This is a genomic window from Meishania litoralis (assembly GCF_042611095.1).
In the GTDB taxonomy this organism is placed as follows: Bacteria; Bacteroidota; Bacteroidia; order Flavobacteriales; family Flavobacteriaceae; genus Meishania; species Meishania litoralis.
On sequence record NZ_JBHFPV010000005.1, the window covers coordinates 1 to 57,671 of the forward strand.

General features: G+C 42.4%; 56 protein-coding genes and 1 pseudogene (1 of these 57 running past the window's edge). 35 read left to right on the forward strand and 22 right to left on the reverse strand.

Annotated elements, in window-relative coordinates:
- The 7 genes from ACEZ3G_RS15170 to ACEZ3G_RS15200 all read left to right on the forward strand — a co-directional run.
- Positions 1-2,354, forward strand: a 2,354-nt coding sequence (locus ACEZ3G_RS15170) for a hypothetical protein (RefSeq protein ID WP_432426367.1), incomplete at its 5' end; no start/stop codon positions are given.
- A gap of 27 nt (positions 2,355-2,381) precedes the next feature.
- Positions 2,382-4,400: an Ig-like domain-containing protein gene (locus tag ACEZ3G_RS15175; protein WP_432426368.1), complete on the forward strand. Its 2,019-nt coding sequence runs from the start codon at positions 2,382-2,384 to the stop codon at positions 4,398-4,400.
- A gap of 2 nt (positions 4,401-4,402) precedes the next feature.
- Entirely contained in the window at positions 4,403-5,362 is a 960-nt protein-coding gene (locus ACEZ3G_RS15180; protein ID WP_432426369.1) for a PorP/SprF family type IX secretion system membrane protein, read from the forward strand.
- Positions 5,363-5,451: 89 nt separating this feature from the next.
- Entirely contained in the window at positions 5,452-5,970 is a 519-nt protein-coding gene (gene idi, locus ACEZ3G_RS15185; RefSeq protein WP_432426370.1) for an isopentenyl-diphosphate Delta-isomerase, read from the forward strand.
- A gap of 13 nt (positions 5,971-5,983) precedes the next feature.
- A complete protein-coding gene (locus tag ACEZ3G_RS15190) occupies positions 5,984-6,391 on the forward strand; it encodes a 6-pyruvoyl trahydropterin synthase family protein (RefSeq protein WP_432426474.1) in 408 nt (135 codons plus the stop codon).
- A gap of 66 nt (positions 6,392-6,457) precedes the next feature.
- Positions 6,458-7,420, forward strand: a complete 963-nt coding sequence (locus tag ACEZ3G_RS15195) for a type I phosphomannose isomerase catalytic subunit (protein WP_432426371.1) — start codon at positions 6,458-6,460, stop codon at positions 7,418-7,420.
- 64 nt (positions 7,421-7,484) lie between these two features.
- Positions 7,485-7,754: a hypothetical protein gene (locus tag ACEZ3G_RS15200; RefSeq protein WP_432426372.1), complete on the forward strand. Its 270-nt coding sequence runs from the start codon at positions 7,485-7,487 to the stop codon at positions 7,752-7,754.
- Positions 7,755-7,808: 54 nt separating this feature from the next.
- Here the strand turns inward: ACEZ3G_RS15200 and ACEZ3G_RS15205 are convergent, their stop codons facing one another.
- The 12 genes from ACEZ3G_RS15205 to ACEZ3G_RS15260 form a co-directional block, all read right to left on the reverse strand.
- Positions 7,809-8,507 carry a DUF4369 domain-containing protein gene (locus ACEZ3G_RS15205; RefSeq protein WP_432426373.1) on the reverse strand — a complete coding sequence of 233 codons (699 nt, stop codon included), beginning with the start codon at positions 8,505-8,507 and terminating at the stop codon, positions 7,809-7,811.
- Positions 8,508-8,625: 118 nt separating this feature from the next.
- Complete coding sequence (locus tag ACEZ3G_RS15210; protein ID WP_432426374.1) at positions 8,626-9,597, reverse strand: glycosyltransferase family 2 protein; 972 nt, start codon at positions 9,595-9,597, stop codon at positions 8,626-8,628.
- 11 nt (positions 9,598-9,608) lie between these two features.
- The gene (locus ACEZ3G_RS15215) at positions 9,609-12,008 is read right to left on the reverse strand and encodes a tetratricopeptide repeat protein (protein ID WP_432426375.1); all 2,400 of its coding nucleotides are present in this window, start codon (positions 12,006-12,008) and stop codon (positions 9,609-9,611) included.
- A complete protein-coding gene (locus ACEZ3G_RS15220) occupies positions 12,001-12,696 on the reverse strand; it encodes a class I SAM-dependent methyltransferase (protein ID WP_432426376.1) in 696 nt (231 codons plus the stop codon). The genes ACEZ3G_RS15215 and ACEZ3G_RS15220 overlap by 8 nt, the downstream gene beginning before the upstream one ends.
- A 132-nt stretch (positions 12,697-12,828) precedes the next feature.
- Positions 12,829-14,106, reverse strand: a complete 1,278-nt coding sequence (locus ACEZ3G_RS15225) for a DUF819 family protein (RefSeq protein WP_432426377.1) — start codon at positions 14,104-14,106, stop codon at positions 12,829-12,831.
- A gap of 75 nt (positions 14,107-14,181) precedes the next feature.
- On the reverse strand, positions 14,182-16,383 hold the full coding sequence (locus ACEZ3G_RS15230; RefSeq protein ID WP_432426475.1) for a DUF5916 domain-containing protein: 2,202 nt from the start codon (positions 16,381-16,383) through the stop codon (positions 14,182-14,184).
- Positions 16,384-16,444: 61 nt separating this feature from the next.
- The gene (locus ACEZ3G_RS15235) at positions 16,445-18,643 is read right to left on the reverse strand and encodes a DUF5916 domain-containing protein (RefSeq protein ID WP_432426378.1); all 2,199 of its coding nucleotides are present in this window, start codon (positions 18,641-18,643) and stop codon (positions 16,445-16,447) included.
- Between the two features lie 62 nt (positions 18,644-18,705).
- Positions 18,706-18,876, reverse strand: coding sequence for an Arc family DNA-binding protein (locus tag ACEZ3G_RS15240; protein ID WP_432426379.1), 171 nt, complete (start codon positions 18,874-18,876; stop codon positions 18,706-18,708).
- A gap of 61 nt (positions 18,877-18,937) precedes the next feature.
- On the reverse strand, positions 18,938-19,111 hold the full coding sequence (locus ACEZ3G_RS15245; protein WP_432426380.1) for a DUF4177 domain-containing protein: 174 nt from the start codon (positions 19,109-19,111) through the stop codon (positions 18,938-18,940).
- The gene (locus ACEZ3G_RS15250) at positions 19,108-19,614 is read right to left on the reverse strand and encodes a hypothetical protein (protein ID WP_432426381.1); all 507 of its coding nucleotides are present in this window, start codon (positions 19,612-19,614) and stop codon (positions 19,108-19,110) included. Before ACEZ3G_RS15250 ends, ACEZ3G_RS15245 begins: the two co-directional genes overlap by 4 nt.
- Positions 19,615-19,616: 2 nt before the next feature.
- Positions 19,617-20,474, reverse strand: coding sequence for an SPFH domain-containing protein (locus ACEZ3G_RS15255; protein WP_432426382.1), 858 nt, complete (start codon positions 20,472-20,474; stop codon positions 19,617-19,619).
- An 89-nt stretch (positions 20,475-20,563) separates the two neighbouring features.
- Entirely contained in the window at positions 20,564-22,813 is a 2,250-nt protein-coding gene (locus ACEZ3G_RS15260) for a transglycosylase domain-containing protein (protein ID WP_432426383.1), read from the reverse strand.
- 236 nt (positions 22,814-23,049) lie between these two features.
- Between ACEZ3G_RS15260 and ACEZ3G_RS15265 the strand changes: the two genes are divergently transcribed.
- Positions 23,050-23,820, forward strand: coding sequence for a S1/P1 nuclease (locus ACEZ3G_RS15265; protein WP_432426384.1), 771 nt, complete (start codon positions 23,050-23,052; stop codon positions 23,818-23,820).
- Positions 23,821-24,026: 206 nt separating this feature from the next.
- Here ACEZ3G_RS15265 and ACEZ3G_RS15270 read toward each other — a convergent pair whose 3' ends face one another.
- Positions 24,027-24,629 carry an alpha-ketoglutarate-dependent dioxygenase AlkB family protein gene (locus ACEZ3G_RS15270; RefSeq protein ID WP_432426385.1) on the reverse strand — a complete coding sequence of 201 codons (603 nt, stop codon included), beginning with the start codon at positions 24,627-24,629 and terminating at the stop codon, positions 24,027-24,029.
- Positions 24,626-25,497: pseudogene (locus ACEZ3G_RS15275) on the reverse strand (AraC family transcriptional regulator). Before ACEZ3G_RS15275 ends, ACEZ3G_RS15270 begins: the two are co-directional and overlap by 4 nt.
- A 234-nt stretch (positions 25,498-25,731) precedes the next feature.
- On the opposite strand from ACEZ3G_RS15275, the gene ACEZ3G_RS15280 reads away from it, so the two are divergent.
- Positions 25,732-26,313 carry a hypothetical protein gene (locus ACEZ3G_RS15280; RefSeq protein WP_432426386.1) on the forward strand — a complete coding sequence of 194 codons (582 nt, stop codon included), beginning with the start codon at positions 25,732-25,734 and terminating at the stop codon, positions 26,311-26,313.
- A gap of 63 nt (positions 26,314-26,376) precedes the next feature.
- Here the strand turns inward: ACEZ3G_RS15280 and ACEZ3G_RS15285 are convergent, their stop codons facing one another.
- From ACEZ3G_RS15285 to ACEZ3G_RS15295, 3 genes are read right to left on the reverse strand one after another with little or no spacing between them, the layout of a single operon-like run.
- A complete protein-coding gene (locus ACEZ3G_RS15285) occupies positions 26,377-26,679 on the reverse strand; it encodes a DoxX family protein (RefSeq protein WP_432426387.1) in 303 nt (100 codons plus the stop codon).
- 59 nt (positions 26,680-26,738) lie between these two features.
- A complete protein-coding gene (locus ACEZ3G_RS15290) occupies positions 26,739-27,413 on the reverse strand; it encodes an MOSC domain-containing protein (RefSeq protein WP_432426388.1) in 675 nt (224 codons plus the stop codon).
- A 30-nt stretch (positions 27,414-27,443) separates the two neighbouring features.
- On the reverse strand, positions 27,444-27,800 hold the full coding sequence (locus ACEZ3G_RS15295; protein ID WP_432426389.1) for a DUF6249 domain-containing protein: 357 nt from the start codon (positions 27,798-27,800) through the stop codon (positions 27,444-27,446).
- A gap of 63 nt (positions 27,801-27,863) precedes the next feature.
- Here ACEZ3G_RS15295 and ACEZ3G_RS15300 point away from each other — a divergent pair, with 63 nt between their 5' ends.
- From ACEZ3G_RS15300 to ACEZ3G_RS15315, 4 genes are read left to right on the forward strand one after another with little or no spacing between them, the layout of a single operon-like run.
- Positions 27,864-28,529 carry an RNA polymerase sigma factor gene (locus ACEZ3G_RS15300; protein WP_432426390.1) on the forward strand — a complete coding sequence of 222 codons (666 nt, stop codon included), beginning with the start codon at positions 27,864-27,866 and terminating at the stop codon, positions 28,527-28,529.
- Positions 28,510-28,923: a hypothetical protein gene (locus ACEZ3G_RS15305; protein ID WP_432426391.1), complete on the forward strand. Its 414-nt coding sequence runs from the start codon at positions 28,510-28,512 to the stop codon at positions 28,921-28,923. The genes ACEZ3G_RS15300 and ACEZ3G_RS15305 overlap by 20 nt, the downstream gene beginning before the upstream one ends.
- 57 nt (positions 28,924-28,980) lie before the next feature.
- Positions 28,981-30,579, forward strand: coding sequence for a solute:sodium symporter family transporter (locus ACEZ3G_RS15310; protein ID WP_432426392.1), 1,599 nt, complete (start codon positions 28,981-28,983; stop codon positions 30,577-30,579).
- Between the two features lie 33 nt (positions 30,580-30,612).
- Positions 30,613-31,425, forward strand: a complete 813-nt coding sequence (locus ACEZ3G_RS15315) for an inositol oxygenase family protein (protein WP_432426393.1) — start codon at positions 30,613-30,615, stop codon at positions 31,423-31,425.
- 46 nt (positions 31,426-31,471) lie between these two features.
- On the opposite strand, the gene ACEZ3G_RS15320 is transcribed toward ACEZ3G_RS15315, so the two are convergent.
- Both ACEZ3G_RS15320 and htpG read right to left on the reverse strand, forming a co-directional pair.
- Positions 31,472-31,876 carry a hypothetical protein gene (locus ACEZ3G_RS15320; protein ID WP_432426394.1) on the reverse strand — a complete coding sequence of 135 codons (405 nt, stop codon included), beginning with the start codon at positions 31,874-31,876 and terminating at the stop codon, positions 31,472-31,474.
- A 231-nt stretch (positions 31,877-32,107) separates the two neighbouring features.
- Positions 32,108-33,994: a molecular chaperone HtpG gene (htpG, locus tag ACEZ3G_RS15325; RefSeq protein ID WP_432426395.1), complete on the reverse strand. Its 1,887-nt coding sequence runs from the start codon at positions 33,992-33,994 to the stop codon at positions 32,108-32,110.
- Between the two features lie 172 nt (positions 33,995-34,166).
- Between htpG and ACEZ3G_RS15330 the strand changes: the two genes are divergently transcribed.
- Both ACEZ3G_RS15330 and ACEZ3G_RS15335 read left to right on the forward strand, forming a co-directional pair.
- Positions 34,167-35,177, forward strand: a complete 1,011-nt coding sequence (locus tag ACEZ3G_RS15330) for a 3-oxoacyl-ACP synthase III family protein (protein WP_432426396.1) — start codon at positions 34,167-34,169, stop codon at positions 35,175-35,177.
- A 202-nt stretch (positions 35,178-35,379) separates the two neighbouring features.
- Complete coding sequence (locus tag ACEZ3G_RS15335) at positions 35,380-35,739, forward strand: CoA-binding protein (protein ID WP_432426397.1); 360 nt, start codon at positions 35,380-35,382, stop codon at positions 35,737-35,739.
- Positions 35,740-35,822: 83 nt separating this feature from the next.
- Here ACEZ3G_RS15335 and ACEZ3G_RS15340 read toward each other — a convergent pair whose 3' ends face one another.
- The gene (locus tag ACEZ3G_RS15340; RefSeq protein ID WP_432426398.1) at positions 35,823-37,304 is read right to left on the reverse strand and encodes a sodium:solute symporter; all 1,482 of its coding nucleotides are present in this window, start codon (positions 37,302-37,304) and stop codon (positions 35,823-35,825) included.
- Positions 37,305-37,372: 68 nt separating this feature from the next.
- On the opposite strand from ACEZ3G_RS15340, the gene recR reads away from it, so the two are divergent.
- From recR to ACEZ3G_RS15440, 20 genes are all read left to right on the forward strand, one after another.
- Entirely contained in the window at positions 37,373-37,993 is a 621-nt protein-coding gene (gene recR, locus ACEZ3G_RS15345; RefSeq protein WP_432426399.1) for a recombination mediator RecR, read from the forward strand.
- A gap of 82 nt (positions 37,994-38,075) precedes the next feature.
- The gene (locus ACEZ3G_RS15350) at positions 38,076-39,431 is read left to right on the forward strand and encodes a dihydrolipoamide acetyltransferase family protein (RefSeq protein WP_432426400.1); all 1,356 of its coding nucleotides are present in this window, start codon (positions 38,076-38,078) and stop codon (positions 39,429-39,431) included.
- A 110-nt stretch (positions 39,432-39,541) separates the two neighbouring features.
- Positions 39,542-40,789: a DUF481 domain-containing protein gene (locus ACEZ3G_RS15355; RefSeq protein ID WP_432426401.1), complete on the forward strand. Its 1,248-nt coding sequence runs from the start codon at positions 39,542-39,544 to the stop codon at positions 40,787-40,789.
- Positions 40,790-40,799: 10 nt separating this feature from the next.
- The gene (locus ACEZ3G_RS15360) at positions 40,800-41,522 is read left to right on the forward strand and encodes a class I SAM-dependent methyltransferase (RefSeq protein WP_432426402.1); all 723 of its coding nucleotides are present in this window, start codon (positions 40,800-40,802) and stop codon (positions 41,520-41,522) included.
- A gap of 80 nt (positions 41,523-41,602) precedes the next feature.
- A complete protein-coding gene (locus tag ACEZ3G_RS15365) occupies positions 41,603-42,379 on the forward strand; it encodes a 3'-5' exonuclease (RefSeq protein ID WP_432426403.1) in 777 nt (258 codons plus the stop codon).
- Between the two features lie 62 nt (positions 42,380-42,441).
- The gene (locus tag ACEZ3G_RS15370; RefSeq protein ID WP_432426404.1) at positions 42,442-43,053 is read left to right on the forward strand and encodes a fumarylacetoacetate hydrolase family protein; all 612 of its coding nucleotides are present in this window, start codon (positions 42,442-42,444) and stop codon (positions 43,051-43,053) included.
- Positions 43,053-43,391, forward strand: a complete 339-nt coding sequence (locus ACEZ3G_RS15375; RefSeq protein WP_432426405.1) for an Hpt domain-containing protein — start codon at positions 43,053-43,055, stop codon at positions 43,389-43,391. Before ACEZ3G_RS15370 ends, ACEZ3G_RS15375 begins: the two co-directional genes overlap by 1 nt.
- On the forward strand, positions 43,391-44,641 hold the full coding sequence (locus ACEZ3G_RS15380) for a competence/damage-inducible protein A (RefSeq protein WP_432426406.1): 1,251 nt from the start codon (positions 43,391-43,393) through the stop codon (positions 44,639-44,641). The genes ACEZ3G_RS15375 and ACEZ3G_RS15380 overlap by 1 nt, the downstream gene beginning before the upstream one ends.
- Positions 44,642-44,704: 63 nt before the next feature.
- Positions 44,705-44,944 carry a 50S ribosomal protein L28 gene (gene rpmB / locus ACEZ3G_RS15385; protein ID WP_432426407.1) on the forward strand — a complete coding sequence of 80 codons (240 nt, stop codon included), beginning with the start codon at positions 44,705-44,707 and terminating at the stop codon, positions 44,942-44,944.
- A gap of 22 nt (positions 44,945-44,966) precedes the next feature.
- The gene (gene rpmG, locus ACEZ3G_RS15390; protein ID WP_072995257.1) at positions 44,967-45,149 is read left to right on the forward strand and encodes a 50S ribosomal protein L33; all 183 of its coding nucleotides are present in this window, start codon (positions 44,967-44,969) and stop codon (positions 45,147-45,149) included.
- A 44-nt stretch (positions 45,150-45,193) separates the two neighbouring features.
- Positions 45,194-45,346: a DUF4295 domain-containing protein gene (locus ACEZ3G_RS15395; protein ID WP_432426408.1), complete on the forward strand. Its 153-nt coding sequence runs from the start codon at positions 45,194-45,196 to the stop codon at positions 45,344-45,346.
- 182 nt (positions 45,347-45,528) lie between these two features.
- Positions 45,529-46,485 carry a signal recognition particle-docking protein FtsY gene (gene ftsY, locus ACEZ3G_RS15400; RefSeq protein WP_432426409.1) on the forward strand — a complete coding sequence of 319 codons (957 nt, stop codon included), beginning with the start codon at positions 45,529-45,531 and terminating at the stop codon, positions 46,483-46,485.
- Between the two features lie 202 nt (positions 46,486-46,687).
- Positions 46,688-47,512, forward strand: a complete 825-nt coding sequence (locus tag ACEZ3G_RS15405; RefSeq protein ID WP_432426410.1) for an SDR family oxidoreductase — start codon at positions 46,688-46,690, stop codon at positions 47,510-47,512.
- A 59-nt stretch (positions 47,513-47,571) separates the two neighbouring features.
- A complete protein-coding gene (locus tag ACEZ3G_RS15410) occupies positions 47,572-48,486 on the forward strand; it encodes a helix-turn-helix domain-containing protein (protein WP_432426411.1) in 915 nt (304 codons plus the stop codon).
- A gap of 14 nt (positions 48,487-48,500) precedes the next feature.
- Positions 48,501-48,917 (forward strand): hypothetical protein, encoded by a 417-nt coding sequence (locus ACEZ3G_RS15415; RefSeq protein WP_432426412.1) that lies wholly within the window; start codon positions 48,501-48,503, stop codon positions 48,915-48,917.
- The gene (locus ACEZ3G_RS15420) at positions 48,914-49,585 is read left to right on the forward strand and encodes an NAD(P)H-binding protein (protein WP_432426413.1); all 672 of its coding nucleotides are present in this window, start codon (positions 48,914-48,916) and stop codon (positions 49,583-49,585) included. The genes ACEZ3G_RS15415 and ACEZ3G_RS15420 overlap by 4 nt, the downstream gene beginning before the upstream one ends.
- Before the next feature lie 430 nt (positions 49,586-50,015).
- A complete protein-coding gene (locus ACEZ3G_RS15425) occupies positions 50,016-51,464 on the forward strand; it encodes an ATP-binding protein (RefSeq protein ID WP_432426414.1) in 1,449 nt (482 codons plus the stop codon).
- Between the two features lie 146 nt (positions 51,465-51,610).
- A complete protein-coding gene (locus ACEZ3G_RS15430; protein WP_432426415.1) occupies positions 51,611-53,272 on the forward strand; it encodes an amidase family protein in 1,662 nt (553 codons plus the stop codon).
- A gap of 113 nt (positions 53,273-53,385) precedes the next feature.
- Positions 53,386-54,693 carry a 30S ribosomal protein S12 methylthiotransferase RimO gene (gene rimO / locus ACEZ3G_RS15435; RefSeq protein WP_432426416.1) on the forward strand — a complete coding sequence of 436 codons (1,308 nt, stop codon included), beginning with the start codon at positions 53,386-53,388 and terminating at the stop codon, positions 54,691-54,693.
- A gap of 325 nt (positions 54,694-55,018) precedes the next feature.
- Positions 55,019-56,032, forward strand: a complete 1,014-nt coding sequence (locus tag ACEZ3G_RS15440; RefSeq protein ID WP_432426417.1) for an SMP-30/gluconolactonase/LRE family protein — start codon at positions 55,019-55,021, stop codon at positions 56,030-56,032.
- Between the two features lie 7 nt (positions 56,033-56,039).
- Here ACEZ3G_RS15440 and ACEZ3G_RS15445 read toward each other — a convergent pair whose 3' ends face one another.
- Both ACEZ3G_RS15445 and ACEZ3G_RS15450 read right to left on the reverse strand, forming a co-directional pair.
- Positions 56,040-57,488 carry a PKD domain-containing protein gene (locus ACEZ3G_RS15445; protein WP_432426418.1) on the reverse strand — a complete coding sequence of 483 codons (1,449 nt, stop codon included), beginning with the start codon at positions 57,486-57,488 and terminating at the stop codon, positions 56,040-56,042.
- 133 nt (positions 57,489-57,621) lie between these two features.
- Positions 57,622-57,671, reverse strand: the final stretch of a protein-coding gene (locus ACEZ3G_RS15450) for a penicillin acylase family protein (RefSeq protein WP_432426419.1). It continues 2,362 nt past the right edge of the window; 50 of the gene's 2,412 nt are visible here — the last part of the coding sequence; the start codon falls outside the window, past its right edge; it ends in the stop codon at positions 57,622-57,624.

The window sequence follows — 57,671 nt, forward strand, 5'->3', positions numbered from 1 at the left end:
GTCCACAAGGAGATACAGGAGCAACCGGCGCCACGGGAGCCACAGGAGCAACCGGTGCCACAGGTCCACAAGGAGATACAGGAGCAACCGGGGCCACGGGAGCCACAGGAGCAACGGGCGCAACAGGAGCCACAGGTCCACAAGGAGATACAGGAGCAACCGGCGCCACGGGAGCCACAGGAGCAACAGGAGCAACAGGAGCCACTGGCGCAACAGGAGCAACGGGCGCAACAGGAGCCACAGGAGCAACCGGCGCCACGGGAGCCACAGGAGCAACCGGTGCCACAGGTCCACAAGGAGATACAGGAGCAACCGGGGCCACAGGAGCCACAGGCGCAACAGGAGCAACCGGCGCCACGGGAGCCACAGGAGCAACCGGTGCCACAGGTCCACAAGGAGATACAGGAGCAACTGGGGCCACAGGAGCCACAGGCGCAACAGGCGCAACAGGAGCAACGGGAGCAACCGGTGCCACAGGTCCACAAGGAGATACAGGAGCCACGGGAGCCACAGGCGCAACCGGAGCTGACGGAGCCACAGGAGCAACCGGTGCCACAGGTCCACAAGGAGATACGGGAGCCACAGGTCCACAAGGAACCACGGGAGCAACCGGTGCAACCGGAGCAGACGGAGCCACAGGTCCACAAGGAGATACAGGAGCAACGGGAGCCACGGGAGCCACAGGTCCACAAGGAGATACAGGTGCCACAGGCGCAACGGGAGCCACGGGAGCAACCGGTGCCACAGGAGCAACAGGAGCCACAGGTCCACAAGGAGATACAGGCGCAACCGGGGCCACAGGAGCCACAGGCGCAACCGGAGCTGACGGAGCCACAGGAGCAACCGGTGCCACAGGTCCACAAGGAGATACGGGAGCCACAGGTGCAACAGGAGCAACCGGTGCAACCGGAGCCACAGGTCCACAAGGCGATACAGGAGCAACGGGGGCCACAGGTCCACAAGGAGATACAGGAGCAACGGGCGCAACCGGAGCAACAGGAGCCACAGGAGCCACAGGTCCACAAGGAGATACAGGAGCCACAGGAGCCACAGGGGCCACAGGGGCCACAGGTCCACAAGGAGATACAGGCGCCACGGGAGCAACAGGCGCCACAGGCGCAACCGGAGTTGACGGAGCCACAGGTCCACAAGGAGATACAGGAGCAACCGGTGCAACCGGAGCCACAGGTGCCACAGGTGCACAAGGAGATACAGGAGCCACGGGAGCAACCGGAGCAACAGGCGCCACAGGTCCACAAGGAGATACAGGTCCACAAGGAGCCACAGGCGCAACGGGAGCTGACGGAGCCACAGGTCCACAAGGAGATACAGGAGCAACCGGAGCCACGGGCGCAACGGGAGCAACAGGAGCCACAGGCCCACAAGGAGATACAGGAGCAACGGGAGCCACAGGAGCAACCGGAGCCACAGGGGCCACAGGGGCCACAGGTCCACAAGGAGATACAGGAGCAACCGGAGCCACGGGCGCAACGGGAGCAACAGGAGCCACAGGCCCACAAGGAGATACAGGAGCAACGGGAGCCACAGGAGCAACCGGAGCCACAGGAGCAACCGGAGCCACGGGAGCCACAGGAGCAACCGGTGCCACGGGTCCACAAGGAGATACGGGAGCAACAGGAGCAACCGGAGCCACAGGTCCACAAGGAGATACAGGTGCAACGGGAGCCACGGGAGCCACAGGTCCACAAGGCGATCCGGCAACAGATGATCAGACCCTCTCTACCGATAATTCTCCTGGCAATATTTCAATTTCGGGAGGTAACAGTATTACATTGAATGTAAACGATGCAGATTCGAATATTGGAAATGAATATAACACTGGTTTTAGTGTTGTTGGATCCAATTTAAGACTGTCCGATGGGGGAGGTAATTTCGATGTGCCACTTTCATCCTTAGGTTCAGATGATCAAACCGCTTCTGAGGTAGATTCCGATACACCCGTTGATGTGGATGGAGACGGAACGACCGAACCCACGGTGGAAGATGTAATACAGGATATAGCCCCGATAACATCAAAAGCGGCCCGAATTTTTTATCCGCCTTCGATAGCTATCGATGCATCAACGACCGGAACAAACAGAACTGTTGACTTGTATCAAGAATATTTAGATCAATTTGGTAGTCCTACGGCATCAAGTGCTGGTGCTCCAGCAGCTGTGCCAACGTATGGTCGTACGGAGTTGTACTATTATGTTACTTACGCCGACCCGGCCGTATTCGATACGACACCGGCAGAATTCACTATCGATGCCAATGGCGTTTTGACCTATGATATTATTGCGACACCCACAGATTACAATTCATTGATAAATGTAGTTTTTGTAGTCAAATAAGGTAAATGAATACGATACCAAGTCGATTTGAAACAACTATTCACATATAAACCACTAATCCTCGGCTTTGTTTTTACATTGCTGGGGATTACCGTATCTAACGCCCAATTTTTATTGCAAGCCCCTAATAGTGGCGATGAAAGTAATTATCGTTGGTACGAAGCTTCTGATACCAATACGGTTATCGGAACAGATTCTTTTATAGAAGTTACCGAGCGGGGCGTTTATTTTGCTTTATATGATGGTACGCTTTGTGGAAAAAATGCATCAAGCTACTTCATTCTTACAAATTGCAATTCTCCATATAATGAAGTTACATTGGATATTACCGATAATACGGCCAATGTTTCCCCTAGTGCCGCATTGACTTGGAACCCTGTGGTTTCCGGCGACCAGACCCGTCCTACTGTGGTGGCCACGGAAAGTCCGGTGAAATATACGGCCACCATTACCAAGATCGGTAATAGCTTTGATCTGCCGAGTTTTACGGTTGTATGTATCTATGAAGCCGCAACTTTGGTCGACGACCTTGTTGCCACTGATGAAGATCAGTCCGTTGTAATCGATGTTTTTGCAAATGATTCCGATCTACCTGATTCAGGCAATTTGACGACTACGAACCCGACCAATGGTACGGTCACGGTTGACAATAATGGAACTCCGAATGACCCAAAGGATGATATTGTTACCTATATTCCGAATCCTGATTACAATGGGCCCGATAGTTTTGACTATACGGTCTGTAATACATTTGGCGATTGTAGCACGGCCACGGTGACCATCGATGTGCTTCCTATCGTAGATGCGCTGGATGATTCGATTGCCACTACCGAGGATGCCCCCGTCGATATCGATATATTGGCCAATGATAATGATATTCCGACAGTGGGAACCTTGACGATAACCAATCCGTCCAGCGGAACGGCGGTCGTCGATGACAATGGTACCCCGAACGATCCATCGGACGATAATGTCACCTATACCCCCAATAGCTCTTTCACAGGTACCGATACCTTCACCTATACACTTTGCGATGATTCTGGCAACTGCAGTACGGCGAGCGTTACCGTTGTCGTAACCGATGCTCTTGATTTGGATAGTGATGATGATGGTATCGTTGATAGTTTTGAAGATCTTAATTTGGATGCCGACAATGATCCATCGACAAATCCGACGGATACCGATAATGATGGTATTCCAGATTATTTGGATATCGATAGCGATAATGATGGTATTCCCGATAACATTGAAGCGCAGACAACCTCAGGGTATATAGCACCTAGTGGAATCGATGCCAATGCCAACGGGCTTGATGATGCCTATGAAAGTAGTGGAAATCTAGGAATCATTCCTGAGGACACCGATGGCGATAGTCTTCCTGATTATGTTGATGACGACAGTGACAATGATAATATACCGGATAGTATCGAGGCCCATGACCACGACCATGATGGGGTTCCTGAAGTAACTTTGATTGGTTCCGACAAGGATAATGATGGTTTGGATGATGGCTATGAAGGGACAATCGCGATCGATCTTGATGTCAATGACGAAGTGGACGATCCATTTAACGACTTGCCAAATACAGACGGTGACAATGAATCCGATTACAGGGATACCGATGACGATGACGATGGCATAGCCTCAAGGGACGAGGATATGAACGGTGATGGTAATTATGCCAACGATGATAGCGATGGCAACGGTATTCCCGAATATCTTGAACCGAACCTTCCTGATACTGAAATAGAGGTTTTCAACGTTATAACACCTAATGGTGACGGTGTTCACGACGTTCTGGCCATTTCAGGACTGGAAGATTACCCGAACAATACCATCAAAATATATAACCGATGGGGGGTATTGGTGTATTCGACAAATGCATACAATACACAGGGCAATGTATTCGACGGTACATCGAAAGGAAGGGTTACCGTTGATGCCAATAATAAATTACCTGTAGGTACCTATTTCTATATTTTGGATTATGAAGATGCCACAGGAAATATGCAGACGCTTTCGGGCTATTTATACCTAAACAGATAAAGATGTTGAGCACTACAAAAACGCCACTGGCCAAGCACTACTATAAATTAGTGCTCTTGGTGTTTTCATTGTTGTTTTTTTTGGTAGAAAATGGCAATGCCCAGCAAGATGCGCAGTATACGCAGTATATGTACAATACGGTAAGTGTGAATCCGGGTTATGCGGGCTCCAGGGGTCACATAAGCATTGCTGCCCTTCATAGGTCGCAATGGGTAGGTCTTGAAGGCGCTCCGACCACGCAGACGTTTAACATTCATTCTCCGATAGGTTATAGGGGGGTGGGGCTAGGGCTGTCTATTGTGAACGATAAAATAGGACCCACATCGGAGACCAATTTCGATATCGATTTTTCATATACCCTCTATACTTCGGCCGAGGGTAGACTTAGTTTTGGACTTAAGGGAAGTGCCCATCTTTTGGATATACGTTTTTCAGAATTGAACCAGTACGGTCCCGATCAGACTCTTGAGCAGGATATCCATAATAGATTGTCGCCCAACTTTGGAGCCGGTGTTTACTATCATACGAACAATTTCTACGCCGGTTTGTCCGTTCCACGATTTTTGGAGACATCGCACTTTGACGAATCTTCTTTGTCCACGGCCAAAGAGCAGATGAATTTTTATTTCATAACAGGCTACGTCTGGAACTTGAATCCCCTGCTGAAGTTCAAACCCACCTTGTTGACCAAAGTGGTACGGGGGGCACCCCTTCAAGTCGACCTATCGGCGAATTTCATGTTGAACGACAAGTTCATTCTAGGTGCGGCCTATCGATGGGACGCGGCCTTGAGCGGCATGGCCGGTTTTCAGATATCGAACAAGTTTCTTATAGGTGTTGCCTATGACAAGGAGACCACCGAATTGGGAAGTGCCGCATTCAACGATGGCTCTTTTGAGGTAATCTTGCGATACGACTTTATCACAACAAAGGGCCAAGTAAAATCCCCACGATTCTTTTAAGAAGATTTTTTCGTTCATTTTAAGTTCCTTTGGCATTATTTTATCACAGGTTAAATGCAATAAAGGGCCAAACACCTTATTTTTACAGAATGAAGGAAGAAGAATCTGTCATTTTGGTTAATGAAAACGATGAGCAAGTCGGCACCATGCCTAAAATGGAGGCTCACGAAAAAGCCTTGCTCCATAGGGCGTTTTCGGTTTTCATAATGAACGATAAGGGCGAAACACTTCTTCAGCAAAGAGCTGCAAGCAAATATCATTCCCCATTATTGTGGACGAATACCTGCTGTAGCCACCAGCGAGAAGGTGAAAACAATATCGAGGCCGGTAAGCGAAGGTTGAGGGAAGAAATGGGCTTTGAGACCCAATTGAAGGAATTATTCTCGTTTATCTACAAAGCTCCTTTTGATAACGGCCTTACCGAGCATGAACTAGATCATGTGATGTTGGGAAACTATAACGAACCACCTATTATAAACAGAGAAGAGGTTGCCGATTGGAAATGGATGTTGCCCAAAGATGTTAAGAAAGATATTGCGGAAAATCCTGAAAGCTACACGGCTTGGTTTAAGATTATCTTCGATAGATTCTATGATCATATCACGTAAACGCAAGTAAATGATGAAAGTGAAAGTCAGTAGAAAAGCACACTTTAATGCGGCGCATCGTCTTTTTCGCCATGATTGGGCCGATGAACGCAACAAAGAGGTATTCGGAAAATGTAGTAATCCGAATTATCATGGCCATAATTACGAACTTATTGTAAGCGTTACGGGTGAAATCGACAAAGAGACCGGATTTGTCATGGATATGAAAGTATTGAAAGAATTGATCAAGGATAGAATAGAAAATGTATTGGATCATAAAAACCTAAATCTCGAAGTGCCGGAGTTCAAAGACTTAAACCCAACTGCAGAGAATATCGCCATAGTTATCTGGAACAAACTTCGTGGTCATATAGATGCTTCAAAAGAACTTGAAGTTGTACTATATGAGACTCCCCGAAATTTTGTAACCTATTCCGGATAGTAAAAGCCCTTTCCTATTTAGAATAACGAATGATGAATTGAGAATATCAGATCAACCACCAATCCTATGTACCCATTAAAATTTAGACCGATACTCAAGGAACGTCTTTGGGGAGGCACGAAACTAAAAGATGTTCTTGGAAAGCCGATTACTTGCGAAATTACGGGTGAAAGTTGGGAGCTGTCTACCGTTGAAGGTGATGTTTCCGTTGTTGCGAATGGTGAACTTTCAGGAACTTCGTTACAACAACTGATCAATGATAATGCCGAACAGGTGCTTGGCAAAAGTGTTTTCGAGCGTTTTGGTACGGAGTTTCCGATATTGATAAAGTTTATAGACGCTAAACAGGATCTGTCGGTTCAATTGCATCCGAACGACGAACTGGCAAAAAAAAGACACAATTCTTTTGGCAAGACCGAGATGTGGTATATAATGGATGCCGATGAGGATGCCAATTTGATCGTAGGTTTCAACAAAGATGTAAGCAAAGAACAATATTCGCAAAGTTTGGCAGAAAACACGCTTTTAGAACTGTTGAACTACGAGCAAGTCAAGGAAGGCGATACTTTTTTTATCAATACGGGAAAGATACATGCCATTGGGGCAGGCGTACTTTTGGCCGAGATACAGCAGACGTCGGATGTGACTTATCGGGTATTCGATTTTGACCGCAAGGATAAAGATGGCAATTACCGCGAACTGCATACCGAATTGGCCTTGGATGCCATCGATTATGAAAAAAAGGATGATTTCAAAGTATTGTATCCGAAGAAAACAGACACTGTCAATCCCATGGTCGATTGCCCTTATTTTAAGACCAACTTTTTAGAACTGACCCAGGACCTTTTTTTGGATACTTCTAAAAGGGATTCGTTTACCATCTATATGTGCGTAGGAGGTAGTGCGGTCGTAATGAACGATTTTGGAGAGACTAGTATAAGCAAGGGTGAAACTGTATTGGTTTCGGCCAATACGACCAATATTTTATTGAAGACCAAAGGTTCAAAACTTTTGGAGGTTACAATTTAAAAGAAAAGTAGCGTTCCGGGGAGCAGTGAGTGATCAAAACCCTATTTTTGTAAAAAAAATTATCATGGCAAGTATTCGAGATTTAAAAAAAGATATAAACAACGTTCTTGGCGATATTATCGAGGCCGTATATATTGTTGAGGCCGCAAACGGCAAACAAGATTCAAAAGAAGGCGGTAAGATTATCGACGGAGCCATTGAAACCTTCGACGACCTTATTGCCAGAGTCAATCAGAGAAACGTCGATAACAGAAAGGCCCATCTGATGAAAGTACGGGCGGATTTGGAAAAGAAAGCTACCGCTCTTGTACAAGATTTGAACAAATTGGGATAACATCTTGATCTAAACTAAAAAAGGCCCCGATGGAAACATCGGGGCCTTTTTTAGTTATTCCCTTACCTGATCTAAATATTGCTTTAGTTCTTTGCCGTATTTCGAACTGGCCACTTCAGGGCTCAACGAATTATAGATCGAGTCGAGATATTTGACATTGGCATCTGATACCTCGTACCGTGCGATATACGGGGCGATATAAGAGTCTTTGTTGTTCAGGGCGAAATTCACCGCATAGGCGTATCCTCGTTGAACGTTCTTGTCGCTCAATTTCTGTATCGAATCGATAGCCAGCGAATCAAGTTTCCCTGAATTGGCCGAACTTTTCATGATCTCTAGACTTTTCATATTGAAACGGGTCATGACCTTTTGATACTCTTCCAACTTTTTATGGGTTTTCGAGCCCTCGATCTTTGCGTTGGCGTCAAAAGTGTTCCAATTCGTATTTATAGTTATAGTGCCCGGTTCCCCGAAAAAGGTTATACGGTCGTTGATGTCGTTGTTGTCTTTTTTATCGAGATAGAGATAAAATATTTCAGGACTTTCGATTTTCGTAACAAAGGTGAAGCTTCCATCGCCATCAATATTCAGTGAATCGATGGTCACAAGGGTAGAATCGGGAAGCTTTTGAAGATAGAGCCTTCCCTTTTTCAGGCCTTTTACTTTTCCGGTAACCGTCATTGTTTTGCCCGGGTTTTTTTCTTGACAAGAGAATAGACATCCGATAAATAGAAACAGAAATAATTTTTTCATGATAGTTTTATACATACATTGAACTCGTTTGACACACTGAAAATCGCTCAATAGAGGTTTATTGAAAAAGCTGCGCAAACCTAATAATAATCAACGACTTTTTTGAAGTTTACAGGCATCAACGTGCATTGCCGTTCGGTGCATTGAATATATCGTACTGTATGGCCTGTAATATCAGTTGAAACCCTAGTATAATCGACAGGGTAATGATCATAATGGTGCCCGTCGGTGCCAAAACATTGATTTTGGCATAATGTACCCATTTGATAATTCCAAAGACCATCCCAAAGGAAAACAGAGGTACCCCAAAAAATATGTAGATAGAGCCTATATTAAAATCATATAAAAAATATTCTTTCAAAATACGCTTGAAGAATGTCAGTTGAAGGTTGCCCAAGAAGACAAAAACCATTTTCGATAGGCTCATATTCGATTTTTCATCCCCGTAGATGGCGGGCATATCGATGTCTTTTATAAGGGTTTTTTGAAAATACAGTTCTGCAAGTAAGGAGGTTTCAAAATAATATCGGTTTGCAAGTTTTGAGAAATCCAATTTTTTGAGTACTTCGGCCTTCAAGGCGATGAAACCGTTTGTGGGATCGAAATTGTGCCAATATCCAGTGGCCATTTTGGTCAAAAAGGATAATACTAGATTTCCAAATTTACGGGGAATCGGCATGCTTTGAAGGGCCTTGGTATTTCTGAAGCGGTTCCCCTTTGCCATCGCGGCCTCTCCATTCAACAGGGGTTGGATCAAGGTTGGCAAGAAACCTAGGTCCATTTGGTCATCGGCATCAACTTTGACGATGATTTCAAAATCGTTTTCCAATGCGTATTCGAAACCTTTTTTGGTCGCTCCGCCAACACCTAGATTTACTTCGTTCTCCAAAAAATGACATTTCGTCTTGTCGTTTATTTCATCCATAATCCTGCTTTTGGGCAGGTCTTCCTTGCTTTTGTCGTCGACAATAATAACAGCATCTACAAAAGCGGGAATCTTGCTTATTACATTGACGATTTGAGCTGATGCATTATAGTATGGAACAACTATGGCTATTCTAGTGTCGGTATTGAACAATTCGTTTTCCATTGTAGAGGCGGTTATGGTGATTTTGTTCTGGCAACGGCAAAATCACGATTGCCTTGGGCAAGTTTATGGTTAGGGTCTATCTTTAACGCTTGATCGCATGCCGCGATTGCCTTGTCGTAAAGCTGCATTTGATTGTATGCGGCACATATATTGTTATAGGCTCCGGCTGATGGTTTGATGGTAATCGATTTTTCGGCAGCCTCGATGCATGCTTCATATTTTTTTTGTTTATAACATTCGAGGCTATAATTCAAAAAGTCATCGGATGTTTTAAGCAACGTATAGCTTTTAGCCAAGGTTTCGTCAAGATTTTTGGCCTTTATCGCATTTTTCATATTGTTTTTAGCCAGTTGGTAGGAGGTATCCAAAGAAACGGCCTTGGTATACGCATCGATCGACCGGTCATAATCTCCGAGCTCGTAATAGGCAATACCGATATTATTGTAAGCCGCAGGGTAGTCTTTTTTTAACTTTAAAGCCTGTTGCGCTGCATCTATGGTCTTGATGAATTTTCCCAGTTTATAATATTTTAGACTAAGGTCAAGGTATTTTTCAGCGGACGGGTATTTTTCGATATCTTCTTCGAACAATGCTATTTCAGATTTTCTTTCACCCGCCACCTTCAAATATTTAATGGCTTTTTCATTTTCTGGTGAATCTTTCAAAATCTTTTGGGCGAAATCTTTCAAATTCTCCCATTGTTCGGTTTTATGGTAAACTTCCATTAGCATAGTGTTCGCCAATTGATAATTTGGAGAAATTTCAACCGCTTTTTCCAAATAACCCTGGGCTTCCTCGAATCTATCGTGACGGGCCAAAAACCTCGCATAATAATAATTATTGCTATGATTCGAAGGATTTAGCTCCAAGGCCTTCTTAAAATAATCTTCTGCTTCGGCCGTATCGCCTTGCGCATTTTTCAGAATCCCAAGATTTATATTTAAAGTAGAATAATCAGGGTTGATTTCCAAAGCTTTGAGATAATACTTTTCAGCTTCCGCCAAATCACCTTTTCCCATGAGGGCCAAACCATAGTTCATTAGTCCACGCCCGTTTTTCGGACTTTTTTCAGCGACATCTTTCCAAAGGCTCAACTTGGTGCTCCATACTTTGTTTCGTTCTCTAATCCCATAAATATTCCCACACAAAAAAATGAGAAGTATGGTAGCGAGAAATGCCTTGGTCGACGTTGACATTGGCCTCTCGCCCAAAACTTTGTCCACTGCATATTTTGTTCCAAAAACGAACGCTATTGTAAGGCCGATGTACGGTATAAAGGTGCGATGGTCGTTGAGTACCTCGGCGAATGGAATAAATGAAGATGTGGGCAATAACGTAATAAAAAACCACAATAGGCCAAATGAAAACAATCTGGTGCTTTTTTGCTTTGATGCCTTAAGCGCCAAATAAAGAAGTGCCGATACCAACACAATTCCAATTATGGCACGATAATCAAGTAATGAAGGGAAAACCTGCCAATCGGTGTCGGCAGATAAATTGTAGGGCACAAAATAGGTCAGTAGGTAATGGCACATCACCATGGGTTGTGTGATCAGGTATTTGTATTGACTGGGGCCACCCGGAAAAAAAGTGTCGGGTCTCATTTGGGAATAAAAAAAGTAAAAGGCAATGGTCAGTACAATGGCCGGTAGTGTTTTTTTTAATGATACAATGCACTTCTTGAATTCCGCTTTTTTGTAGAAATGTAGCAGATATACCTCTTCTTCAAATATCAAAAAATAGAGTAATAAGATGGGTGCGAACACGAATGCCATCTCTTTGGCAAAGAAACCGATAAACGGGAATATTAGGTATAGCAGGTATTTTCGCCATATACCGCCGCTCAAAAAAGCTACTAGACCCGCAACCACGCAAAGTGCTGCGGTTATTTCGGAACGTTGTATTATGTAATTGACCGTTTCGGCATTGACGCACAACAACCCAAAAATTGCGGCAGTGAGCAAGGCCCAAAACTGGTTGTATTTTGAAAAGTGCAATTTGTCGAGCAATTTTCTGATGAAAAAAAAGATAAGTGCACAGGTCAACAAAAAAGTCACGAATATATGAACGTGAAAAGGTTTCGGGTCCAACCCCCCGGCCATTTTATAGTTAATGGCATTTTCTAGGGTCGTTAGAGGTCTGTAACTTTGGTTCGAGGCCAACGAACTAAATGTGGTGGCATCGGTAAAAAACCGGACCACATCTACCTGCGTAATCGAGGCATTGTTTTCTATCGTATGGCTATCATCGAATTGAAAGGAATTTGAAAAATGGTTGGAATATGCAAACGTAATCGCAACCAAAACCAAAATGACAAGTATTTGAAAATAGGGGCTTCTAAGACTCCTATTTCCGGTCTGAGAAGTTGGCATCTGCTTCGCCTGCCCTAAAAAGGAACCGAACTTACCCATTGGTATTCGATAGCTTGTTTTTGGTCGCAGCAAAGACTTCGAACAAAACGAAAGGTACGATCAATTTTTTCACGGTCCGTACCGAATTGTGATTGTTGAATTTATCTTTGATGCTTGCAATATTGGTTACGTGATAGTCACCGGTAAATCTATCACCTGCAAATTTTCTCCCGATTTTATAGAGTATGTTTTCGGTAGGCCCTGAGACGATAACTATTCCATTGGGTGTCAATAACCGATTGAACAGCCTTATGTAGTCCTCTAAATTCTCGACATGTTCCAAGACATCGAGTGCAAAGATCAAGTCGAAAGACCCATCCGGAAAGTCTTTTGTAGCAATATCGCCTTCCACAAAATCGATGTTTTTTGGAAACTCTATTTTCTCCCTGACAAGATTGAGCGGCCCAAATTCAAGATCGCAGGCCGTTACCTCGTAATCATTTTGTGCCAGCAGGTAACTAAGTACACCTGATCCACAACCGAAATCCAAGACCTTTTTGCCGTGGCCGTTGCTATTTCCGAAGTCAAAGGCAACCCTTATCCTTTTCCAGAACAAATAATCTATCAGTACATTCTTATGGGCATAAGCGGGGAGTGCGGCCTCGTCTATTTCATAGTTGTTCTCTTTGGCGAGAATTTCTTCGAAAGCCGATTTGAATTTTTTCTTTACGGTCTTGAAAGTGTTCATTTGGTTATTTTAGTCTGATTACCGCATCAAAGCTACCTATTCTAGGCAACAATTGAAAATACCAGTAATCTCGTGTTGGTCGGTTATCGTTTAAAACGCTGAATTTCAAGTTTTAGTTTCCTTTTAGGGATGTTAAAAATTTGATGCGATTTCCATCAAAATGGCACAGAGGTATGCCCCTGCCGTACCTACCACGTAGCCGAAAACGGCCAACAATATTCCCACTGAAGTAAGTGAGGGATGGAATTCGGCGGCAACCACCGGAGCTGATGCGGCACCTCCTACATTGGCCTGGCTACCCACTGCAAGAAAAAAATAAGGGGCCTTTATCAATTTGGCCACTAGGATCAGAAGCCCCGCGTGGATTGATATCCATATCAAACCAACGGCGATCAACCCTGGATTATCAAGTACTTTCCCCAAATCCATTTGCATGCCGATAGTGGCGACCAAAATATATATGAACATGCCGCCGATCTTACTGGCGCCGGCCCCCTCATAATTCTTGGCTTTCGTAAAAGATAGGGCTATGCCAAAACTTGTTGCGAAAACGACCATCCATAAGAATGTTGAACCCAAAGAGGATAAGATTTTGGTCTTATCACGAATGACCTCGAAATTATCCTTCAAAAAATCGGCAAAATGATTGCCAAAAAAATGTGCGGCACCAACGGCCGTGAATGCCAGGGCCAACATGATGATATAGTCGTGCAGGGTGGCCACCCTTGTAATCTTGGCGGTATGCTCCGATACCTTTTTCTTGAGGGTTTCAATGGATGAAGTATCCGCTTTTAACCATCTGTCGATCTGATCGGTTTTACCGACCCCTAAAAGTATTATGGCCATCCATACGTTGGCGATGACGATATCGACCAGCACCATTCCGCCAAATTTATCGGGGCTATACTCGAAGATCTCGAACATGGCGGCCTGATTGGCACCACCACCGATCCAACTTCCGGCAATGGTAGAAAGCCCTCTCCAAACGGCATCAAACCCTACTCCTCCGACAGTTTCAGGAGAGAAAATGGAAACTATCAATATGGCCAACGGCCCTCCGATTATGATTCCTATAGTACCTGTAAAAAACATGATCAAAGCCTTAGACCCTAAGTTTGCGATCGCTTTGAGATCAATGCTCAATGTCATCAAAACCAAAGCGGCCGGTAACAGATAGCGACTTGCCATAAAATATAAGTTAGAGGTTTCGTCAGAGATCAAACCGATACTGGTCAAGATTCCCGGTAGAAGATAGCACATCAGCACCGTGGGTACGATTCCATAGAACTTTTTCCAAAAACCAGTGTTTATCGAGGAAGTGTAAAAAACGAAACCGAGGCACAAGGCCAGCAACCCAAAAACTATAGTATCATCAGTAACAAGGGGTTGCGGTATCGTGGTTTCGGTCATCTGGGATACAAAGCTTACAGGTCAAATATAATCAAATTTATGCGATGCTATTTTTGATATTAGAGCCCTGATCGGTCAGATATTGAGCCAATACGTGAACTTGAGATTTATCGAACGGATGCGGGGTTGGAAATTATTGACAAAATAATTGTCGTTGTACACGATGAATAGATCTGACAATGGTGCGAACCGCCATTGCAGACGTGAATTGATTCCGAAGTTATCGCGTTGGTTGCTATATTGTATCAAGGTCGACCAAAAGACGGATTTGCTGAACGTGATATCGATTTTCGGACTTACCAACCAAATATCGGCACTCGCATATGGGTCGGGCAGCTCGATCTTGTCGTAGTTCATGATCAATGATAAAAAGACCTTTGGTTGAAATCGCATGGTCATCATGCTCTCTATTGAAAACCGGTTTCCGTTATAAAAGCGACCGATCTCCGACCCAAATTGATATGATAAGCGTTTTCTGAGGTCAGACGTGTACTCAAATTCAATACTATTATAGTGATACCCTTGATCTGCTGGCAATTCAAGTGCGCCATCGGTACCGGTAGGGTCGAACGAATCGAACAGAAAGGTATAGCTATTGGTCATGCCTATGTTAAATTGGGATTGGTCGATAAATTGCGCCTCCCAACTGGTTCGGAAATCATAATCCGTATTTTTGAAATCCAGGCTCGGACTCCAGATAAAAACTGGGGAAAACCGAAAGCCGTGATTTTGCATGATGCCCGTTTTGGGCCAAAAAACCCATTCAGCACTTGTAAATCCTTTAAATATGTCCGTCCTTCGAATGAAACCAAGGTCCGAAGTAAAATCTTCATCGATCAAAACTCCTTTTAGATAGAGGTTGAACTTTCTTGTCTGGTACCTCAAGGTGCCCCCGGTAGAAATATTTCCGCGGTTATCATCGGGTTGAAACGATTTATGAAGGTACGCGTTGCCGGTCCATATATTGTTTCTTGAAGCCAGGTTGTAATCGAACCCCAATACACGGTTATATTCGTCGGCCCTGGCAACAAAATCATTTTTTTCGAAAGATTGTTTGTTGATAAAGAACATTCCGAAGTTTGATCTTGAAAAGACCCTTTGTTGAAAGGCCAACATAGTATTGTTGTTTGAGGGAATTTCATTTTCAACATCCTTTGCCGTTTGAATATTCAGTAGGCCCACCCTGAGATTTTTTGTGAGTTTGCCGCTCAGTCTTATGCCACCAATTATTTTATTCTCGATCGAATTGTCTGCAGTATCGACGGCAATACCGATTCTTCTTGAAAAGAACGGGTTGGCATCGCGACGGTCACCAAAACTTGTGAAAAGGTCACTATTGTCGATGAAGAATTGTCTTTTTTCAGGCAACGAAACTTCAAAACGCGTAAGATTGGTAACCTGGTCATCGACCTCTACCTGCGAAAAATCGGGGTTTACCGTAATATCTAAATTTAAGTTATTACCTATCGAAACTTTGGCATCACCGCCGAATTTCAGATTGTTCAAACCCTCATTCGATTCGAAATCTTTCTGTGATATCGCATTGACGTAAGGAATGAGCGCGAAAGGTGTTCGCGATTGCCCCAATGGCTTTTCAAAAACCATATCACCCATGAACGCCGTGCTGAAAATAAGTTGATTCTGTGGTATTCGCGACCATGAGCTTCGCTCATTGGATTGGGTATCTATACGATAGCTGTTGAACCGCCATTTGGTAACACCTTCATTGAACTTCAAGGAAGTCAGCGGAATGACCATTTCAGCAGTGTAATGATCATCGTACATTTGGGCATCTCCCTTCCATTTGACGTCCCAAGACAAGCTATAATCGCGCATACGATCGTTTCCGCCTCCTGAAACCAGTCCTTCTCGACGTACCCCATAAGGGTTGATACCGAAAAGGAAGGCATTTTGTCCATCACTGTAGGTGTCGAACATTACTGAAAAACTATCGTTGCCAGCTCCCCTAAAATCTCTTTTTAGAGAGGTCAGTGCATAATTTCTTCCAATGGAATAGGCTTTTATGCCGATATAAACATTCTTGTCGTCATATAAAATCTTGACTTCAGATTGTTGTTTGGCCAAGATCGAATCGGTAGGAAAGTATTGCCAATACTCATTGGCGCTTTCGGCCATTTGCCAAATGGGTTCGTCTAAAATGCCATCTGCCGTAATGGGCTCTGAAATGAACTTTACCGTAAACGACCGAGGTTCTGTTTGGGCAAATAGGGAGCTGCACCATAGAAGACAGGTTATTCCCCAAATAAATTTTGCAATTGGTCGCAAGATGGCCTGAGATAATAAATTTAAATGATCCAAAAATTAAATAACTAAATTATCAAATGTTCAACCAATAGGTGAATTTTAAGTTTAGTGACCTATATCGAGGTGAAAATTGATTTACGAAATAATTGTCGTTATAAACGATAAACAGATCCGACAATGGGGCAAATCGCCATTGCAGTCTTGAATTAATGCCCAGATTATCATCCCCATTGCTGTATTGTACCAAGGTAGACCAAAAAAGTGTTTTGCTGAAAGTAAGCTCAATTTTTGGACTCACCAACCATAGATCGGCACTGGGATAAGGATCAGGAAGGGAAATCTTATTGTAGTTAATTGCCAATGAAATTTGCGCTTTGGGCAGAATGCGCAAGGCGAGCCTGGCATCGAGCGCAAAAATATTTCCATTGAAAAACCTACCTAGAATCGATTCGCCCATAACAGATAATTTATTGGCTTGGTTCGACATATACATCGCATTTACGCTGTTGTAGTGATACGCCATGTTGCCGGGTAGGGGTATGCCATTATCAGTCCTTGTGGGATCGAATTCTTCGGTCAAAAAAGTGTAACTATTGGTAAAACCCAAGCCAAAACGCGATTGGTTCTGTAATTCAAAATTACTCGATAACATGATATCATGGTCGGTATGTTTGTAAACAAGCGTAGGCCGCCAGGTAATGATCGGAAAAACTTCGAAACTATATGAATTGATCGAACCTTTTTTCGGCCAGAAAACTTTTTCAAAAGAAGTTGCCGATTTTAGAATATCGGTTCGCGGTACGAAGCCAAGGTCTGAAGTAAAGTCTTCATTGATATAGGCGAGATCCGTAAATACGTTAAACCTTCTGGTCTGTCTTGATAAAAAGGCCCCGGCCGAGAGATTGCCTACATTGTCATCGGGCTGAAACGATTTATGGGTATAGAATTTACCGATCCATCTGTTGGTTTTCGAGGCCAGATTATAATCAACACCAAGAACACGATTGTATTCTTGCTCGCGAGTGATAAAGTCATAGTCTTTGAACGACTGCCTATTGATATAGAACATACTAACGTTCGACCTTGAGAAAACCCTCTTTTGAAGGGCTAGCATGGTATTGTTGTTAGAAGCGATTTTATTGTTTAGGTCTTCGTCGGTTTGAATGCTCAGCAGCCCTAAACGCCAATTTTGGTTGAGTTTGCCACTTAATCTTATGCCGCCAATTATTCGGTTTTCTATTGAATTATCCGATGTATCCCTGGCAATACCTATGCGTCTAGAGAAAAAAGGATTGGCATCACGGCTGCCACCAAAACTTCCGAAAAGATCGCTGTTGTCGATAAAGAACTGCCTTTTTTCAGGAAGAGAAACTTCGAAGCGCGTCAGGTTGGTTATGATATCATCGACTTCGACATTCGAAAAATCAGGATTTATGGTCACATCGAGATTCATGCCGTTGCCTATCGAAACTTTTGCATCACCACCTATTTTGAGGCCTGTAGTACCTTTCTCCGATGAAAAGTCCCTTTCGGTAATCGTGTTCAAATAGGGTATGATGGCCAAAGGTGTTCTAGATTTGCCCAATGGTTTTTCGAAGTGCATATCGCCCATAAATGCGAGGCTTACCAAGAACTGCCCTTGCGGGACCCTATGCCATGTACTGCGTTCATTTGTTTGAAGGTCAAAACGATATGCCTGAAAACGCCATTTGGTCTCTCCTTCCCTAAATTTGAAGGAAGTCAGCGGTATGGCCATTTCTGCGGTATAATAGTCCCCATGTATTTTTGACTCTCCCTTCCATTTTACATCCCACGATTCGTTAAACCCTCTTAGATCCGAGCCTCCTGCCGATATCAGCACCTCACGCCTTACACCGTAAGGGTTGATACCGAACATGAACGCATTTGTGCCATCGTTGAAGGTATCGAAAACAAAGCTCATACTGTCGCCCGTGCTTGCCCTGTAATCTCTTTTTAGAGATGGTGTTACCCATTGGTCACCAATCGATTTCATGGTTGCACCAATGTACAAATGGGTTTGGCTGACCACTATTTTTACATCGGTCTGTTGCTTGGCCAAGATTGAGTCGGTAGGAAAAAACTGTTGAAAGTCATGGGGGCCATCTGCCGTTTCCCAAAAGGCTTCGTCCAAAACGCCATCAATAATCGGGGTTTCGGAAATCTGCTTTACCGTAAAGGATTTATTTGAATTTTGGCCGAATGATAGAAATGAGATAAGGAGTAGAAAGAAGGCGAAAAACTTTCCTGTCATTGGTCTTGAATTAGCTGGTCGACCAAAATTAAGGGTTTATACCGTTAAAATTATCCTAAACTTTAGGTCTGGTCTGACTTCTTTTTGGGTGCTCTCTTGGCTTCTTTAAGACTTTTCATGAGCATCCATTCGATTTGGCCGTTCGTGCTGCGAAACTCATCCGATGCCCATTTTTCGATGGCCTTGAGCATTTCTTCGTTCAATCGTAGCGCAAATGCCTTTTTTTTACTCATAACCAGTGTTTATGAAAAGAACTGAAGATCTTAATCTTACTACTTTTTTTATTCTTGACATTTACCTGCTTTTATCCCTTTCAAGAATTACCTTAAGCGCATAATTGTTGTCGCTAAATACGGTATTCAGAACATTCCAGCCTTTGGCCGCATAATCATTGAGTTCTTTTTCGAATTCGGTGTCGTTGTTTTTGAAAAGGTTCGACTTTTGTCTTATGATTTTATATTCCTTCATGATTTATGTTTAAAATAGCGTTGGATTACTTGTTTTGCCTCAGCTTCTTTCTGTGTGCCTATGAGCAATCTTTTCCCTGACGCGAACTCTAATTGAATACCTTTGTTTCCTTTTACATTAAGTGCTTTTCTTTTTTTGCCGAATGATCCGCGGTATCCCCATCCTCCGAATTCTTTTATCGGACTGTATTTGCGTACATAACAATTTTGAAGTTCTTCCCAACGAACGGTTTTGTCATTCAACTGAAAGGGAAAGAAACGATAATGTATTCCGATATCATCGATTCGGGTCTTCAGGTTAAAGCTGTACATTAAAAAAAGTACGGGAATTATTGAGAGGAAAATAGCAATTTGGGCCGTCGTATCATGGGCCGAGACATTGCCAGTGGGTTTGTTGGCAATATACCAGTTATAGGCACAAAAAAGAAGAAAACCGATCATAGCGACGTAGATCAATTTTATCCACCACTGATCAAAGCGCTGTGTTTCGCTGAAAATACGCATTCTTAATGATTTAGGGTTCCAGCATTGACAATAGGCGAGGCATCTTTATCAGAACAAAGTACGACCATAAGGTTACTGACCATTGCCGCTTTTCTTTCTTCGTCTAAATCTACGACATCTTTTTTACTGAGTTCTTCCAAGGCCATTTCGACCATGCTTACGGCACCCTCGACAATTTTATGCCTGGCGGCGACAATGGCCGTTGCCTGCTGTCTTTTCAACATGGCGTTCGCAATTTCTTGGGCATAGGCTAGGTAACCTATTCGCGCTTCCAGAACCTCGATGCCTGCCATGGACAAACGTTCTTGCAATTCTTTTTCCAATGCCTCGCTAACCTCGTTGACGCTTGAACGTAAAGTTATGTCCTCATCCAATCCTTCATCGGCAAAATTGTCATAGGGGTACATACTGGCCAATTTTCGCACCGCTGCATCGGTCTGTACACGTACAAAATTTTGATAATCGTCAACGTCAAAGGCCGCCTTGTAAGTATCGGTGACCCGCCACACCAAAATGGTGCTGATCATTACGGGGTTTCCTAACTTATCGTTGACTTTTAAACGCTCACTGTCAAAATTACTGGCCCGTAACGAAATTCTTTTTTTCGAATATAACGGATTGACCCAAAACAATCCGTTTTTCTTGATGGTGCCGACATATTTCCCGAAGAGCAACAAAACTCTTGAACTGTTCGGATTGACCAAAACAAAACCCGGAAGAATTATTATCGCTGCAATAATGGCAATAATGCCTACCGGAGGAATCCGTACAACCATGAATATTCCACCCAACAATAAAACAAGGAGGAGTAACAGCATCATATAGCCGTTCATCGGGGTCAAATCTTTTTCGTTTGTCATAATGGTTTGATTTAAGTGATATAAAAATGATATCATAAATATATCAATTTAAATATGAATGTCCAAAATTTTTTTATGCACTTACTGGTTCAATTACTGCTCCTGAATTTTTTGGTCTTCTTTTTGTTCGGATTTTTAAAGAGACGTTTGAAGAAGCCATCACGTTTTATGGGTTCGCAGTCCAATGCCCTAAGTACCGAAACATCGGGTTTTGGAAACCTGGCCTTAGTAATGGAATTGAATTCGGGTTCTCGGTTCATTTTTTGCATCCAAAGCGCGAACAGGGGCAAAGCGGCGTTCGCTCCCTGGCCCAAACTGGTACTTCTGAATCCTATTTCATGATTGTCGAGCCCGACCCAGGTTACATGTACCAATTTTGGGGTCAAGGCAACGAACCACGCATCTTTATTATTTTGGGTGGTACCTGTTTTACCTGCAATGTCATTGTTCAATTTATAGGTCGAACGAATACGCGAAGCAGTTCCATCATTAATGGTCGATTTCATCATTTCGAGCATTATTTGTCCGGTTTCTTTCGAAAAAGCACTGATTTTTGCCCTTTTTGGTTCAAAATCGGCCAAAACGGAATCTTTTTGATTTGAAATACTTTTTATTAAAAAGGGCAATACCGCTTTTCCTTCATTAACATATGAAGCATATGCCCCTGCAAGTTCATTCAGATAGATTTCGCCCGTACCCAAAGCCAAAGAGGGTTGTTTGGGCAGCTCTGAAAAAATGCCCATGTTTTTGGCCTGGGCGATTATGTTTGCGATTCCGGTTTTTTCGAGCACCTTGACCGCAACCGTATTTACCGAATTGCTGAGGGCCATTTCCATTGAATAGTTCAGGTAGGCTTCGTCTTTGTCACCTGAATTGCTCGGTGACCACCCCTTAAGATTTTCATATTCGACTTCTTGGGCCGAAAAATACGTACAAGGAGAAATACCGGTCTCGAGGGCCGCTGTATAGACGAACGGTTTAAAGGTTGAGCCCACCTGTCGTTTGCTCTGCGCTACATGATCGTATTTGAAGTTTTTATAATCGACGCCCCCGATCCATGTATGTACCGCACCTGTGCGCGCATCGATGGTCAAAGATCCCGTATTCAAAAACTTTAAATAGTGTCTTACACTGTCAATAACACTGGCATCGGTTTTTTTGTCGCCCTCCCAATCACTTAGGGTCATGGTTCTTTTTTGTTCCAAAGAGTCCCAAGCCTGTTCGTGATTTAGTCCTTGGGCGATCAACCTTTTATAGTGTGGCGTGGAACGTACGGCTTTCTCTACAATTTTATTATTGGTCAGCCATGGTGCTTTATTGCCGTAACTCTTTTCGAAGCTCTTCTGCAATGATTTCATGTGGGTCTTCATGGCCGCTTCTGCCATTAGCTGCATTTTATGGTTCAGGGTGGTATAGATTTTTAACCCTGAAGTATAGATGTTGTACCCGTGGCCGTTTTCTTCTTCAGATTCGGTCCATTTAAGAAGCTGCTTTCGAACCTCTTCCCTAAAATAAGGAGCCAACCCCGCATCGTGGTCGAATTTGTGATAATCCAATTTTAATGGGATCTCAGATATACTGTCTTTTTCCCTTTCGGATAGAAAATCATTTCTATACATGGATTGTAGTACTAGGTTACGACGCTCCAAACTTCTCTCCGGGAATATTTTGGGATTGTAGCCATAGGTCGCTTTCAACATGCCGACCAATGTGGCCGACTCTTCAAGGTTGAGGTTTTCAGCTTTTTTGTTGAAGAACTTCAGGGAAGCGCTTTCGATTCCGAAGGTATTTCCCCCAAAAGAAACGGTATTTAGGTAATGCGTCAGCAGCTCTTCTTTCGAATAAATTTCCTCCAAACGGGATGCGATTATCATTTCCTTCACCTTGTTCACAGCAATATTGGTCGTTTTACGTTCACGCCTCGGATAGAGATTTTTGGCCAATTGTTGTGTAATGGTACTACCGCCCCCCGAAGATTGGTCTTGCATGAGTATGGTCTTCAAGCCAACGCGAAAGAGACTGCGATAGTCAATGCCCGAATGATCGTAAAATCTTTCGTCTTCAATAGCTACCAAGGCTTCGATCAGTTGTTGGGGAATTTTTTCAAAAGCGACCGGCTGCCTATCGAACAAATAGTATTTGCCGATCAAAACGCTATCGGAAGAATAGACCTCGGAAGCCCTTTGATACTTAAAGTCGGAAAGCTCTTTTGTGCCCGGTAGCTTCCCCCATAGACCTATTCGTACGCTTAATACGAACAAAAACAATAAGGAAAGGGCACCTAGTAAAAAAATCAAGGCGTACCGTAACAACGGTGGTTTTATCCTTTTTATAATCAAATCAAAATATTTTCGGCTACAAGATCAGATTAATAATTTAAATCAAGATCTTTCTTAACAATAGATTAAAATTCGTTTTTCTACATTTAGAGTCCAATATCGACCTTTTGGGTATGGCTCTTATGAAAATCAAGATTTATAAAATGCCATTGATTCCGATAGCTATTGGGGTGGGCATTACGTGCCTGCGCCGAGCTTATCGAAGCATGATCATAAGAAACAATAAATAGCAACGCATGAAACATATCTTTTTTCTACTCTTATTGTTGACCCAATTAGCATGGGGCCATGTGCCGGTTTGGTCAAAAACCGGTCATCGTGTTATTGGTGAAGTCGCCCAAGAACATTTAAATGGAAAGGCCAAAAGAATGATCAAGAAACTGCTGGACGGCCAAAGTCTTGCCGCAGTATCGAATTTTGCCGATGAGATCAAGGCCGATTCCATTTATCGAAAATTCGGTTCTTGGCATTATGTCAACATTCCGAAAGGTAAAAAATACCGTGATGTAGAACCTTTTAAATATGGAGACCTTGTTACGGGGATCGAAGAATGCGTCCGTATTATAAAAGATGATGAAAGTTCACGGGATGACAGGGTATTTTACCTCAAAATGCTTATTCATTTAATTGGCGACCTACACCAACCCATGCACGTAGGCCGATTGGAAGATAAGGGAGGAAACGATATTCAGGTACAATGGTTCAACGATGGGAGCAACCTTCATAAAGTTTGGGATGCCAATATGATCAACGATTATGGCATGAGCTATACCGAGTTGACGGCAAAACTCCCGAAGTTGGGCAAAAAGCGGAAGAAGGAGCTTCAAGAAGGTGCGGTTTTAGATTGGGTCGAAGAATCTCAGGAATTGGCCGATCAAGTCTATGATTCGGTAGAAGTGGGCGAAAAATTATATTATAGATATGGATATGTTTGGTGGGCTACGGTCGAAGATCAACTTCAAAAAGGTGGACTTCGATTGGCAAAAGTGCTCAATGATATTTTTTAATGTATTGATTATTAGACGCATATAGTCTGAATTTTATCCAAAAAATGGTTTTTTTATCGAGTAAATATAACTTGGTACAAGATTTGAAGTTATCTTATTGATGAAATTGGCCGCGGGGATATTAAAAGATCTGCCCAAGTCTTTTAAAGATAGCTTCCAATTTTGCGAAGGGCGCTAAAAAATCGGTTTTCAACAAAACCGATTTTTTATTTGATTTTTCTAAAGGTCAGATTGATACGTTCCCCAATAGATTTTGATGTTTTCGGAATCTGATGCAACCAGCTGTGCTGCGTTTCGCCCTTCATAAGCAATAGACTTCCGTGTTCCAGAAGTATTTTATGTTTCAATTCGGGCCGGTTTCTGTGCTTGAGATTAAAGTAACGCTCTTGGCCCAACGAGACCGAGGCTATTATAGGGTTGATACCCAACTCTTTTTCATTGTCGGCATGCCACCCATTGCTGTCTTTTCCGTCTCTGTAAAGATTAAGCAGGCAACTGGTAAACTGCGTTTCGCAGAGATTCTCGATCCGTTCTTTTAGCACCTTTAGTTCGGGCGTAAAATTTCGCGGTTGCATCGTAATGTTCGAGTATGTATATGTTTTGTCATTGTCACCGTAAAGTGCCGTAAGCCTGGGCTGTGGGTAGACCTTTCCGAATACCTTGATCGAATCTTGTTGCCAAAGAATGGTAGTTTTGAAAAGCCGTAAAAAATAATCTGCTTCTTCATGGTCGAAAAAGTTAGGGTAGTAATGGATATCACTATCTGGCAATTTTAGATTCTGGGGTCGCCGCACAAATTGAGAACTCATGACAGTACTTGTTTAAGCTGACTTCGGTATTGTGAAGGGTTCTGGCCCGTAAACATCTTGAACTGTTTGTTGAAGTGCGAAAAGTTATTGAATCCGCTTTCAAAACAGACCTCGGTGATGCTCAAGGTTTTTTCGCTCAAAAGTTTAGAGGCATGTACCAACCGATATTCGTTCACGAACTGAACGAAGGTCTTGTTCGTTATTTTTTTAAAATAACGGCAAAACGAAGGCACGGTCATGCTGACCAAATTGGCAATTTTGTCCAACGTGATTTCTTCCTTGAAGTTATTTCGAACATAATTGAATATAACATTAATCCTGTCATTGTCTTTCACCTCGGTTTCCATAGAAAACCTTCGGCGTTCAATATTTTGAAGTCCTTTGATTTACCGAGCTCGTTCAGTATGTTCAGAATGGAGAGCAATCGCTGAAAATCGCTTTGATATTCCAAGACTTCGATTTTATCGCCTATCTTAAGTTTGGTGTTGCCGGTAAAGGCGATGCCTCCCTTGGCCATTTCAAAAAGCCCCTGTATATTTTTCATTTCGGGAATATCGAAGAATTCGTTTCCCAAAAAATCCTGTTTCATTTGAACGACCGTTTCGCTCAGATTTCCGGTCAAACTATCCGTAAATCCGCAATGCGGAAGATTGCTGCCGATCAAAATCAGATCACCGTCAGTGTAATATGAGATATGGCTTCCTATTTGGCGCTTGCCCGACCCGCCATTGACATATACCAATTCGATCTCAGGATGGTAATGCCAAATATTGTTTTTGTTCAATCTATGTTCATCGAACTTCTGGTAAGTAAACGAGTGGCCGAAATTGGGTTCTATGGCCTCAAAAGTAGGTTTCTGTTTTAGCATATCACTTTAATATTCTACGCTAAAGTTACGTTGGCGATAAATAAATCATCTCTGCAAAATTAACCAAAATATGTTCAATATTGCCCCTTATAGGCTCTTTAGCTCATTTTGATGTTAAAATCACATATAAATTGGAAAATTGAGCAGTAGTATATCCTTCAGTCTCCACATATCTTTGCCTTATAAAATTTAGTATTAACGCCCGCTTTTTAGAGCGGCTTAAAAACAAAAGTTATGAAGAAAGTAATCAGAACAATCGCAATGGCGGCCATATTATTTACAAGTATCAATGTAAATGCAAATGAGCCGAGAATTATCACATCGAACGATTCAAAGAGTTTGGTTGTACAGTTGGAGGCAAAATCTGCTGCCACCTTGGTACGATTGGTTGATACAGAGGGTAACGTCATTTTCAATGACAATGCCAAAAATGCAAAGGCCTACATGAAGAAATTCGATTTGAATGCATTGCCGCAAGGGTTTTACATTTTAGAGCTCGATGATTCGTTACGGACATTGACCTACTCCATTGAAATTGACAAAAACAGTGTCAATATCCTATCAAAAGAAGAAAGTTTGAAGCCGGTTTATACGAAAACAGAGAATAAGCTTCTTTTGAATCTTCTCAATACGGGCGAACAAAGTATTGAAATAAAAGTTTTCGATAGCAATGACCATATTTTGTTCAGCGAGGTAGTGACCGACACGGTAGTTTTGAAAAAGGTCTTCAATTTTGAAACCGCCCCCAAAGATACCTATAGCATCGTCGTGAAAAAACAAGATGAAGTTTATTACGAGACTTTTGATTTGAAATAAATTGTTGTTTAAGTTGAGTTAAGATGAGAAAGGGGCCTAAGGCCCCTTTTTTAATAACTTGTATCAAACCTGTAAATACGAATATGCCCAATACATCAATAAAAATTGAAGGGGTATGCGTAGTACCAACATCCACTTCGGAAGACCCATGGAAGCCCTTTTGTCGAAAAGCATATGAAAATGCACCGGTAGAAAAAAGATGAGCATTGCGATTATAAAGTAAAGGGCAATTTCTTTGGTATTGGAAAAGAAAAGCGCTGTACCAAGAACTATCTCCGCCAAACCGGTAAGGTTTACCAAAGGTTTATGGCCAGGGAGATATGCCGGTAGAATGCGCATGTATATCTTGGGTTTTACAAAATGCATGATGCCCGCAATTATATAAACGATCGCCATTAGATAAAGATGCCATTGCGAGGTCATGTTCAGCGTAGGTATTTTTTCAGGCGTTCGCGCTTATATTCGGGTAATGAAGTATTGCCAACGGCCAATTTTACCAATTGAGGGTCCTTTTTTCGCGCCAATATGACTTCGAAACCCTGCTTTACGGTCAAGGGGTTTTTAGATTGTTCGACAAGAACGAACTCATCTTCCATACGGACTTCGCCTTCTTCAAGAATACGAACATAGGTGCCCGAATGGGCGTGGTCGATGAACTGTTTTAAGATTGTTTGGTCTTCAAAGCGAACACCAAGTTTGTAGCACGGTTCACGGGGTTGTGAGACTTGAACCAGTGCGGTGCCGACCTTATAAATATCACCGATCCGCATCGATGATTCATCCATGCCCAGAACGGTAAGGTTTTCCCCGAACATGCCCCAGTTCCAATCGAGATTTGGATAAAGGTTTTTCCAATACGGGTATTGGTCCGCTGAAAAAAGGTAGCATGCTTTGTTTTCACCGCCATGGTTGACCCTATTGATAATCGTATCTTTGGCCACATCGTTTTTGGTGAGAAAAAGCGGCGAATCTACAGGATATTTGAAAATACCGGTTTGTTCATTCTTGCCATTCCATTCAAAAGTAACGGGTTTGCCGATATTCGTTGAAATTACCCTCATCTTGTAAAAATAAAAAAAACCACGCTCAAATCTGAGCATGGTTTTGTATAGTCTTGAAAAAGAAGTTGATCAGTCCTCTTTATCTATTTTTTTGGTCAAAAAGAAACCGATGAGCAGGCCTGTACCCGCCATTAAGAAAATGGAACCCGGCATGGCAATATCCCAATTGACATTTAAGTTGAATCTCAATATGCCACCGATCATAATTCCGGCACCAATGCCCATTAGCAATAGGGCCAAATTAAGAATCAATATTTTCCAAAAAGGTGCGGCTTTTTCACGTTTTCCCTTAACAAAGATGCTGGCGTCGGCCCCTTTTTCGATCAAGGCCATACGTTCTTTGTTCCGTGTTGAAAAATAAAGGTAAGCGATTCCGAAAATAACTAGAAATAAACTGATGAATGCAATGACCCCAGATCCTCCCATGATGTTTGTTTTTTAATTGATTAATTTTATTAGGTTCATCGTTATGACGATCAAAAAGAAACCATGGTTACAACTTTTTCAAAAAATATTTTTAGGGCACTTGTAACCGAAGGGCATTTTTTACCGTCAAAGGGATACATGCCAACGGACACCGACCGACCATATATCGAAAAAGTTTTAGATGGAGATACCACGGCCTTTGCCGTTCTGGTCAATCGTTATAAGGATATGGTTTTTACCTTGGCGCTGAAGATGATTGGAAATAGAGAGGAAGCCGAGGAAGTTTCGCAAGACACTTTCATAAAAATCTATGAAAAACTGAATGGCTTTAAAGGGGATTCAAAATTTTCTACCTGGGTCTATCGCATAACCTACAATTCGTGTTTGGATCGAATCAAAAAAAATAGAAAGGAACGTGATACGCTGACTATCAATGCTTTTACCGAAAATCAGATACCGGCATTGGAGACTGCTTTTGATATAATGGAACGTTCTGACCGTAAAAAAGTAATCAACGAATGTCTTGATAAACTGCCGGGTGAAGATAGTATGGTGATCCTACTTTATTATTATGATGAACTATCATTGGCCGAAATTTCAGAGGTGATCGGTGTCGGCCAAAATCACGCCAAAGTCAAATTGTTTCGCGCGCGAAAACGTTTGGCAACGATATTAAGGCAACGACTTGAACCCACAATATTGGAAAATTATGGAGCGAAAAGTGGATAAAGAATTGGACAAACTTACCGAAAAGTTGCTGAAAGATTTCTCTCGAGAAACCCCATCCGTTGATTTTACGACGAAGGTAATGGCAAGATTGGAAGTTTCCTCTGAAACCCCTGTCATAAGTTATAGCCCTTTGATATCGAAAAAAACGTGGGCAGTTTTGGCTGTGGTGATAACCTCTATTTTTGTTTATTTGATTTTCGGGAATATTCAAATCGAAGATTCGTGGGCCATATCAAAAATCGCCTACCTATGGCCCGAAGTAAACACCTTGGTACTGCCAAGTTTCAAAATTTCCAATGCTTTTTTATACGGTATAGTCGGATTTACCATTTTTGCAGGAATTCAATTCTTTCTTCTTAAAAACCATTTTGATAAACGCTTTGCCCTTCATTGACGGCTTATTGTACGAATTTTAAAGGTCATGTAATCTTAATTACTATTTTTATGGGCAATGGCCTTACTGACCTTTCTATTATTTACAGGATTCGTTGCATTTTATGCGACTTGGAAACTTCGCCAGGATAAATTGAATACACGTGATGGATTTTTCCTTGGAGGAAGATCTTTGACCGGTATCATTATCGCAGGGTCGCTTTTGCTGACCAATATTTCGACCGAGCATTTGGTCGGCATGAACGGTTCGGCATATAAAAACGGGGCCATCATCATTGCTTGGGAGGTAACTTCTGCATTGGCCTTGGTCATCGGAGCGCTCTATTTTGCCCCGAAATATTTAAAAATGGGCCTGACTACCATTCCCGAGTTTTTGGAAAAACGGTTTGACGGCCCGACCCGAACGTTTGTCGCACTGCTTTTGATCATTTCGTTCGTGGCGACCTTGTTGCCCATAGTACTTTACACAGGTGCCCTGAATATCGAGGCGATTTTTGAGATTTCCGATTTATTGAAGGTTTCCCAAAGTGAAGGGATTTGGATTACTATTCTGGTAGTCGGGGTCATCGGTGCCGTGTATGCTATTTTCGGGGGATTGAAAATGGTGGCCTATACCGACACCATAAACGGGTTTGGCCTTTTGGTCGCCGGACTCCTTGTGCCCATTCTTGCCTTGTTAAGTATCGGTGACGGAAATCCGCTCGACGGCTTGGCCAAGGTTTTCGAAAATAGTCCTGAAAAATTCAATGTCATTAGTAAGGAATCGGGGGTTGGTGAAGGTTCTCGATCTGCAATTCTGCCCTTCGAGGTTTTGTTTACGGGCTTGATGGTCAACCAAGTTTATTTTTGGACGATGCACCAATCGATCATTCAACGGGTCTTGGGGGCGGTCAATCTAAAGGAAGCCCAGAAAGGATTGCTTTTTACGGGCTTACTGAAGATTTTGGTACCGCTGATAATCGTGTTGCCGGGCCTTATCGGTTTCTATTATTTTGGCGAAAGTCTATATGACGATTCCGATAGCGTATATCCTGAACTGGTGAAGAAGGTATTGCCGTTGTGGTTGACCGGTTTTTTTGTGGCGGTAATGATGGGGGCCATTCTCAGTACGTTCAATAGTGCCCTGAACAGTGCGGCCACGGTTTTCAGTTTGGGCATTTACAAAAGATATATATCCAAGGAGGCCAATGAAAAGATGCTGGTCAAGATCGGAAAATGGACCTCGGCCCTCTTGGCGGTTTTCGCAATTGGGATCGCCCCCTTTGTGGCCAACGCACCCGAGGGGCTGTACCAACTGCTGCAACAGCTCAACGGTATCTTTTTCATTCCCATTGCCAGTGTGGTCGCTGCGGGATTTCTATTTCCAAAAGTTTCGGCTACCGGAGCCAAAATCGGATTGTTGTTCGGGCTGCTTTTTTATGTTGTGATGTATTATATGATCGAGGTCGATTTGCATTTTGTACATATTTGGGGCATCGAGTTCGTTCTGAACATAGGCGTCATGCACTTGGCATCGGCATTGTTGCCGAAAGATGAAAAATTCGAAATGAAGGATGCTGGCGTTCTAGATTTGGATCCCTGGCGGTATGCAAAGCCCTTTAGTCTTTTTTTGGTCGTCTTTACCGTAATTTTGTACCTTGTATTAGGAAATGTATAATAACACTTTAGCCGTAAGTTTTTAATTAGTTCCATGGAAGAGAAAACCTTTAGAAATTATGAAGCCCCCGATGTTTCGGCAGCTGTCAAGGAACATTATCGAAAAATGCGCAAAAATCAGACCTATGATTATGTGCAACGAATGCATAAGAAGTACTTGAAGTTCGATAAACCCATGGATCTTTGGGAGGCCATGCGACACTTGAACAGCCTGATCGATGTCAGCGATCCCGATCTGGATCTGCCGAACGTACAACATTTGATCCAGAGTGCCGAGGCCATTCGGGCCGAAGGTCGCCCCGATTGGATGCAATTGACCGGGTTGATACACGATCTTGGTAAGGTCATGTTCCTGTGGGGCAGTGACGAAGATGGTACCAGTCAGGCCGAACAATGGGGTATGGTAGGCGATGTATTTGTAGTAGGTTGCAAACTTCCAGATTCATGTGTATATCCCGAGTTCAATGCATTGAATCCAGATATGCAAAATGAAGATTACAATACTGTGACCGGCGTCTATGAGAAAGGATGCGGACTTGACAATCTCGAACTTGCTTGGGGCCATGATGAATACCTATATCAAGTATTGAACAACCACGAAGATAACAAACTGCCCGAAGAGGCCATGGTCATGATCCGATATCATTCGTTCTATCCTTGGCATTCTGGGGGCAGCTATCAAGAATTGCTGAACGAGAAAGACCAAGAGTACTTAGAGATCATCAAAGATTTTAATAAATACGATCTCTACACCAAGAGCCAAAAAATATATGACTTGGAAGATGTACTGGATCATTATCGGCCGATTGCGGAAAAATATTTAGGTACGGGCCCTATCTATTGGTAGCGAAAAAAGTACGGATTACTTTCTAAACTTAGTATACCGCGATTGTCTAAAACAATGGATCGACTTCGCAATGTTCCCTTGCCTTTTCTTCCAAAACAGTTACCTTAATGGTACTTTCCCCAACGTTTTCGAGATCATGGGTCATTTCGTTCGATATGCATTCCCAATAAAATTGATCACCTTTTGAAAGCCGTAAGAGTACGACTTGTCCGTTAATGTTACGTGATACAAGTAGACCATCGGAAAAACTGGTACAACTGTAGTTGTTTCGGTGGCGCCTGAACGGAATACGTTCAGAAGGTCTTAATTGTATTTCCCAAAGCCTGATTTCGGCATTTTCGTAAAGGGCCTCACCGATAGCTTCGCTGAATTCACCTTTTTTTATTTCGTTCAATTTCGCCTCGTCCCATGAGTCGTATCCTCCTTCTGCAATTATTTCTGTGGCTTGCATTTTCTTTTTGAGATTTTTTTGAAACAAAAATACGTTTGAATGCAAGAATTGGATTTTATTTAGAAATTAATTTACAAAATAGCTACTGGTAGCAACCCCTGAATTAATTACTTTCTTAATAGAATCAATGCCCGTTTACTTACAATCATAATGATTTTTTGGTATATCCCCCCCCAAAAAAAAACCGCTTCAAAAAATTGAAGCGGTTTTTTTGTTTCACCCACATAAGGCCTATTTCACCATTTCGTAACTGCGCTTGATGAATTCGGTCAGTTCTTCGCCTTTTAGCAATCCTTTCGAAAGTCTCGCCAGATCGATGGACTGGTTTATCAAACGCTCCCGTTTTTTGGCGGTCTTGGTGTTCAAGATTTCCCCGACAAGTTCGTGGTTCGTATTGACTATTAAATTGTACATCTCAGGCATGTTTCCCATACCGAACATGCCCCCGCCGGTTTGTTGCATTTCTTTCATACGGCGCATAAATTCAGGTTCGGTGATAATAAATGGCGAAGCATTGCTGTCCATTGCCTCTAATTGAACCGTGTATTTCTTGTCTTCGATGATCTCTTCCAAACTTGTTTTGAGTTTTTCCTTTTCCTCATCGGAGAGTTTTGAAATCGTGGTATCGTCTTTTTTGATAAGGTTATCCAAATGATCGGCATCGACCCGTGCGAAGGAAATTTTATCTTTTGAAGTTTCCAATTTTTGCATCAAATGCCCGATAATGGGCGAATCGAGCAAAAGAACCTCATAGCCTTTTGCCTTGGCGGCCTCGATATAACTATGCTGCGCCTCTTTGTCAGAAGCATAGAGTACGACCATTTTTTCATCTTTGTCGGTCTGGCTATCCTTGATTTTTTCCGTCAACTCCTCGAAAGTGAAATAGTTGCCGTCAACGGTCGGGTACAAAGCGAATTTCTCCGCTTTTTCAAAAAATTTGTCCTCCGAAAGCATCCCGTATTCGATGACGATCTTGATATCGTTCCATTTTTTTTCGAAGTCCTCTCGATTGTTCTTGAAAAGTGAGTTCAATTTGTCGGCCACTTTTCTGGTGATGTAAGAGGATATTTTCTTCACCGCGCCATCCGCTTGCAGATATGACCTTGAAACATTCAACGGAATATCGGGCGAATCAATGACCCCGCGCAACATGGTCAAGAACTCAGGTACGATACCCTCGACATTGTCGGTCACAAATACTTGGTTCTGATAAAGTTGTATGCGGTCTTTTTGTATGTTGAGGTCGTTGGTCAATTTGGGGAAGTAAAGTATTCCCGTTAAATTAAAAGGATAGTCAACGTTCAAATGAATATTGAACAAAGGTTCTTCGAACTGCATGGGGTACAACTCGCGATAGAAAGACTTATAATCCTCATCCTTAAGATCTGAAGGCTGTTTGGTCCATGCCGGATTCGGATTATTGATAATATTATCGACCTCTTTTGTCGGGGCCGGATCTTCTTCTTTGGCACCTTCCGGTTTTGGAAGTGTTTCGGTCTTCGTTCCGAACTTGATCGGAATCGGCATAAACTTGTTGTACTTCTGCAGAAGACCAGTGATTCTTCCTTCTTCTAAAAACTCTTTTGAATCATCTGCAACATGAAGTATGATTTCGGTACCTCGATCTTCTTTCTTTGCTTTTTTGATCGTGAACTTGGGCGAACCGTCACATGACCAATGAACCGCAGGTTCGTCTTTGAAACTTTTTGTAATGATCTCTACCTTTTCGGCAACCATAAAAGACGAATAAAACCCTAGCCCGAAATGGCCAATGATTCCTGTATCCTTGGCACCATCTTCATACTTGTTCAAGAATTCTTCGGCACCAGAAAAGGCCAATTCGTTGATGTATTTTTTGACCTCTTCCTCGGTCATTCCGATACCTTGGTCGATAACATGTATTTTTTTGCCCTTTTTATCGACCTTCACCTCAATTTGGGGTTCGCCATATTCAACACCCTTGGCCTCACCTATTGAGGTCAGATGTTTTAACTTGAGCGTTGCATCCGTCGCATTGGAAATTAATTCGCGAAGAAATATTTCATGATCACTATATAAAAACTTTTTGATTAGCGGAAAAATGTTCTCTACCGAGACATTGATCTTACCTGTTGCCATTTTTTGTATTGTTTTATGTTTGTCACGTTTCAGCAGTCAAAAAAAATACCATTGTTCGCTATCGTGACAAACTGACACACTTATTTGCTGATTATATAGGGCTTTGAAAGAACAATTCGTCTATAATCACTAGATTTATGGCGCTTAAACTAGATTTAAAGAAGAGATACCCATGTACAACTCAAAAATTATAGGCCTCGGTCATTATGTGCCCGAAAATGTGGTGACCAACGATGATCTTTCAAAAATCATGGATACCAGTGATGAGTGGATCCAAGAACGTACCGGAATCAAGGAACGTAGGCATGTCAAAAAAGAAGGTGGTGAAACCACAACAAGTATGGGCGTAAAGGCGGCGGAAATTGCCATTGAGCGTGCAGGTATCGCCAAAGATGATATCGACTTTATCATATTCGCCACTTTGAGTCCTGATTACTATTTTCCCGGCCCGGGAGTCTTGGTACAGCGCGATTTGGGTATAAAAACGGTTGGCGCACTTGATATTCGCAATCAATGTTCGGGCTTCGTTTATGCCGTCTCTGTGGCGGATCAATATATCAAAAGCGGTATGTACAAGAATGTTCTGGTCATTGGCTCCGAGGTCCATTCCAAGGGACTCGATATGACTACGCGGGGCAGGGGCGTTTCGGTTATTTTCGGCGACGGTGCGGGTGCTGCCGTCTTGAGCAGAGAGGAAGATACCTCGAAGGGAATTCTTTCTACCCATTTACATTCCGAGGGGCAACATGCCGAAGAACTGGCCCTTTTGGCACCCGGTATGGGTGGCCGTTGGGTCAGCGACATTGTCGCGGACGATAACCCAGATGATGAGTCTTATTATCCGATAATGAACGGTCAGTTCGTCTTCAAGAATGCCGTTGTAAGATTCAGTGAAGTTATTATGGAGGGGCTGAAGACCAATGATCTGCAACCGACCGATATCGATATGTTGATTCCGCATCAGGCCAACCTCCGTATTTCGCAGTTCATTCAGAACAAGTTTCGTTTGAGCGAAGATCAGGTATATAATAATATTATGAGGTATGGCAATACTACTGCAGCCTCAATACCCATTGCGTTGACCGAAGCTTGGGAAGAGAAAAAAATCAAGGATGGGGATCTGGTCGTGCTTGCCGCCTTCGGAAGCGGATTTACCTGGGGTAGTGTTATAATAAGATGGTGACCTTATTAAAGGTGAAACCCCGACAATACTGCCGGGGTTTCTTTCGCTGATAGGCTATACTAAACACTAACCATTAACTATAAACATATAGCGTTATCAACGACTTTATTGTCTCTCGTACCTAAATTTGATATCTCTATATCAAAATATAATAGACGAACCTTTATCAAAATAGTTACGTGTTTATCGTAACTTTAACAAAATGCAAAAAACTCTCGTATTCGGAGCTTCCTTAAAACCTGATCGTTATAGTAATTTGGCAGTGAATCGCCTTTTAGACCATAACATTGAAACTGAAGCTTTCGGTCTCCAGAAAGGTAAGATCAGGAGCGTACAAATAAAGACCAATTCAGCGGATTTTCAAAATATTCATACGATAACTTTATATATCGGTATGGCACGTCAGCCTGAATATTACGGAGATATTCTTAAAATAGACCCCAAAAGGGTCATCTTTAATCCAGGTACGGAAAATCCCGAATTCCAAAAAATACTTGAAGAACGGGGTGTTACGGTAGAGATTGCCTGTACCTTGGTTTTATTGGCCACAAATCAATACTGATTCTACCATATCTAAAAATAGATTTTTTTCTATTGAAAAATTAACATTTCATGTAAAAACGATCATCGTTATTTTTGGCGATTTTATCGATCGTGGCCATTTTGAGGTAATTTTTTCCGGATCAATAATAGGCCGATAAAAGTGATTAGACCGTTCAATGGGAGCAACTCGTAGCCTAGAACATACCCCCCTAGGTTTTCTGGAGGAATCTTTCCAAGTATATAGCACAAAACTACCGATGTCAAGGCTACGGCCCAGACATAACGGTCCTTGACCTGATATTTGGTAAAAATACCAAAGGCAAAAAGACCGAGCAGTGGACCATATGTATAGCCGGCAACCTTGAGCAGACCATCTATTACATTGGTGTCCAATATGTGTTTAAAGGCGATTACCACGATTATCAGCAAAACGCTCATGCCCACGTGCGTTATTTTTCTGATTTTCTTTCGACGGGCTTCGGGCTTTTTTTCGATACCGAGAAAATCGACACAAAAGGAGGTCGTCAAAGAGGTCAAGGCGCTATCGGCGCTACTATAGGCGGCGGCTATCAATCCGAGCATGAAGGTGACGGCCACGACAATACCAAGACCACTGTTCAATGCTATTTCAGGAAAAAGCAAGTCCGATTTTGGTTTGCCATCCATCAAAGGCAAGGCTATTTGGTATTTATCGGCATAAATGAACAGCAAAGCGCCCAAGAGCATGAAGACAAAAGTTACGATTACGAGTACCACGCTAAAGCTCACCATGTTCTTTTGGGCATCTTTCAACGTTTTGCAGGTCAGGTTCTTTTGCATCATATCTTGATCCAAGCCGGTCATACAAATGGTTACGAACATACCGCCCAAGAATGACTTGATCAGATGTTTGCTATCCTTAAAGTCATCGATGAAAATAGTTTGGTTATATTGTTGGAATTCAGACGAGGTCAAAAACTCCGAAAAGCTCCAATCCAATTGGTCGAGTACAAAATAAATCGACAATCCTACCGAAATAAGCATGAACAGCGTTTGCAAGGTATCCGTCCAAACAATGGTCTTGATGCCTCCTTTGAAGGTGTATATCCATATCAATAAAATGGAAAGCGTTACGGTCAGTTCGAACGGTACTTTCCATGCGTCGAATACAAATTGTTGCAGTACAATGGCGACCAAGAATAATCGAAAAGCCGCTCCCAATACCCGTGAGACGAAAAACGAAATAGCGCCCACCTTATAACTGACAAAGCCAAATCGGTCATCGAGATATTCATAAATGGATGTTACGTTCTGTTTGTAGTAAATAGGAAGCAATACATAAGCAGTAACCAAATAACCCAAAAAGTACCCGAACACGACCTGCATATAACTAAACTGGGAAGCTTCGACCCAACCTGGTACCGAAATAAAGGTAACGCCAGAAAGTGAGGCGCCCACCATGCCGAAGGCCACCAAGTACCAAGGTGAGGATTTACCGGCCTTGAAAAAATCGTCATTGGAGTCATTTTTTCCAGTGAAATACGATATAAGTAAAAGCAGTACAAAGTAGCCACAGATAAGCAGCAAGATGTTGGTCGGAGTCATTCAATTTATTTTATCGTAAAGTACGAAAAGTAAAAATAGTATGTAATTTTGTCCGGTAAACCGAGCGAATGGATTTTTCTTCTAAATTATTGGAAAATGCGGTCTATGAAATGTCGCAACTGCCGGGAATCGGCAAGCGCACCGCGTTGAGGCTGGTACTGCATTTGCTGAAACAACCTGCAGAACGCACGACCAATTTATCCGATGCCCTGCAGAAGCTGCGAAATACCGTTAAATTCTGTTCGAGTTGCCATAACATTTCAGATGTCGAGACGTGCGAGATCTGTGCGAATCCCAAACGAGATGAGACCACCGTTTGTGTGGTGGAGGACATTCGCGATGTCATGGCCATTGAAAATACGGGTCAATATAAGGGGCTATACCATGTTCTAGGAGGAAAGATATCTCCAATGGAAGGGGTAGGGCCGCAAGACCTGACAATCGTTTCTTTGGTAGATAAAGCTAAAAAAGGAGTAATAAAGGAACTTATTTTTGCGTTAAGTTCAACGATGGAAGGCGATACCACCAATTTTTATATCTATAAGCAATTGGAAGGATTTGATATCAGTACCTCGACCATCGCCAGGGGTATCGGTGTGGGTGATGAATTAGAGTACGCCGATGAAATTACACTTGGTAGAAGTATCATGAACCGAATTCCGTTTGAAGGCTCCCTAAAAATGAACTAACACTACATTAAATTTATATTTAGGGGTGTTTTTTTAGTATTTTTGCAAAAAAATAGACAATAAGCGCACTTAGAATAATAATATGTCAAAATTCGAATTGAAATTACCGCGAATGGGTGAAAGTGTTGCCGAAGCAACATTGACCTCTTGGTTGAAAGACATAGGTGACACCATAGAAATGGACGAGGCAGTTTTTGAAATCGCCACTGATAAAGTAGATTCAGAGGTGCCTAGTGAAGTAGAAGGTGTTCTGGTCGAAAAGCGTTTCGAAATTGATGATATCGTTAAGGTCGGTGAGACCGTTGCGATAATATCCTTGAACGGTTCGGTCGAAGAAAAGCTTCCGGAAACGGAAAGTGAAGAGGCCGTTGTGATACCTGAAGAAACGGTCGAAGCTTTGGAAAAGACGGTTGAAATCGCCAAAGAGACATCAGGTGCGCCGATTTTGCAGTCAAATAATGATAAGAACGGTTCCTCGGATAGGTTTTATTCGCCTTTGGTAAAGAATATAGCCAAGCAAGAGGGTATTTCCGTTGCCGAACTCGATGCCATAACGGGAACCGGAAAAGAAGGTAGGGTGACCAAAAACGATATTCTTGCCTATATTGAAAATAAGGCATCTTCCACAACTACGCAAAATGTTGCCCTGACAAATGATCCAATTCAAAACATGACTGAATCGGTTCAAGAACTTAAGAAACCCGTTGCTCCGGTCTATAAGCCCAACGGTCAAGACGAAGTCATTGAAATGACCCGAATGGGCAAGTTGATCGCCAAGCACATGAGCGAGAGCGTGACCACTTCGGCGCATGTTCAGAGTTTTATCGAGGTCGATGTGACCAATTTGGTGAACTGGCGCAATAAAATGAAAGATGCTTTTGAAAGACGTGAGGGTGAAAAATTGACCTTTACCCCGATTTTTATGCAGGCGGTGGCCCGGGCATTGAAACAATACCCGATGATGAATATATCGGTCGATGGCGATAAGGTTATCAAGAAAAAGAACATCAATCTCGGTATGGCGGCCGCATTGCCGGATGGTAACCTGATTGTTCCCGTAATCAAGAATGCTGACAGGTTGAATCTTGTCGGAATGGCAAAGGTGGTCAATGATCTGGCCCAAAGGGCGCGCAGCAATCAATTAAAACCCGATGAAGTTCAAGATGGTACCTATACCGTAACCAATGTCGGTACCTTTGGCAGTGTTTTCGGTACCCCCATAATAAATCAACCGCAAGTCGGTATTTTGGCTTTGGGAGCGATTCGCAAAGTACCTGCGGTAATCGAGACCTCGGAAGGCGATTTTATAGGTATACGCAGTAAAATGTACCTGTCGCACAGCTATGACCATCGGGTGGTGAACGGGGCATTGGGCAGTATGTTCGCCAAAGCAGTGGCCGATTACCTTGAGGCTTGGGACGTAAACCTTGAGATCTAGCATCCTGCTGTTCGCAGTTCCGGTTATGTCGTTCATCTTGTTATTTTTCATTGACATAGCTAATGGTTATATATTTATGGTTTATCGAACGCCATAGATTATAGATTGACATGCATGATTTGTTTCGGGTTATACTTTTGACCCTGACCGCTTATTTTTTTATTCATACCGTTGCAGTACGTTCACAAGAATCGGAAAAGGAATCCATGCAGTTCTTTATCGATTGTAATTGTGAGCGAAGTTGCCTTCGACAAGAAATAAATTTTGTAAATCACGTACGAGATCGGGCATTGGCCAACATTGAACTTTTTATTTATGACATCGCGAATGGCAGTGGTGGTAGAACCTATAAGCTGAATTTCAATGGCAAGGGCGATTACGAAGGTATTGTTCACCAGAACTCATTTGACAGTAATGCCAATATGTCTTCAGACGATGTGCGCAAGGGCCTTTTGAATGCTGTTAAAAATGGCCTGCTCAAATATGTGATTGTTTCCGATTTGGCCGGCAAGGTGGATTATAAAATCTCGGATGCAGGACTTGCCGAGCGGCAAGACATTAATTTTGATGATCCTTGGAACAATTGGATTTTTGAGGTATACGGTGAGGCTGAATTGGACAAGGAATCAAGTAGAAAGGAATTTGAATATGAGATTGGCTTTGAAAGTGACCGCGTAACCGAAAAATGGCGGATCCGTACCGATTTACAGATGAACCAGGCCACGAGTGAATTCGTTCAGAATGAAGAGACATTTACAAGTGACCGGTTTCGTTACGCAGGTGATGGAAGTATAGTAAGAAGTTTATCCGACCATTGGTCGGCGGGTATTTTTGGAGGGGCTAGACACGATACCTTTACGAATCTTGATTTCCGATACTATTTTGCCCCGGCCGTCGAATATAATATCTTTCCTTACAATGAAGTGCTAAGGCGTGAGATAGTTTTTGCCTATCGCGTCGGTTATTTTCACAACAATTATATCGATACGACTATTTTCGGGAAGATGGAAGAGGGCAAGTTCAACCATTCTTTGGATGTTCAAGTACGTTATCGACAGCCGTGGGGCAATATTTATAGCCGTTTGAGGGGTTCGACTTTTTTGGATGATTTCGATAAGAATCGCGTGCAGCTTTTCAGTAGGTTGTCGATACGCTTAATAAAAGGCCTATCGGTTAGACTTTCAGGAAGTTTTGAAATCATACGCGACCAGATCAATCTTCCCGCGGGTGATGCCTCCATTGAAGATGTGCTCTTGCAGCAAAAGCAAATCGCTACCGATTTTGAACTTGGCTTCAGTGTGGGTTTGAGCTATACTTTCGGATCGGCCTATAACAATATTATCAATACCAGATTGTAACGAATTTCATATGATCGATGAATATGACGCTGTGACCGCATACCATTACCGGGCCTATAGACCGCCGTTGCACGGTAGAATATTGGCAGAATGTATTGAAAATAAGGGAAAATATCCCAAAGGATTGGACATTGGTTCGGGTACGGGACATTCCTCCTTGGCCTTGACGCCATACTGCAATATGGTCGCAGGGGTCGAACCGAGCCTAGTGATGCGTCAAAAGGCTTTAAAACATGCCCAAGTTGAATATTTCGACTACGACAAAAACCGTTTGCCGTTCGACGATGCGACGTTTGACCTGATTACGTTGGCGGGGTCTTTATACTATGGGAAATCACAGCGATTGTTGGACGAGATCGTTAGGGTCGGCACCAAAGATGGATCGGTAATCTTGTATGACTTTGAACTTTTACTTGACGAAGCACTTCACGAACTTGATCTGAAGAACCTAGGGGAAAGTTCATATAATCATCAAGAGGATTTTTCAGGCCTTTCAGAGCAAAAATTGTCCCAAATACGGGCCGGTAGTAATGAAATGGAAGTAAATATGGGTGCTAATGACCTTGCACACATTCTATTGTCCATCAAGACATTTTACCTATATCTGGTCGATCTGCACAGAAAAGAAAGGCTCCATGAAAAGATAGCAAGTCTTTTAAGGCCTATTGTTGGTCGGGAAGGGTTTACCACCAAAGCGCAAACCTATTATAAAGTCTACAGAATTGTTAAATGAGTGCCATTGGGCAAATAAAATGTACCGTCGATTTCCTCTCTTTTTCCTAAAGTCTATCTTTGTGTGCTAAAACCTACGATATGGAACTGAAACTTACCAGACCCATCTGCTTTTTTGATCTGGAGACGACCGGCACCAATGTGGCCAAAGACCGGATCGTCGAGATTTCGATTTTGAAGATCCATCCCAACGGAAACAAGGAAAGTAAAACATGGTTGGTGAATCCTGAAATTGAAATTCCCGAAGAGGCTTCCAATATTCATGGCATAACGAATGAAAAAGTAGTAAGCGAACCTACTTTCAAGCAGCTTTCGAAAGAGATATATGGTATTATCAAAGACAGTGATCTGGGCGGCTTTAATTCGGACCGTTTTGATATTCCTTTATTGGCCGAAGAAATGTTGCGGGCCGAAATTGATTTCGATATGAAAAATACGGTCTCCATCGATGTGCAGACCATTTTTCATAAAATGGAGAAGCGAACTTTGGGCGCGGCCTACAAGTTCTATTGCAACAAAGAACTTGACGATGCGCATAGCGCCGAGGCTGATACCCAGGCGACATACGAGGTATTGCTTTCACAATTGGACCGATACCCCGATCTGGAGAACAATGTGAAGAAACTGGCCGAATTTTCAACGCATAGGCAATTTGCCGATTTTGCAGGTTTCATTGGGTTTGATGATGAGGATAATGAAATTTTTGCCTTTGGCAAGCATAAAGGTAAAAAAGTGCTCGAAGTGCTTGAAAAAGAACCCGGGTATTTCGGATGGATATTGAATGCCGATTTTCCATTGTACACAAAAAAAGTGTTGACCCAGATCAAGTTGAGCCAATTGAACAATAAGTTGAGCTGATACTTCGTTGCTTTTTTTTATAGTTCGGTAGGCGTTGTCATGAAATATAGATTGTCAAGTAGATGAAACTTATTTGTATCGGAAGAAATTATGTAGAGCACATCAAAGAGTTGTCGAACGAGCGACCGAACGAGCCGGTGTTGTTCATCAAGCCCGATTCGGCGATACTTCCCAAGGAACAAGATTTTTATATTCCTGATTTCACCAATGAAGTGCACCATGAGGTCGAGGTACTTGTAAAGATTAAAAAAGTCGGCAAACACATCGACGAACGTTTTGCCCATACCTATTATGATGAAATTGGACTTGGGCTCGATTTGACGGCCCGGGACCTACAATCACAGCTGAAGGAAAAAGGTCTACCGTGGGAAAAAGCCAAAGGATTCGATGGCTCTGCCGTTATCGGTAGATGGATGCCGAAATCCGATTTCGGCGATTTGAACGATTTGAATTTTTCCCTATTTAAAAACGGTGAGGAAGTCCAAAAAGGAAATACAGGTCTCATGCTCTGGAAGATAGACGAATTGATAGCCTACGTTTCGCAATATTTTACCTTGAAAAAAGGCGATATTATTTTTACCGGAACGCCTTCAGGTGTTGGCAGAATAGGCACAAATGATTATCTTTCGGGTATCTTGGAAGGGCATGAACTCTTTACTTTAAAAGTTAAATAATGATCTATAATCTTGATAAGATAAATGAGATGGCCGAGGGTGACGAAGACTTCATCAATTCGGTCATTTCGGTGTTTTTAGAGGAAGTGCCACAAGATCTTCAGGACTTGGAGGCCGCACTTTCAGGAGGTGATCATGAAAAAGTCTACCAATTGGCCCATAAGATCAAGCCGAACGTCGATTTGTTGGGTATGGAGCAGACACGTGCCGCCGCCCTCGAAATCGAGACCATGGGTAAGAACGCCGCCAATATTTCCGAAATCGAAAAGGTTTTCCCCGCATTAAAAAAAGATGTCGAACAGGTCATCTCTGAACTTAAAAAAGACTTTCAGCTATAATGCTTGCCGAAATCATCACCATTGGCGATGAGATTCTAATAGGGCAGGTCATCGATACCAACTCGACATTCATAGCCAAAGAGCTCAACAAAATCGGTATTTCGGTATATCAGATTACCTCGGTACAAGACGATCGCGAGCACATTATTAACGCGTTGCACGAAGCACAACGAAGAGCTCAGATCGTTATTGTTACCGGCGGGCTCGGCCCTACAAAAGATGATATTACCAAGCATACTTTTTGCGAGTTCTTCGATGATACTCTAGTAGAAGACATGCAGGTATTGCAGCATGTAGAGGAACTTTTTCGAAAACATATTTCCAATACGCCCATTTCCGATATCAATAGAATGCAGGCCCTTGTGCCGGCAAAGGCGACCGTACTGCACAATGCCTATGGTACCGCACCGGGTATGTGGTTCGAGAAGAGCGGGATCGTTTTTGTTTCCCTTCCCGGTGTGCCTTTCGAAATGAAGAACCTGATATCGGTGGAGGTCGTTCCCAGATTGATCGAGCGCTTTGAACGTCCGTATATAATTCACAAGACCCTTGTTACCTACGGACTTGGAGAAAGTGCCATTGCCAATAGAATCGAATCGTGGGAAGAAAGCCTACCGTCTTTTGTCAAGTTGGCCTACCTGCCCAATTTGGGCAAGGTACGGTTGCGACTTACCGCAAAAGGCACCGAAAAAAAGGTATTGGAAAAAACGATCGAAATCGAATCCCAAAAATTGTCGGATTTGTTGGGCGATATTATCTATGGAATCGAAGATGATGAAACCTTGGAGGAAATAATCGCCAAACTTTTTACCGCTAAAAAAATGACCTTGGCCACCGCGGAGAGTTTTACGGGAGGGGCGATTGCCGAAAAAATCGTGTCCGTGCCGGGTGCTTCGGTCTATTACAAAGGGAGCATTGTTAGCTATGCCACTGAAGCGAAAATCAACGTGTTGAACGTGCCCAAGACTGTAATAGACACCAACTCGGTGGTAAGCGAAGCAGTGGCCATTTCAATGGCCGAAAATGTCAAAAAAATGTTCAATACCGATTTTGCCATTGCCACGACGGGCAATGCGGGGCCGACCAAAGGCGATTCCGATGCCGATGTCGGAACCGTGTTCATTGGTATTGCCACGCCGAACCGCGTTTTTGCCCAAAAATTCAACATGGGAAACCACCGAACGAAAATTGTTGAAAAAGCGGTAAACAAAGGCTTTGAATTGCTTCAAAAAGAAATTCTGAAATTCTAGAAAAGAATTTTGTCCGTCCCGCAAAAATGATATAAATTTGCACCCTGTTAAAAATTCAGCGCAATGTCAAAAGTTTGTGAAATTACGGGAAAGAGGGCCATGTTCGGCAACAATGTGTCATTCTCTATCAACAAGACCAAAAGAAGGTTTGATGTGAATCTTTCGAAAAAGAGGTTCTACATTCCTGAAGAAGACAGGTGGGTGACGTTGAAAGTTTCCGCCAGAGCGTTGAAGACGATCAATAAAAAAGGCATTTCAGCGGTTTTGAAAGAAGCCAAGGCACAAGGGTTGTTGAATAAATAAGCTCGAAAAAATTTAGATAGCGATGGCAAAGAAAGGCAATAGAATTCAGGTAATCTTAGAGTGTACCGAGCATAAGGATTCAGGTATGCCCGGAACTTCGAGGTACATTACCACGAAGAACAAGAAGAATACCCCAGAACGGATGGAAATTAAAAAATTCAATCCGATCTTGAAGAGAATGACAGTCCATAAAGAGATAAAATAATAGAATTCACGCCTTCACGGGAGTGACGATAAAGCATATTAATCATGGCAAAGAAGACGGTAGCAAGTTTACAAACAAGTTCAAAGCGATTGACAAAGGCCATTAAAATGGTAAAATCGCCCAAATCGGGTGCCTACGTTTTTGTGGAATCCGTTATGGCCCCAGAAGCCGTGAACGATTGGTTGCAGAAAAAATAAAACGCACATTCAGTACAATATTTGATGGCCCCTTTCGAAAGAATGGGGCTTTTTTCTTTCTGTCATTCCGACACAGGAGGAATCTCATTGCCAAATCGGTCAACTATTGGCCACATTCCATTTCGCTTGGAATGACAAATTCTACCCCATTCCTTATCTTTGAACACCTAACTTAGTAGCAAATGAGTCTATTCAAAAACATATTTAGTTCTAAAAAGAAAGAAACCCTTGACAAAGGCCTTGAAAAGTCCAAGACATCTTTCTTTTCCAAATTGAGCAAGGCCGTTGCCGGAAAATCGAAGGTCGATGACGATGTACTCGATAATTTGGAGGAAGTCTTGGTCACTTCGGATGTAGGTGTCGATACGACGCTCAAGATAATAGACCGGATCGAGGCACGGGTCGCCCAAGACAAATATATGGGTACCGATGAGCTCAATGTTATTTTGCGGGAAGAGATTGCAGGACTTCTCTCGGAAACCAATATCGGAGAGGAAACCGAGTTCAGCATACCCCACGACAAAAAGCCTTACGTGATCATGGTCGTCGGTGTCAACGGGGTAGGCAAGACCACGACCATAGGAAAATTGGCACACCAGTTCAAGAACCAGGGACTAAAAGTCGTATTGGGTGCGGCCGATACTTTTCGCGCCGCGGCCATCGATCAGTTGCAGGTTTGGGCCGATCGTGTCGACGTGCCATTGGTCAAACAAAAAATGGGCAGTGATCCGGCTTCGGTGGCCTTTGATACCTTAAGCTCGGCGGTTGCCCAAAATGCTGATGTCGTTATCATCGATACGGCGGGCCGATTGCACAACAAGGTCAATTTGATGAACGAATTGACCAAGGTAAAAAAGGTCATGCAAAAAGTGGTCGATGAGACGCCCCACGACGTATTATTGGTCTTGGATGGTTCAACGGGGCAAAACGCTTTTGAACAGGCGAAACAGTTTACCAAGGCGACCGAAGTAACCTCCTTGGCGGTCACAAAACTCGATGGTACGGCCAAAGGCGGGGTCGTTATCGGTATTTCGGATCAATTTCAGATACCTGTAAAATATATCGGGGTAGGCGAGGGTATCGAAGATCTACAGGTCTTTAATAAATACGAGTTCGTCGATTCTTTTTTTAAGATGTAAGAGGGGTTATAACAACCGAAAACATCGGTATGGCTACCTTGAAAGGTGTGCTATGCGCCAAGCACTTGCGTAGATAAACGAGCTACGAACAAGGCGGAAAAACAATTGCGCAAAAAGTATACAACTATCGGCAATTTGAATACCTCTTCATTTTTGGGTTGCCATAATTTTGCTCCATTATTAAATATTGGAAAAATAGACAATGAGCAAAACAATTTTAATCACGGGAGCATCATCGGGAATAGGAAAAGCGGCAGCCAAAAAGTTTCAGGCAGAAGGGTGGAATGTCATTGCCACAATGCGCAACCCTGAAAAAGAAGATGAACTAATATCCATAGATAATGTTTTAATTGTCAAACTAGACGTTCAAAATCTAACAAGTATAGCAAGTGCAATTGAAGAAGGAATTGGAAAGTTCGGAAAAATCGACGTCGTTCTAAATAATGCTGGATACGGCATATTGGGTACTTTCGAATCTGCATCAAGAGAAAGTGTTTTGAGACAGTTTGATGTAAATGTCTTTGGCCTCTTTGATGTAACAAGGGCGATATTGCCACATTTTAGAAAAAATAAAAACGGAATGTTCATCAATATATCATCGGTTGGTGGTAAAACAACCTTTCCAATGATGCAACTTTACCATGCTACGAAATTTGCTGTCGAAGGTTTTACAGAATCTTTGCAATACGAAATGGAACCCATTGGCGTAAAAGTAAAAATAGTGGAACCAGGTAGCATAAAAACCGATTTTTCAGGTCGTTCGATGGATTTTCAGCACAATGAAGAACTAACAGAATATAACGAGTTTGCATCAGGGGTAATGAATACTTTTGAAAAATTGATGAGTTCTGAAAACAGGAACAGTCCAGACATGGTAGCAGATGTGATTTTCAATGCCGCAACTGACGGAACGAACACGCTTAGATACGTGGCGGGTGCGGATGCTGAACGTTTACTGGAAGCTAGAAAAGCGATGAATGATGCCGAGTTTCTTAGTATGATGAAAACGAGCCTAAATATTAAATAAGAAATAGAAAAGCACACTTTAATCAATAAAGTGTGCTCTTTTATACAAAAAACAGTGCATTGAAAGATATTCTAAAAATAGAAACCATATCGGATATTCATCAATTTTTAGATATGGCAAAGCCAAACCATCCACTTGTATCGGTATACCGAATTGGAGATTCCCTAAACAATTTAGAAGTTGATAATTTCAGGTATTCACTTGGTATGTATCAAATTAGCTTCAAAGAAAATTGCCCATATACCATAATAAACTATGGTAGAAATTCTTATGACTATCAAAATGGCACATTGATTTTTACGGCACCGAACCAAGTAATGGAATTTAAAAAAGCTGAAAAATCAGAAGTCAACAATGGGTGGACCTTGGCTTTTCATCCAGATTTGATTCGAAAATCGGAATTAGGAAAGAAAATTGAACAGTATTCATTCTTTTCTTACGCTTCAAACGAAGCCCTGCACCTATCCGAAGAGGAAAGAAAAACGGTCACAGGTATTGCTGAGAAAATCGAGAAAGAAATCAGAAGCAATATAGACGCCCATAGTCAAACCTTGATCATTTCAAATATTGAGCTATTATTGAATTATTGTGTTCGTTTTTATGACCGACAATTTTATACCAGAACAAATTTAAATCAAGATATAGCAAGTCAGTTCGAACAATTATTAAGAGCGTATTACAATCAAGAAAAACAATTGGAATTAGGAATTCCGACCGTTCAATATTGCGGGGAAACGCTGAATATGTCGCCTAAATATTTAAGCGATCTATTGCGAAAAGAGACAGGCAAGGGCACACAAGACCATATTCATCAATACATCATTGAGAAAGCAAAGAACAGACTATTGAATTCCAACGAAAGCGCAAGTGAAATTGCGTATGCCTTAGGATTCGAATACCCTCAATATTTTAGCAAGATCTTTAAAAAGAAAACGACAATGAGTCCGAATGAATTTAGGCAAAGTCCGAATTAAACCTATTTTACAAAATGAAAATAGCATCGAAAGCATTCATGGTTGTACTGCTCATTTGGACAATGGCAATGTTGGTTTGGGGATTGGGCGGTTTTTTTGAATACTTCACGGGTATCGAGCCTTTTATACACCTACAGAATTCTGCTTACCCAAGGGCCGTACAGTTTGTCCATTGGTTTTTAATAACGTTGACCGGAGGAATGTTTGTTTTTGGGTATTTCTCAAAATGGAAATGGACACCGTTTGTCATGGTACTTCTATTTTCCAACCTGGCTGTTTTGTGTACCATCGAAACATTCGATTTTATGTATGAACAATGGAGTTATAGTGCCTATGGTACCGAAATGGTTTCGTACGTTTTGCTTTCAATGTTTTTATTGTTTTCACCACTTTCAAAATCACATTTTAACCACAGAATCGAAAACAGATGAAATATGTACTTATTGCAGGGGCTTCAGGCATGATCGGCAGCATCATCTTAGACGAATGCTTGTCATCGTCAAGAATAAATAGGGTAATATCTTTAGTTCGCAAGAAATCGAATACTACCCGCGCTAAGTTAAAAGAGGTAATTATTGAAGATTTTACCGTTTACGACAACCATAGAAATCTGTTTAAGAATATTGATACTGCCTTTTTCTGTATTGGGGTTTACACCGGTGGCGTTCCTGATAAATTATTCAAGGAAATTACGGTTGATTATGCCGTGCATTTTGCAGAAATGTTGAAAGAACATAGTCCAAATGCAAAACTCTGCCTACTTAGTGGAGCTGGAGCCGACCGTGCCGAAAAAAGCAAGACGTCATTTGCGCTTTATAAAGGAATGGCGGAAAATCAAATTGATAGATTAGGTTTGGAATTTTATGCCTTCCGCCCAGCTTATATTTATCCGGTTGAACCAAGAAAAGAGCCCAATTTAATGTATGGAATTATGCGAAATCTATATCCTGTCCTTAGACTTTTGGGAAGCAATTTTAGCATCAAATCGACTGAACTCGCTCAAGCAATGTATGAAATTGGAATAAAGGGAACGGATAAAAAGATATTAGAGAATAAAGACCTGATTCATTATTTAAAAGGGCAAAGTAAATTTGAATAATGAAACCCAGCACCTAAAAAGAGGGCTATAGGTACTGTGGTATGAAATACTGATATTAAATTAATTACAGTAAAAAAAACTTTTCGCAAACAGACAATAAAGTAACCTAACATCACCTATAAACAACAAAGGCTTCAGGCTTATTCGAAGGGTTTTCATATTTTTATGAAGTCCGAAAAATCTTTTGGATTTGGTAATTAAGAAAGAAAATAATTACAAAACAATAGGCTTTGGCTACGAGGGCATACTGAAAAGAAAATGCTTGCCATCTGGCCTACTTGTAATAGATCAGACGGTTTTACTTTATTATTGATTTTATCAAATAAAACCTTAAATCTTGTTATATTTTTATTAATAAATCTGTTTTCGTTTAATTAGAGGTATTCAGAACTTCTTATTTGTCATATATTTGTACTATCAAGGATAAAATATGATAAATAAATACCTTATTCCTACAGAAAAAATTATTGAACGACTTCGATATGAAAATCCATGGTGGATAACTAAAGAGATTCCGAAGACTTATAGTTCATTGTCAAAGAGATTATATTTTGACCTGTTTTATCCCTTTGTTCTCGAAAGAAGTGTTAAAAGAGCTTTGGTTCTAATGGGACCTAGAAGAGTTGGTAAAACTGTAATGCTATTTCATTGCATTGAGAATTTACTGATCAGAGGGGCAAATCCGCAAAAAATATTCTTTATCGGAATTGACAATCCTATTTATGTCAATTTGGGATTGGAAGATATTTTAACTCTTTGTAAAGAATCCTTGGCTCTCAAAAACCTAAATGGCTGCTATATTTTTTTTGACGAGATACAATATTTGAAAGATTGGGAAAGACATTTAAAGGTTCTCGTCGATTCATATCCTGAAACCAAATTTATTGCATCGGGATCAGCAGCTGCAGCTTTGAAATGGCATAGCACGGAAAGCGGAGCGGGTAGATTTACAGATTTTCTATTGCCTCCCTTAACATTTCAAGAATATATCCATTTAAAAAAATTGGATCACTTAATTTATAAGGGCGAAATCCAATATGGAGAAAAGGAAATACAATATTGCCTAACTCATGACACTAAGGAATTGAACAAAGAATTTGTTCATTACTTAAATTTTGGGGGATACCCCGAAGTTGTATTATCGGAAAAAATACAGAATGATATGGGCAGATATGTAAAGAACGATATTGTGGACAAAGTACTTTTAAGAGATTTGCCAAGTCTATATGGAATAAAGGATGTTCAGGAATTAAATCGATTTTTCACCTATATAGCATATAATACCGGAAATGAGTTTTCTTATGAGACAATGTCCAGGGAAAGCGGTATTCAAAAAGACACATTAAAGAAGTATCTTGAATATTTAGAAGCGGCCTTTTTGATAAAAGTATTGAACAAGGTTGGAATCAATGCAAAAAGATTAAAAAGAGTAACAAGTTTCAAAGTTTACCTAACGAACCCATCACTTCGAACAGCGTTGTTTTCTCCGATAACCGAAACAGATCAAGAAATGGGAAACATGGTTGAAACGGCAATTCTTTCGCAATGGATGCATCGAGAACAATTAGATTTGACATATGCTAGATGGAAAGATGGCAGAAAAGAAGGTGAAGTAGATCTCGTTTTAGTTGATGACAAAACCTATAAACCGGTTTGGGGAGTAGAAATTAAATGGAGTAATAGATTTTATGATAAGCCTCGAGAATTAAAAAGCTTAATACGTTTTTGTAAGGAAAACGGGTTCAAATATGCGGTCGCAACTTCAATCGATCAATTAGGAGCGAAGGAAATTCAACATTTGAAATTCACATTCCTTCCAGCTTCGATATATGCTTATAACATTGGTGAAATAACTTTAAAGTTGAAAACAAATAATTAAAAAACGTGAGCACAATTATGGTTCCTATGAAAGGCCTTAGTCTATACTAAAAGCTATAAGGAGCTAAAGCCTTAGGAATATAAGTCTCCATATTAATGAAATTTGAATCAAAATATTTAACAAAGAGCATTTCATAAACTTGAAAAATGACACAAAGGTTCATACTGCTTATCTTCTTGATCTTTACCTTTTCCTGTAAAGAAAAGATAGAGCCCGAAAAAGAACTTCCAGTGCTATGGCAACCTTATAACGATTCCCTAGAGTTGGTGGCCAATGCCGATCATGAAAAAGAGCGCATGCGCTACAAGTTTATTCAATCGAAGGTGACGGACAAAAACGCTGTTTTTTTGCCCCTATATGATGAAGTTTCAAAATTTTCGGAAGAAAAATACAAGACGATGAAACCGTTGGTATTGGAGCAGGATATTCCCACCATCCAAAACCATATCAACGACGGTAAATTTTCGTATGAAGATTTGGCACTGTTTTTTTTGCATCGCATCTATACCTACGAGTTGCCCAATGAAACGACATTGAACACGGTCATTGCGCTCAACCCGAATGTTCTTGAAGAAGCCCGAAAGTTGGATGCCAATGCAGTAGGGAAACACCCGATCTATGGCATGCCCATTATGCTAAAGGATAATATCGGTGTTGCGAATATGAAGACTACGGCCGGTGCCATTGCCTTGATGCACAACCAGACCGATGATGCCTTTATCGTGGAAAGATTGAAGAAAAATGGGGCCTTGATACTCGGCAAGGTGAATCTGAGCGAATGGGCCAATTTTTTATGCGAGTGCCCGAACGGCCAGAGCGCCGTGGGCGGACAAACCTTGAATCCGTATGGGCGTAGGGTCTTTGATACGGGCGGGTCAAGTGCCGGTAGCGGTACTTCGGTCGCGGCCAATTATGCGGTGGCAGCGGTCGGTACCGAGACCTCAGGGTCCATTTTATCGCCATCGGGCCAGAACTCCGTTGTAGGGTTGAAACCTACCATTGGTTTGTTGAGCCGCACAGGGATCGTTCCGATTTCAAGCACCTTGGATACTCCGGGGCCTATGACGAAAAATGTCGGCGACAACGCTATTGTAATGTCCGCCATGTTGGGCCATGATGATAGGGATTCGAAATCCGTTGAAGAAGAATTTCCCGGTATTCTTTCAGCTTGGATGCATCCTACTCCCTTCAAAGAAATGCGGTTAGGGGCCTTGACCACTTTGATGGAAAACGATTCGCTCTATGCCAGAACCATAGGGGAATTGGCAAATCAGGGCGCCGAGATTGTAGAGATTACTCCCAAAAACATCGAAATGGATGGTTTTTTAAGCATTTTGAACATCGATATGAAAAACGATCTGCCCAAATACATTGAAGCCCAGGTCAAGAACAAAGACTGTGTACTTGTTCGAAATGTTCAAGATGTGGCGGCATTCAATCTGCGGGATTCCTTGATCCGTATTCCTTACGGGCAAGCGCGTTTTGACGGCATACTTTCAGATTCCACGACCGTCGAAGAGTTGGATGCGATCAAGCAACGCCTAAAACTTGAAGGCCGTACCTTCTTCGACACGCCGATGGACGAACACAATCTAGACGCCTTACTTTCGATCAATAACTATCACGCGGGTTATGCCGCCGTGGCCGAATATCCCGCATTGACAATTCCCATGGGCTATAAGGATACGGGGGAACCGGTAAACCTTACCTTTATCGGAAAACCCTTTACCGAAGCCCAATTGTTACGATTGGGCGCCACTTTTGAAAAAGCGTTCCGAGCGCGTAGAATTCCCGATGGGTATCGTTAAAACTTCTTGTATTAGACCGTGAAACTTGAACAATTCTTTGAAAAACGTAAGTGTTCAAAAGGCTTATTGTATTTTTGCCACCGCCCGAAGGTAAAGCGGTAAAATATGGTGTTATGAGAACGAAAACCCTAAAAAAGAACAAAATCAATGTGGTCACCTTGGGCTGTTCCAAAAATCTGTATGATTCTGAGGTGCTCATGGGCCAATTAAGGGCAAACGAAAAAGATGTTGTTCATGAGGGGGATGGCAATATTGTGGTCATCAATACCTGCGGTTTTATCGCGAATGCCAAAGAAGAAAGTGTCAATACGATTTTGGAATACGTCAAAAAAAAGGAAGACGGCGAAGTGGACAAAGTTTTTGTTACCGGATGTCTCAGTGAGCGTTATAAGCCTGATCTGCAGAAAGAAATACCGAATGTGGATGAATATTTTGGCACCAGTGAGCTGCCAAACCTTTTAAAGGCTTTGGAGGCCGATTACAGGCATGAACTGATCGGGGAACGATTGACGACCACGCCCAAGAACTACGCCTACCTCAAAATCGCCGAAGGCTGTGACCGCCCTTGCTCTTTTTGCGCGATTCCCTTAATGCGGGGCAGGCATAGGAGCAAGCCTATTGAAGAATTGGTCACGGAATCTGAAAAACTGGCCGCGAAAGGGGTAAAAGAACTGATCCTGATCGCGCAAGACCTTACCTATTATGGTCTTGACCTTTACAAAAAACGAAACCTTGCCGAACTTTTGGAGCGTTTAGTTGAAGTCGAAGGTATTGAGTGGATCCGTTTGCATTATGCCTTTCCTACGGGCTTTCCCATGGATGTGTTGGAAGTCATGAAACGGGAACCAAAGATCTGCAACTATATCGATATTCCGTTGCAGCATATTTCCGATTCCATATTAAAAAGTATGCGCAGGGGAACGACCAAGGAGAAAACGACAAAATTGTTACAAGAGTTTCGAAAAAGAGTCCCTGAAATGGCGATTCGAACGACATTGATCGTCGGGTATCCGGGAGAGACCGAAGCCGATTTTCAAACTTTAAAAAGCTGGGTGGCCGATATGCGATTTGAACGATTGGGATGTTTTACCTACAGTCATGAGGAGAATACCCATGCCTATAATCTTGTGGATGACGTGCCCGAGGAAATCAAGCAAGAACGGGCCAACGAGATCATGGAACTGCAATCGCAGATTTCTTGGGAACTGAATCAAGAAAAAATCGGAAGAACGTTCAACTGTATCATCGACCGAAAAGAAGGAAATTATTTTGTGGGCCGTACCGAATTTGATTCACCCGACGTCGATAATGAGGTTTTGATCGACGCGACCCAATTTTATCTCAAACAAGGCGAGTTCGTTGCTATTACCATTACCGATGCCGCCGATTTTGACCTCTACGGAGTGCCTGTTTCAGAATAGAACGGCTATTGACCTGATACCTGCCAGGTCAAGTTTAAATTCGGATGCAATTATCGATTTGGATTAAAGATTAAAACCCTGTTCCCGATGGCTATCGGGATCTATTGCAGTTACTTTAGTTTCTATAAACTTCCAATTGTATTTGTCATTTCGAACGCGGTGAGAAATCCCATTGTAAATTCAAAACCATGGGATTCCTCGTCGCTTCCCTCCAGCGGAATGACACAGTATTCAAAAAAAATGAATCTTATTCTTATTTAAAACTATGGATTTAAAATCCATAGCGGTTTATTATTTCATAAATTTAAGGACAAAGCGCAATATCATGAAATTGAAAAAGCGGGCAATTGTCCAGTTCATTCTATCCTTATTTCTCATCTTTCTAATTATTTCCTGTGGCGGAAAAAAGCATGATTTCAAAATAGAGATTTTAGATGACGAGGCATTGCAATTGATCGACCCAAAAGCTGAAATCGATGTTATCGGCGAAGGTTTCGAGTGGACGGAAGGTCCCGTGTGGGTCGAAGAAGGTGGCTACCTTTTGTTTTCGGACATCCCGAACAATACGGTTTTCAAAATCGATAAGGATGGAAATTTATCCACGTATTTAAAGCCTTCCGGTTATTTGGGAAGCGATGATTACGGTAAAGAACCGGGATCCAATGGTCTTCTGCTCGATAGCAACAACAAGCTAGTGCTCATGCAACATGGCGAACGAAGGGTGGCCAGAATGAAAACGGCGTTGGACGATCCGCGACCCGAATATGAGGCTTTGGCGGACAAATTCGAGGGTAAACGTTTTAACAGTCCGAATGACGGTGTTTATGATGCTTTGGGAAATCTATATTTTACGGACCCACCTTACGGATTGCCAAAGCAGATGGACGACCCGAACAAAGAACTTGATTTTCAAGGAGTATACTGTCTCAAGACCTCGGGCGAAATCGTACTGGTCGATAAATTGACGCGGCCCAATGGTATTGCTTTTGCCCCTGACGGCCGACAACTTTACGTAGCCGTTTCAGACCCCGAACATGCCGTATGGTATCGCTATGATATTAAGGCACCGGGCATTGTAGAGCATAAACGGTTATTTTATGATGCGACCGATTTGATCGGGCAAGAAGGTCAACAGGGACTTCCCGATGGTATGAAAATGCACAGTAAAGGCTACTTGTTCGCCACCGGCCCTGGAGGATTGTTCATATTCAACGAAAGGGGCCACCCCATAGCACGGATCTATACGGGCCAGGCTACGGCAAATTGTGCCTTCTCGACCGATGAGAAAACACTTTTTATGACCGCTGATGATTATGTTTTGAAATTGGCCCTTCTATAGAAATACATTAGTTTCTAACAAAAGTAAAAAATGCCATTGGTGGATTTACCGTACTGCCATTGCCCAAAGGGGCGGTAGTAATCAAGGAAATAGGTTCGGCGGGATCCGTATCATCGTTGGCGGACGTAAAGTTCGGCCCACTGTCCGTTCCGGCATCGTACGAGATGGCATCCACGGTTAGATTCGATATGAATTCCCCATTATCGAAAAGGCCGATATTCTCAATGGCAACAAACCAATCAGGGCTCGGTGCGATCATACTTACGAATGTAACGAAAGAGAATTCTTCGGTCACCTGAAGGGTGAAGGTCCGTTCAAGGGTGCCGTTCGGCAAACTGCCACCGTTCACGAAACTTAAGGCATTGCCGGCGCTGACTATTGCGCCTATTTCAGAGTCCAGGGGAGAGTTGGTTCCTGTTTCGGCCATGTTTTCGATTCCATCCGATGCCAACTCGCCATCTTCGAAGAAAGTGACACCTGGCTTATGCGCCATACCGACCGCCGCCGAAAAATGGTCGTTGGCAGGAAAATTAATGGGGTGGTTCGTTGCATTCCAGTTGCTGGTAAAGGTTACCGTGTACGAAGCGGTTTGCATATCGACGGTAATGAAGCCGGTTTTGGTCATTTCATTATCGCCCGCAGAATTGGTTGCGGTAAGCGTGACCGAATAAGTTCCGAAATTATTGTAAGTAATGGTTGGGTTCTGCTCCGAACTGGTTGATGGACTACCCCCTTCAAATTCCCATGCCCATGATGTGGGTTCGTTTGCACTCGTATCTGTAAAAGTAATATCATTGCCACTGGTAATCGTCGTTGCAGATGCACTGAAGTCCGCTACTGGAGCAAATACCGGATCGGTAACCGTTATAAATCCAGTTTTGATTTCCTCACCACTACCGTCGGCATTGGTGACCGTCAAGGTAACCGTATAGGTTCCAGCTGTAGTGTACGTAACGGTGGGGTTTTGGTCTGTACTCGTGTCGGGATCGCCACCCTCAAAATCCCACGCCCAATCGGTCGGCGATCCTGTACTGGTATCGGTAAATTCGATACTTTCCCCGGTTTCGATCATGGTCGAGGTTGCTGTAAAGGCCGCCAAAGGAGGTGTCGTGGCATCGGTAACGTTTATGTAGCCTGCCTTGGTTTCGGTATCATCACCATCGTCGTTGGTAACCTTTAGGCTGACCGAAAAAGAACCCGAAGTATTATAGGTTACTGATGGGTTTTTGTCAGTACTACTTGCCGGATCACCTCCTTCAAAAGTCCATTCATAACTGCTCGCATGTTGCGAACCATCAGTGAAATCAATAATAGTTCCCGTTTCCACATCGGTTTCGGAAGCGGAAAAATCAGCTACCGGTATGATGGGTTCCGTGGGAGTTTGAACCGGTCCATCATCTGAATTACAACTGATTAAGAAGAGCATACCGATACCAAACAAGAAGACTTTTTTCATGACAAATTTTTAAGTTCAAAATGTTTTTTTCCTTTGAATTTGGAAAAGTTAAGGCCTAAAGATAGCCTTTTGGTATACGCCAAGTATCACGGAAATATCACGGTATCGATTAAGGCCAATGGTTTTTTTCCGCCTATTTTGGGCTAAGTATACTTTTATTAACCTGAACGGAGTCTACTTTTT

Bases quoted from the DNA above. Each gene is read 5' to 3' on its own strand.
- ACEZ3G_RS15180 (WP_432426369.1), top strand. From the start codon at position 4,403: ATGTTGAGCACTACAAAAACGCCACTGGCCAAGCACTACTATAAATTA.
- ACEZ3G_RS15295 (WP_432426389.1), bottom strand. From the start codon at position 27,800: ATGGGAGGATCTGGGGTCATTGCATTCATCAGTTTATTTCTAGTTATT.
- rpmG (WP_072995257.1), top strand. From the start codon at position 44,967: ATGGCAAAGAAAGGCAATAGAATTCAGGTAATCTTAGAGTGTACCGAG.
- ACEZ3G_RS15370 (WP_432426404.1), top strand. From the start codon at position 42,442: ATGAAACTTATTTGTATCGGAAGAAATTATGTAGAGCACATCAAAGAG.
- ACEZ3G_RS15360 (WP_432426402.1), top strand. From the start codon at position 40,800: ATGATCGATGAATATGACGCTGTGACCGCATACCATTACCGGGCCTAT.
- ACEZ3G_RS15290 (WP_432426388.1), bottom strand. From the start codon at position 27,413: ATGCTCAGATTTGAGCGTGGTTTTTTTTATTTTTACAAGATGAGGGTA.
- ACEZ3G_RS15270 (WP_432426385.1), bottom strand. From the start codon at position 24,629: ATGAGTTCTCAATTTGTGCGGCGACCCCAGAATCTAAAATTGCCAGAT.
- ACEZ3G_RS15330 (WP_432426396.1), top strand. From the start codon at position 34,167: ATGTACAACTCAAAAATTATAGGCCTCGGTCATTATGTGCCCGAAAAT.
- ACEZ3G_RS15405 (WP_432426410.1), top strand. From the start codon at position 46,688: ATGAGCAAAACAATTTTAATCACGGGAGCATCATCGGGAATAGGAAAA.
- rpmB (WP_432426407.1), top strand. From the start codon at position 44,705: ATGTCAAAAGTTTGTGAAATTACGGGAAAGAGGGCCATGTTCGGCAAC.
- ACEZ3G_RS15340 (WP_432426398.1), bottom strand. From the start codon at position 37,304: ATGACTCCGACCAACATCTTGCTGCTTATCTGTGGCTACTTTGTACTG.
- ACEZ3G_RS15285 (WP_432426387.1), bottom strand. From the start codon at position 26,679: ATGCATTTTGTAAAACCCAAGATATACATGCGCATTCTACCGGCATAT.
- ACEZ3G_RS15310 (WP_432426392.1), top strand. From the start codon at position 28,981: ATGGCCTTACTGACCTTTCTATTATTTACAGGATTCGTTGCATTTTAT.
- ACEZ3G_RS15245 (WP_432426380.1), bottom strand. From the start codon at position 19,111: ATGAAGGAATATAAAATCATAAGACAAAAGTCGAACCTTTTCAAAAAC.
- ACEZ3G_RS15195 (WP_432426371.1), top strand. From the start codon at position 6,458: ATGTACCCATTAAAATTTAGACCGATACTCAAGGAACGTCTTTGGGGA.
- ACEZ3G_RS15220 (WP_432426376.1), bottom strand. From the start codon at position 12,696: ATGAACACTTTCAAGACCGTAAAGAAAAAATTCAAATCGGCTTTCGAA.
- ACEZ3G_RS15225 (WP_432426377.1), bottom strand. From the start codon at position 14,106: ATGACCGAAACCACGATACCGCAACCCCTTGTTACTGATGATACTATA.
- ftsY (WP_432426409.1), top strand. From the start codon at position 45,529: ATGAGTCTATTCAAAAACATATTTAGTTCTAAAAAGAAAGAAACCCTT.
- ACEZ3G_RS15240 (WP_432426379.1), bottom strand. From the start codon at position 18,876: ATGAGTAAAAAAAAGGCATTTGCGCTACGATTGAACGAAGAAATGCTC.
- ACEZ3G_RS15445 (WP_432426418.1), bottom strand. From the start codon at position 57,488: ATGAAAAAAGTCTTCTTGTTTGGTATCGGTATGCTCTTCTTAATCAGT.
- ACEZ3G_RS15440 (WP_432426417.1), top strand. From the start codon at position 55,019: ATGAAATTGAAAAAGCGGGCAATTGTCCAGTTCATTCTATCCTTATTT.
- ACEZ3G_RS15335 (WP_432426397.1), top strand. From the start codon at position 35,380: ATGCAAAAAACTCTCGTATTCGGAGCTTCCTTAAAACCTGATCGTTAT.
- ACEZ3G_RS15365 (WP_432426403.1), top strand. From the start codon at position 41,603: ATGGAACTGAAACTTACCAGACCCATCTGCTTTTTTGATCTGGAGACG.
- ACEZ3G_RS15320 (WP_432426394.1), bottom strand. From the start codon at position 31,876: ATGCAAGCCACAGAAATAATTGCAGAAGGAGGATACGACTCATGGGAC.
- ACEZ3G_RS15430 (WP_432426415.1), top strand. From the start codon at position 51,611: ATGACACAAAGGTTCATACTGCTTATCTTCTTGATCTTTACCTTTTCC.
- ACEZ3G_RS15190 (WP_432426474.1), top strand. From the start codon at position 5,984: ATGAAAGTGAAAGTCAGTAGAAAAGCACACTTTAATGCGGCGCATCGT.
- ACEZ3G_RS15215 (WP_432426375.1), bottom strand. From the start codon at position 12,008: ATGGGTAAGTTCGGTTCCTTTTTAGGGCAGGCGAAGCAGATGCCAACT.
- ACEZ3G_RS15425 (WP_432426414.1), top strand. From the start codon at position 50,016: ATGATAAATAAATACCTTATTCCTACAGAAAAAATTATTGAACGACTT.
- ACEZ3G_RS15280 (WP_432426386.1), top strand. From the start codon at position 25,732: ATGAAGAAAGTAATCAGAACAATCGCAATGGCGGCCATATTATTTACA.
- rimO (WP_432426416.1), top strand. From the start codon at position 53,386: ATGAGAACGAAAACCCTAAAAAAGAACAAAATCAATGTGGTCACCTTG.
- ACEZ3G_RS15395 (WP_432426408.1), top strand. From the start codon at position 45,194: ATGGCAAAGAAGACGGTAGCAAGTTTACAAACAAGTTCAAAGCGATTG.
- ACEZ3G_RS15415 (WP_432426412.1), top strand. From the start codon at position 48,501: ATGAAAATAGCATCGAAAGCATTCATGGTTGTACTGCTCATTTGGACA.
- ACEZ3G_RS15235 (WP_432426378.1), bottom strand. From the start codon at position 18,643: ATGACAGGAAAGTTTTTCGCCTTCTTTCTACTCCTTATCTCATTTCTA.
- ACEZ3G_RS15420 (WP_432426413.1), top strand. From the start codon at position 48,914: ATGAAATATGTACTTATTGCAGGGGCTTCAGGCATGATCGGCAGCATC.
- ACEZ3G_RS15300 (WP_432426390.1), top strand. From the start codon at position 27,864: ATGGTTACAACTTTTTCAAAAAATATTTTTAGGGCACTTGTAACCGAA.
- ACEZ3G_RS15205 (WP_432426373.1), bottom strand. From the start codon at position 8,507: ATGAAAAAATTATTTCTGTTTCTATTTATCGGATGTCTATTCTCTTGT.
- ACEZ3G_RS15315 (WP_432426393.1), top strand. From the start codon at position 30,613: ATGGAAGAGAAAACCTTTAGAAATTATGAAGCCCCCGATGTTTCGGCA.
- recR (WP_432426399.1), top strand. From the start codon at position 37,373: ATGGATTTTTCTTCTAAATTATTGGAAAATGCGGTCTATGAAATGTCG.
- ACEZ3G_RS15305 (WP_432426391.1), top strand. From the start codon at position 28,510: ATGGAGCGAAAAGTGGATAAAGAATTGGACAAACTTACCGAAAAGTTG.
- ACEZ3G_RS15350 (WP_432426400.1), top strand. From the start codon at position 38,076: ATGTCAAAATTCGAATTGAAATTACCGCGAATGGGTGAAAGTGTTGCC.
- ACEZ3G_RS15380 (WP_432426406.1), top strand. From the start codon at position 43,391: ATGCTTGCCGAAATCATCACCATTGGCGATGAGATTCTAATAGGGCAG.
- ACEZ3G_RS15255 (WP_432426382.1), bottom strand. From the start codon at position 20,474: ATGACAAACGAAAAAGATTTGACCCCGATGAACGGCTATATGATGCTG.
- ACEZ3G_RS15375 (WP_432426405.1), top strand. From the start codon at position 43,053: ATGATCTATAATCTTGATAAGATAAATGAGATGGCCGAGGGTGACGAA.
- ACEZ3G_RS15355 (WP_432426401.1), top strand. From the start codon at position 39,542: ATGCATGATTTGTTTCGGGTTATACTTTTGACCCTGACCGCTTATTTT.
- ACEZ3G_RS15250 (WP_432426381.1), bottom strand. From the start codon at position 19,614: ATGCGTATTTTCAGCGAAACACAGCGCTTTGATCAGTGGTGGATAAAA.
- ACEZ3G_RS15210 (WP_432426374.1), bottom strand. From the start codon at position 9,597: ATGGAAAACGAATTGTTCAATACCGACACTAGAATAGCCATAGTTGTT.
- idi (WP_432426370.1), top strand. From the start codon at position 5,452: ATGAAGGAAGAAGAATCTGTCATTTTGGTTAATGAAAACGATGAGCAA.
- htpG (WP_432426395.1), bottom strand. From the start codon at position 33,994: ATGGCAACAGGTAAGATCAATGTCTCGGTAGAGAACATTTTTCCGCTA.
- ACEZ3G_RS15265 (WP_432426384.1), top strand. From the start codon at position 23,050: ATGAAACATATCTTTTTTCTACTCTTATTGTTGACCCAATTAGCATGG.
- ACEZ3G_RS15200 (WP_432426372.1), top strand. From the start codon at position 7,485: ATGGCAAGTATTCGAGATTTAAAAAAAGATATAAACAACGTTCTTGGC.